Source organism: Pseudomonas sp. CFBP13509, assembly GCF_005233485.1.
Lineage (GTDB): Bacteria > Pseudomonadota > Gammaproteobacteria > Pseudomonadales > Pseudomonadaceae > Aquipseudomonas > Aquipseudomonas marginalis.
On sequence record NZ_QGAA01000004.1, the window covers coordinates 230,687 to 288,357 of the forward strand.

Annotated in this window: 42 protein-coding genes and 1 pseudogene (2 of these 43 running past the window's edge); 26 read left to right on the forward strand and 17 right to left on the reverse strand. The window is 58.9% G+C overall.

What is annotated here, in order from left to right; genetic code table 11:
* The 3 genes and pseudogenes from PspCFBP13509_RS08920 to PspCFBP13509_RS31700 form a co-directional block, all read left to right on the forward strand.
* On the forward strand, positions 1–1,020 hold the 3' portion of the coding sequence (locus tag PspCFBP13509_RS08920; protein ID WP_137211901.1) for an acyl-CoA synthetase. It extends 882 nt beyond the left edge of the window; the window shows 1,020 of its 1,902 coding nt (coding positions 883–1,902); its start codon lies off the left edge, out of view; its stop codon occupies positions 1,018–1,020.
* A gap of 305 nt (positions 1,021–1,325) precedes the next feature.
* Complete coding sequence (locus tag PspCFBP13509_RS08925) at positions 1,326–2,603, forward strand: OmpP1/FadL family transporter (RefSeq protein WP_137211902.1); 1,278 nt, start codon at positions 1,326–1,328, stop codon at positions 2,601–2,603.
* Between the two features lie 87 nt (positions 2,604–2,690).
* Positions 2,691–2,978 (forward strand): annotated as a pseudogene (locus PspCFBP13509_RS31700) (transposase); the annotation flags it as partial.
* Between the two features lie 261 nt (positions 2,979–3,239).
* On the opposite strand, the gene PspCFBP13509_RS08935 reads toward PspCFBP13509_RS31700, so the two are convergent.
* The 5 genes from PspCFBP13509_RS08935 to PspCFBP13509_RS08955 form a co-directional block, all read right to left on the reverse strand.
* On the reverse strand, positions 3,240–4,208 hold the full coding sequence (locus tag PspCFBP13509_RS08935) for an alpha/beta hydrolase (protein ID WP_137211903.1): 969 nt from the start codon (positions 4,206–4,208) through the stop codon (positions 3,240–3,242).
* Positions 4,209–4,260: 52 nt separating this feature from the next.
* Positions 4,261–5,283: a transketolase family protein gene (locus tag PspCFBP13509_RS08940; RefSeq protein WP_137211904.1), complete on the reverse strand. Its 1,023-nt coding sequence runs from the start codon at positions 5,281–5,283 to the stop codon at positions 4,261–4,263.
* The gene (locus PspCFBP13509_RS08945; protein ID WP_137211905.1) at positions 5,280–6,128 is read right to left on the reverse strand and encodes a transketolase; all 849 of its coding nucleotides are present in this window, start codon (positions 6,126–6,128) and stop codon (positions 5,280–5,282) included. The genes PspCFBP13509_RS08940 and PspCFBP13509_RS08945 overlap by 4 nt, the downstream gene beginning before the upstream one ends.
* A gap of 17 nt (positions 6,129–6,145) precedes the next feature.
* Positions 6,146–7,444 (reverse strand): MFS transporter, encoded by a 1,299-nt coding sequence (locus PspCFBP13509_RS08950; RefSeq protein WP_137211906.1) that lies wholly within the window; start codon positions 7,442–7,444, stop codon positions 6,146–6,148.
* A 98-nt stretch (positions 7,445–7,542) separates the two neighbouring features.
* Positions 7,543–8,292, reverse strand: a complete 750-nt coding sequence (locus tag PspCFBP13509_RS08955) for an SDR family NAD(P)-dependent oxidoreductase (protein ID WP_137211907.1) — start codon at positions 8,290–8,292, stop codon at positions 7,543–7,545.
* Between the two features lie 188 nt (positions 8,293–8,480).
* On the opposite strand from PspCFBP13509_RS08955, the gene PspCFBP13509_RS08960 reads away from it, so the two are divergent.
* Positions 8,481–9,398 (forward strand): LysR substrate-binding domain-containing protein, encoded by a 918-nt coding sequence (locus PspCFBP13509_RS08960; RefSeq protein WP_137211970.1) that lies wholly within the window; start codon positions 8,481–8,483, stop codon positions 9,396–9,398.
* 386 nt (positions 9,399–9,784) lie between these two features.
* On the opposite strand, the gene PspCFBP13509_RS08965 is transcribed toward PspCFBP13509_RS08960, so the two are convergent.
* Both PspCFBP13509_RS08965 and PspCFBP13509_RS08970 read right to left on the reverse strand, forming a co-directional pair.
* Positions 9,785–11,053 (reverse strand): tyrosine-type recombinase/integrase, encoded by a 1,269-nt coding sequence (locus tag PspCFBP13509_RS08965; protein WP_137211908.1) that lies wholly within the window; start codon positions 11,051–11,053, stop codon positions 9,785–9,787.
* A gap of 153 nt (positions 11,054–11,206) precedes the next feature.
* On the reverse strand, positions 11,207–12,121 hold the full coding sequence (locus PspCFBP13509_RS08970) for a LysR substrate-binding domain-containing protein (protein WP_137211909.1): 915 nt from the start codon (positions 12,119–12,121) through the stop codon (positions 11,207–11,209).
* Between the two features lie 268 nt (positions 12,122–12,389).
* Here PspCFBP13509_RS08970 and PspCFBP13509_RS08975 point away from each other — a divergent pair, with 268 nt between their 5' ends.
* The 4 genes from PspCFBP13509_RS08975 to pgm all read left to right on the forward strand — a co-directional run bounded on the left by PspCFBP13509_RS08975 (position 12,390) and on the right by pgm (position 18,680).
* Complete coding sequence (locus PspCFBP13509_RS08975; protein ID WP_027605764.1) at positions 12,390–13,412, forward strand: zinc-dependent alcohol dehydrogenase family protein; 1,023 nt, start codon at positions 12,390–12,392, stop codon at positions 13,410–13,412.
* Positions 13,413–14,117: 705 nt separating this feature from the next.
* A complete protein-coding gene (locus PspCFBP13509_RS08980; protein ID WP_137211910.1) occupies positions 14,118–15,536 on the forward strand; it encodes a hypothetical protein in 1,419 nt (472 codons plus the stop codon).
* On the forward strand, positions 15,533–16,939 hold the full coding sequence (locus PspCFBP13509_RS08985; RefSeq protein ID WP_065927599.1) for an aminotransferase-like domain-containing protein: 1,407 nt from the start codon (positions 15,533–15,535) through the stop codon (positions 16,937–16,939). The genes PspCFBP13509_RS08980 and PspCFBP13509_RS08985 overlap by 4 nt, the downstream gene beginning before the upstream one ends.
* 97 nt (positions 16,940–17,036) lie before the next feature.
* On the forward strand, positions 17,037–18,680 hold the full coding sequence (gene pgm, locus PspCFBP13509_RS08990) for a phosphoglucomutase (alpha-D-glucose-1,6-bisphosphate-dependent) (RefSeq protein ID WP_065927598.1): 1,644 nt from the start codon (positions 17,037–17,039) through the stop codon (positions 18,678–18,680).
* A 222-nt stretch (positions 18,681–18,902) separates the two neighbouring features.
* Here pgm and PspCFBP13509_RS08995 read toward each other — a convergent pair whose 3' ends face one another.
* Positions 18,903–19,598: a pirin family protein gene (locus PspCFBP13509_RS08995; RefSeq protein WP_065946728.1), complete on the reverse strand. Its 696-nt coding sequence runs from the start codon at positions 19,596–19,598 to the stop codon at positions 18,903–18,905.
* A gap of 219 nt (positions 19,599–19,817) precedes the next feature.
* On the opposite strand from PspCFBP13509_RS08995, the gene PspCFBP13509_RS09000 reads away from it, so the two are divergent.
* Positions 19,818–22,265: a UvrD-helicase domain-containing protein gene (locus tag PspCFBP13509_RS09000; RefSeq protein WP_137211911.1), complete on the forward strand. Its 2,448-nt coding sequence runs from the start codon at positions 19,818–19,820 to the stop codon at positions 22,263–22,265.
* 81 nt (positions 22,266–22,346) lie between these two features.
* On the opposite strand, the gene PspCFBP13509_RS09005 is transcribed toward PspCFBP13509_RS09000, so the two are convergent.
* Positions 22,347–22,619 carry a DUF1652 domain-containing protein gene (locus PspCFBP13509_RS09005; protein WP_027605770.1) on the reverse strand — a complete coding sequence of 91 codons (273 nt, stop codon included), beginning with the start codon at positions 22,617–22,619 and terminating at the stop codon, positions 22,347–22,349.
* 257 nt (positions 22,620–22,876) lie between these two features.
* Between PspCFBP13509_RS09005 and PspCFBP13509_RS09010 the strand changes: the two genes are divergently transcribed.
* The 5 genes from PspCFBP13509_RS09010 to PspCFBP13509_RS09030 all read left to right on the forward strand — a co-directional run bounded on the left by PspCFBP13509_RS09010 (position 22,877) and on the right by PspCFBP13509_RS09030 (position 27,199).
* A complete protein-coding gene (locus PspCFBP13509_RS09010) occupies positions 22,877–23,686 on the forward strand; it encodes a helix-turn-helix transcriptional regulator (RefSeq protein ID WP_065927595.1) in 810 nt (269 codons plus the stop codon).
* 48 nt (positions 23,687–23,734) lie between these two features.
* Entirely contained in the window at positions 23,735–25,141 is a 1,407-nt protein-coding gene (locus tag PspCFBP13509_RS09015) for an NAD(P)/FAD-dependent oxidoreductase (RefSeq protein ID WP_137211912.1), read from the forward strand.
* Between the two features lie 27 nt (positions 25,142–25,168).
* The gene (locus tag PspCFBP13509_RS09020; protein WP_065927593.1) at positions 25,169–25,510 is read left to right on the forward strand and encodes a cupin domain-containing protein; all 342 of its coding nucleotides are present in this window, start codon (positions 25,169–25,171) and stop codon (positions 25,508–25,510) included.
* Between the two features lie 60 nt (positions 25,511–25,570).
* Complete coding sequence (locus PspCFBP13509_RS09025) at positions 25,571–26,650, forward strand: polyamine ABC transporter substrate-binding protein (RefSeq protein WP_137211913.1); 1,080 nt, start codon at positions 25,571–25,573, stop codon at positions 26,648–26,650.
* A 90-nt stretch (positions 26,651–26,740) separates the two neighbouring features.
* Entirely contained in the window at positions 26,741–27,199 is a 459-nt protein-coding gene (locus PspCFBP13509_RS09030) for an REP-associated tyrosine transposase (protein ID WP_092484123.1), read from the forward strand.
* Positions 27,200–27,605: 406 nt separating this feature from the next.
* Here PspCFBP13509_RS09030 and PspCFBP13509_RS09035 read toward each other — a convergent pair whose 3' ends face one another.
* A complete protein-coding gene (locus PspCFBP13509_RS09035; protein ID WP_137211914.1) occupies positions 27,606–28,391 on the reverse strand; it encodes a helix-turn-helix transcriptional regulator in 786 nt (261 codons plus the stop codon).
* A gap of 200 nt (positions 28,392–28,591) precedes the next feature.
* On the opposite strand from PspCFBP13509_RS09035, the gene PspCFBP13509_RS09040 reads away from it, so the two are divergent.
* The 8 genes from PspCFBP13509_RS09040 (at position 28,592) to PspCFBP13509_RS09075 (ending at position 39,314) form a co-directional block, all read left to right on the forward strand.
* On the forward strand, positions 28,592–29,956 hold the full coding sequence (locus tag PspCFBP13509_RS09040; RefSeq protein ID WP_137211915.1) for an APC family permease: 1,365 nt from the start codon (positions 28,592–28,594) through the stop codon (positions 29,954–29,956).
* Between the two features lie 9 nt (positions 29,957–29,965).
* Positions 29,966–31,069, forward strand: coding sequence for a DmpA family aminopeptidase (locus PspCFBP13509_RS09045; RefSeq protein ID WP_065927589.1), 1,104 nt, complete (start codon positions 29,966–29,968; stop codon positions 31,067–31,069).
* A gap of 367 nt (positions 31,070–31,436) precedes the next feature.
* Positions 31,437–32,870: a serralysin family metalloprotease gene (locus tag PspCFBP13509_RS09050; protein WP_137211916.1), complete on the forward strand. Its 1,434-nt coding sequence runs from the start codon at positions 31,437–31,439 to the stop codon at positions 32,868–32,870.
* A 49-nt stretch (positions 32,871–32,919) separates the two neighbouring features.
* The gene (locus PspCFBP13509_RS09055; RefSeq protein WP_027605779.1) at positions 32,920–33,288 is read left to right on the forward strand and encodes an AprI/Inh family metalloprotease inhibitor; all 369 of its coding nucleotides are present in this window, start codon (positions 32,920–32,922) and stop codon (positions 33,286–33,288) included.
* Between the two features lie 103 nt (positions 33,289–33,391).
* Positions 33,392–35,119 carry a type I secretion system permease/ATPase gene (locus PspCFBP13509_RS09060; RefSeq protein ID WP_065927587.1) on the forward strand — a complete coding sequence of 576 codons (1,728 nt, stop codon included), beginning with the start codon at positions 33,392–33,394 and terminating at the stop codon, positions 35,117–35,119.
* Between the two features lie 97 nt (positions 35,120–35,216).
* Positions 35,217–36,509: an HlyD family type I secretion periplasmic adaptor subunit gene (locus PspCFBP13509_RS09065; RefSeq protein WP_065927586.1), complete on the forward strand. Its 1,293-nt coding sequence runs from the start codon at positions 35,217–35,219 to the stop codon at positions 36,507–36,509.
* Positions 36,510–36,511: 2 nt separating this feature from the next.
* Entirely contained in the window at positions 36,512–37,849 is a 1,338-nt protein-coding gene (locus PspCFBP13509_RS09070) for a TolC family outer membrane protein (protein WP_065927585.1), read from the forward strand.
* Between the two features lie 40 nt (positions 37,850–37,889).
* Positions 37,890–39,314 (forward strand): polyurethane esterase, encoded by a 1,425-nt coding sequence (locus PspCFBP13509_RS09075; RefSeq protein WP_074846770.1) that lies wholly within the window; start codon positions 37,890–37,892, stop codon positions 39,312–39,314.
* Between the two features lie 56 nt (positions 39,315–39,370).
* Here PspCFBP13509_RS09075 and PspCFBP13509_RS09080 read toward each other — a convergent pair whose 3' ends face one another.
* A complete protein-coding gene (locus PspCFBP13509_RS09080; RefSeq protein ID WP_027605784.1) occupies positions 39,371–39,595 on the reverse strand; it encodes a YgdI/YgdR family lipoprotein in 225 nt (74 codons plus the stop codon).
* Between the two features lie 185 nt (positions 39,596–39,780).
* Between PspCFBP13509_RS09080 and PspCFBP13509_RS09085 the strand changes: the two genes are divergently transcribed.
* The 3 genes from PspCFBP13509_RS09085 to PspCFBP13509_RS09095 all read left to right on the forward strand — a co-directional run bounded on the left by PspCFBP13509_RS09085 (position 39,781) and on the right by PspCFBP13509_RS09095 (position 44,715).
* Complete coding sequence (locus PspCFBP13509_RS09085; protein ID WP_137211917.1) at positions 39,781–41,430, forward strand: VRR-NUC domain-containing protein; 1,650 nt, start codon at positions 39,781–39,783, stop codon at positions 41,428–41,430.
* Complete coding sequence (locus PspCFBP13509_RS09090; RefSeq protein ID WP_137211918.1) at positions 41,427–43,679, forward strand: ATP-dependent DNA helicase; 2,253 nt, start codon at positions 41,427–41,429, stop codon at positions 43,677–43,679. The genes PspCFBP13509_RS09085 and PspCFBP13509_RS09090 overlap by 4 nt, the downstream gene beginning before the upstream one ends.
* A gap of 82 nt (positions 43,680–43,761) precedes the next feature.
* Positions 43,762–44,715: an alpha/beta fold hydrolase gene (locus PspCFBP13509_RS09095; protein ID WP_137211919.1), complete on the forward strand. Its 954-nt coding sequence runs from the start codon at positions 43,762–43,764 to the stop codon at positions 44,713–44,715.
* 102 nt (positions 44,716–44,817) lie between these two features.
* Here PspCFBP13509_RS09095 and PspCFBP13509_RS09100 read toward each other — a convergent pair whose 3' ends face one another.
* From PspCFBP13509_RS09100 to PspCFBP13509_RS09125, 6 genes are all read right to left on the reverse strand, one after another.
* Positions 44,818–47,037, reverse strand: coding sequence for a hypothetical protein (locus PspCFBP13509_RS09100; RefSeq protein ID WP_137211920.1), 2,220 nt, complete (start codon positions 47,035–47,037; stop codon positions 44,818–44,820).
* A 98-nt stretch (positions 47,038–47,135) separates the two neighbouring features.
* Positions 47,136–48,953 (reverse strand): hypothetical protein, encoded by a 1,818-nt coding sequence (locus tag PspCFBP13509_RS09105; RefSeq protein WP_137211921.1) that lies wholly within the window; start codon positions 48,951–48,953, stop codon positions 47,136–47,138.
* Between the two features lie 59 nt (positions 48,954–49,012).
* On the reverse strand, positions 49,013–50,809 hold the full coding sequence (locus PspCFBP13509_RS09110; protein ID WP_137211922.1) for a hypothetical protein: 1,797 nt from the start codon (positions 50,807–50,809) through the stop codon (positions 49,013–49,015).
* A gap of 55 nt (positions 50,810–50,864) precedes the next feature.
* On the reverse strand, positions 50,865–53,084 hold the full coding sequence (locus tag PspCFBP13509_RS09115; RefSeq protein WP_137211923.1) for a hypothetical protein: 2,220 nt from the start codon (positions 53,082–53,084) through the stop codon (positions 50,865–50,867).
* A 49-nt stretch (positions 53,085–53,133) separates the two neighbouring features.
* On the reverse strand, positions 53,134–54,621 hold the full coding sequence (locus PspCFBP13509_RS09120) for a hypothetical protein (protein WP_137211924.1): 1,488 nt from the start codon (positions 54,619–54,621) through the stop codon (positions 53,134–53,136).
* A 138-nt stretch (positions 54,622–54,759) separates the two neighbouring features.
* A complete protein-coding gene (locus PspCFBP13509_RS09125; protein ID WP_137211925.1) occupies positions 54,760–56,214 on the reverse strand; it encodes a hypothetical protein in 1,455 nt (484 codons plus the stop codon).
* A 287-nt stretch (positions 56,215–56,501) separates the two neighbouring features.
* Between PspCFBP13509_RS09125 and PspCFBP13509_RS09130 the strand changes: the two genes are divergently transcribed.
* Positions 56,502–57,671 carry the start of a hypothetical protein gene (locus tag PspCFBP13509_RS09130; RefSeq protein WP_137211926.1) on the forward strand. Its footprint extends 1,569 nt past the window's final position, so 1,170 of the gene's 2,739 nt are visible here — the first part of the coding sequence; it begins with the start codon at positions 56,502–56,504; the stop codon falls past the right edge of the window.

Here is a 57,671-nt window from a genome sequence, read left to right on the forward strand (position 1 = left end):
CAGGGGTATCGTGGGCCGAGGGTCGTAGAGCGGTTCTGGAGCATGGTTGAGCATTTTCATGTCAATTTTTTCTCCGGGGTACCTACTTTCTACGCTGCATTGCTGCAGCAAGACTCACAGGATCATGACCTGTCCAGTCTCAGCTACGCCTTGTGCGGCGCCGCACCGATGCCGGTCGAGCTTTTCCGTGAATTTGAGCGTCGGATTGGCGTGCGCTTGCTCGAAGGATATGGCCTTACAGAAGGCGCTTGTGTTTCTTCGGTCAACCCTCCACTGGGCGATCGGCGCATTGGCTCGATTGGTTTGCGTCTGGTTTATCAGGATATGCGCGCAGTCGTGTTGGACTCGAATGGCCAGTACGAACGTGATGCTGACTTGGAAGAAGTCGGGGTGATTGCAATACAGGGGCCCAATATATTCAACGGTTACCTGGAACATAGCCATAACCAAGGCGTGTGGATTGATATAGGCGGTAAGCGGTGGCTGAACACAGGTGATTTGGGGCGCCAGGACGCTCAAGGTTATTTCTGGCTTACAGGCCGCAGAAAGGAACTGATTATTAGGGGGGGGCACAACATTGATCCCAAGCAAATCGAAGAAGCGCTGCAGGCACACCCGGCCGTTGCGTTGGTGGCTGCTGTAGGTAGCCCGGATGCATATGCTGGCGAGGTTCCGGTTGCTTACGTGCAGTTGCTTCCCGGGCAGGTCTGCACTGTTGAGGCACTACTGGAATTCGCTGGACGACACATCAGTGAGCGCGCCGCAGTACCCAAGCGCATCGAGTTGTTGGAAGCACTGCCGTTGACACCGGTGGGTAAAATTTTCAAGCCAGCCTTGCAGCAGCGTGAAATTTCCCAAGTGATTCTCAACGAGGCAAAGGCGGCAGGATTAGACGGGGTAACGGTGCATGTTCTACAAGACAGCCGCCTTGGCATCGTCGCGCGTATCAACGCCGGAGCCGAGCGCGAACAGCTGGAGCGGTTAATCGGTCGCTATAGCTTTAAAGTTGATTGGGCCTAATAGACTTTCTTAAGTTAACAACTTTCGGTTTGCCATGGCCGACTGGGTTGATTTTCCTGTATCGCTTTGAACTTGTTTTGCTTTGTCGTGGGCGTTTTCAGCCGGCGATAATAAAAGCTGTGCGTGTAATTCATCAAAAATAAGAGAGGCCGTTAAATGAAGAGAGTGCGTATGCCATTGAAGTTATACCGGGTGCGTAAGACATCGATGACGAACATTGTGTTGCTCGAGTGATATCAAGCGTGCGTGATTGATCTGGAGGACATACGGGGTTTTCTATTCAGTGCTCATCAGGAACTCAAATAATGATAAAAATAAAAATCAAAACCAAAACCATGCTTGGCATCGTTGCCACACTTGCTTCTTCGCCATTATTCGCAGGTGGTTTTGCCATCAACGAAACCAGCGTCAGCGCAATGGGGACAGGGCATGCAGGGCGATCCTCTTCTGCCATTGATGCGAGCACTGTCCAAACAAATCCTGCCGGCATGTCTCGTCTGAAAAACGAACAAGTCAGTGCCGGGGTTGCTGTCATTGATGCCAAAACAGACACCAGTGATACGCGCAGTACTTTTGGCGGCAAAGAAGGTGGCGATGTGGTTCCTATTGGCCTTGCGCCGATGGGGTATTACGTAAAGCCCATTGATGAACACTGGGCGGTTGGTTTCGGCGTATATGTACCATTTGGGTTGATCACGGACTACGGGAGTGACTTCGCGGGCCGTTACTTTGCTAACAAAAGCAAAGTAGAGATTATTACCTTTCAGCCTACCGTCAGCTATGCCTTCAACGATAAGGTATCTATCGGCTTCGGCCCAACCATCAATCGAGTCGCCGGCGAACTGTCCTCGCAAGTACCCAACATCGTCACCCCAGGAAGCAATGACGGCAAGATCAAGGTCAACGGTACCGACACGGCCCTTGGTTTTAATGCCGGTGTGTTGATACAAGCTACTGATAGCACCCGTTTGGGCCTGACCTATCACTCCAAGGTGAGTTATCGCCTGGAAGGGGATACTAAAGTTTCCGGTGGCACGTTCAGCCTGCTGAATGTTAGCGGTCAACATTATAATGCTGAACTTGAACTGGACACTCCGGAGTCAGTGGATTTCTCGCTCACGCATAAGCTCAACGACGACTGGACAGTCTATGCGGGCAGCACCTGGACGCGTTGGAGCCGCTTTAAAGAAGTTACTGTCGAGAGCAGCGGCGTCAGTCCGAGTCTCGGTGGTTCATTGGACGCGGTGACTGAAGAACAGAATTGGCACGATACCTGGGCTCATGCCATCGGTGCTGCATATCAGTTGAATAAGGAATGGGTATTGCGTACTGGTTTATCGGTCGATCAATCACCCACTGACAATGCCCATCGTTCCGCACGTTTTCCGACTGGTGATCGTCGGGCCATAAGCTTCGGTGCTGGCTGGACGCCAGTGAGTAACCTGACCATTGACTTTGCTTACTCCTATCTTAAAGAAGAAACCGTCAAGGTCAGTGCAGTTTCGGCATCTAGTGGCGTGTATAACTCTACGTACAGCAACAGCGGCAGCGGATTTGCTACTTCGCTTACCTACCGTTTTTAATATTCGGTGAACTTGTTATTTAAAATGACATGGCGACAAAACCAGTCTTCGTGCTAGAGAGATTTCATGAAGGCTGGTTTTCAATTCTGTCCGATTAAAGCCAAGTGCTGTCCGAACACTACGTTCCGCAAGACCGCTGCTTCCATAAAGCTGCGCGTGATACGGCTCTGCGAATCGCCGCGACGGCGCACTACGTGCGCTCTCGCCATAAACGTAACAAGATCGAAATGCTGTTTGTCCACCTCAAGCGAATCCTGAAATTGGATCGCCTGAGACTACGTGGAATTAGTGGCACGACTGATAAGTTCATTGGCCGCTGCGGTGCAGAACCTGGGACGACTGGTCAAATTTCAAGGGCCACCGGACCCGGGATAGCAGCGTCCGCACTAAGCAAAAATCTCAAGCCAGCCCAATAACAGAGCAGCAAAGGTCAACGAAGAGTCGAGAAACCACTCAATTTGGTAAGTAGGTTCTCCGGATAGTAATCACGCCTAAGTTCAGGCCAGCTAAAAACCGCCTTTTCAGCAGAGTCGAGCTCAACCTATTGCTCTCGTGAGCCTGAAAGTACCACTACTGGATAGACGCGTTAACGTGATCCTAGGTAGTCAGCAGCCGGCGCACCTATTTCTTGAAGTTTCACAGGACTTCGATAGATGGGCAGCAAGAGGAGAAGCATTGTGCCCATATCTGTTGAAGCGCAACTGCCACATCATTTCTGCATAGCTCAGCAACCCGACCAGGATATTGGTCAAACATATGCGGAACACCTGGATAGACGTGGAGCTCGGTGGCCACGCCTGCGCGCGATAGCTTCAAGGCGAAGTCCACGTCTTCCTCCAGAAAAAGATCCAGGGCCCCGACTACAATAAAGCTGCGTGGCAATCCCTGAAGATCAGGCGCAAGCGCGGCGGAAAACAGAAAATCCTCTCCATCGCCAAGGGCGTACGACCCTTGCAGGCATCGCCAGCAAAACTGGTTTGCTCGTCGCCCCCAATTCAACGTACCGGTGGTGGGGTTCTCGGTGGGGGCTGCCGGCGAGCCGGTTCTGTGATCGAGCATCGGGTAAATCATGACCAGACCCGCCACGGAATATTCGCGCCGTTCGCGAACCAACAGGGCCAACGACGCAGCCAGTCCACCGCCGGCACTGTGGCCCATGATGACGACTTTTTTCGGATCAAGCCCCAGCGTAGGTCCCTGCCGCAACAGCCAGGCGAGCGCGGTGTAGCAATCCTGCAGCGGAGCGGGAAACGGATGCTCCGGAGCCAGTCGGTAATCGACTGCGACGATGACTGCTTGGGATTCCTCAGCGAGCGCGGCGAGGTAGTCGTCATTCATTTCCGGACTGCCCAGTACGAAGCCTCCGCCATGCAGGTACAAAATAGCCGGGAGTACCTTGGCCTCCGGCATGGGCCTTGGACGGTAAATGCACAAGCGCACACCGCCCGAGCCGGTCCAGCGTTGCTCTGCGCAGCACATCTCGGGTGTCTTGGCGTTGGCGCTGATCCGGCCTCGGATGGCGGGGAGCGTGGCGAGCGTCCACTCAGTGGAAGGCTCTGCGAAGAAAAACGCGTAATCGGGATCCAGCAGGGTGTCAGCGTTCAAGGCGTGTTTCCTCCATGCCAAGGGTCTGATTCAGCCCCTGCAGGTGTAAATCCTATAACCAACCCTTGATCTGCGTGCACACAGCCTGGGTGGAAATACCGTATCGATCATGCAACGTCGGCAGTGCGCCCGCATCGAGGAACGCGTCTGGCAGGGCGATTTGCCGGTACGTCGGCGTCACCCCGTTGCGCAACAGCACGGTGGCCACCGCTTCGCCCAACCCGCCGATGATGGAGTGGTTTTCCGCAGTCACCACCAGCCGCCCCGGCTTTCTGGCCTCGGCCAGAATGGTCTGCTCATCCAAAGGCTTGATGGTCGGCACATGCAGCACCGCGACATCCACGCCATCCGCCTGGAGTTCCTTGGCCGCTTCCAGGGCGCGCATCGTCATCAAGCCGGTGGAGATGATCAGTACGTCGTTGCCTGTACGAAGGGTTTTGGCTTTGCCGATCTCGAATTTATAACCATATTCGTCGAGTACCAGCGGTACGTTGCCGCGCAGCAAACGCATGTAGACCGGGCCTTGATGCGCAGCGATAGCAGGCACCGCCTGTTCGATTTCCAGGGCATCGCAAGGGTCGACGATCATCAGGTTCGGCATGGCGCGGAAGATCGCCAAATCATCGGTTGCCTGGTGGCTGGGGCCGTACCCGGTGGTCAGGCCTGGCAGGCCGCAGACAATTTTAACGTTGAGGTTTTCCTCGGCAATCGCCATGCAGATGAAGTCATAGGCGCGGCGCGAAGCAAACACCGCATAAGTCGTAGCGAAGGGCACGAAACCCTCCCGCGCCATGCCCGCTGCGGCGCTCATCAACAACTGTTCGGCCATGCCCATCTGGTAGAAACGATCCGGGTGTGCCTTGGCAAAGATGTGCAGGTCGGTGTATTTGGACAAGTCAGCCGATAAACCCACGATCTCCAGGCGCTGGTCCGCGAGTGCTGCCAATGCATGGCCAAAGGGCGCGGACCGAGTGGCCTGACCTTCAGCGGCAATCGAGGCAATCATCGCGGAGGTGGTCAGCTTTTTCTTCACGACCGCGGGCGCTTGAGCTGACGTGTTGTTTGCAGTGCTCATAGTGTTTTGCCTTCTTCGAGGTTGTTCAAGGCCACATCCCATTCGTGCTCATCCACCCGGATGAAGTGGGTTTTTTCGCGGGTTTCCAGGAACGGCACGCCTTTGCCCATCCTGGTATCGCAGATGATGACGCGCGGTTGTGCGGCGGGGTGGCTGCGGGCTGCGTCGAACGCTTGGACCAGAGCGTCCAGATCGTTACCGTCTACGCGCTGGGTGAACCAGCCAAAGGCTTGCCAGCGGTCAACGATGGGTTCAAACGCCAGCACCTCGCTGGAGTGACCGTCGGCTTGCTGATTGTTGACGTCGACGATGGCGATCAGGTTGTCGAGTTTCCAGTGCGACGCTGACATGACCGCTTCCCAGGTGGAGCCCTCATTCAACTCACCATCCGAGAGCAGGTTGTAAACGAAAGACGCGGATTGTTTGCGCTTCAAGCCCAGGCAGGCACCCACCGCAATGCCCAGTCCCTGGCCCAGCGAGCCACCGGTGATTTCCATGCCGGGTGTGTACGTGGCCATGCCGGACATGGGCAGGCGGCTGTCATCGGAGCCGTAGGTTTCAAGCTCGTCCAGTGGAATGATTTCAGCCTCGATCAGCGCGGCATACAACGCGATCGCGTAGTGACCGATAGAGAGGTAAAAGCGATCACGCTGCTCCCACTCAGGGTCTTCGGGCTTGTAGTTCAAGGCATGGAAGTACGACACGGCCAGCAAGTCTGCCGCGCCCAGCGCTTGACCGACATAGCCCTGGCCTTGGACTTGCCCCATGCGCAGGGCGTGACGACGGATATTATGGGCACGCTCGGTCAGCGGCTTGGATGAAACGTAGGAGGGCTGGGTAGTCATGGTAGAACTCCGGGTACTCAACGATTGACCAGGGCGGCGGGAATGCGCAGCACCAGCAAGGCACCGCCCAGCAGAACGCCGGTGATAAGGTACATGCCGATGGCGCTGGAGCCGGTCTGTGTGGTGATCCAGCCAATCAGGTAGGGCGAGCAGAAACCTGCAAGGTTGGCGAAGCTGTTGACTGCCGCGATGCCCGCGGCTGCAGACACACCGCCGAGCAAGGTGGTGGGCAGCATCCAGAACATTGAAGAAGCGGACAGGATGCCGGACGCCGCCAAGCACAGGCTCAGGATGGACAGGACAATGTTGCCTCCGAGCAGCGCGGCCAGGGTCAGTCCGATGGCACCGGCGATCATCGGCCCGATCAGATGCCAACGCCGTTCGCGATGTTTGTCGCCACTGCGTCCGACCAGCAGCATCGCCGCAATGGCGCAGAGATAAGGCAGGCTGGTCAGGAAACCGATATGCAGCGGATCGGAAACCCCGGCATTGCGCACCAGGGTGGGCAGCCAGAAGGTGATTGCGTACTGGCCCATCACCACGCAGAAATAGATACCCGCCAACAGCCACAGACGGCGGTCACGTATGAACTCCCCCACAGAGGCGTGGGTAACCTTCTTCTGGTCGTCTTCGGCCAGCTCGCGGCTGATCAGGGCTTTTTCGTCGTCATCCAGCCAGGTGGCCTGATGCACGCCATCCTTGAGGTAGCTCAGCACCAGCAGCCCGACAATCACCGTGGGAATGGCTTCGAGCACAAACATCCACTGCCAGCCAGCCCAGCCGTGAACACCGGCGAAGGCGTTCATGATCCAGCCGGAAAGCGGGCCACCGACCATGCCCGAGAGCGGAATGGCGATAAACCACAACACCGTCATGCGGGCACGCCGATAGGACGGGAACCAGTAGGTCAGGTACAGCAACAGGCCAGGGGCAAGGCCGGCTTCGGCGACGCCCAGCAGAAAGCGCAGGGCGTAGAACTGCCAGGCGGTTTCGACGAAGGCGAACAGGGCGGAGATGATGCCCCAGGTGATCATGATGCGGGCGATCCAGACGCGTGCACCGACCTTATGCAAAATGATGTTGCTGGGCACTTCGCAGAGGAAGTAGCCAATGAAGAACATGCCCGCGCCCAGCCCATAGACCGTTTCGCTGAGGGCCAGGTCGTTCATCATCTGCAGCTTGGCAAAGCCGACATTCACGCGGTCGAGGTAGGCGCACAGGTAGCACAGCATGAGGAAAGGCATCAGGCGCCACGCGGTTTTGCGGTAGGCGTTGGTGCGCACGGTCGAAACCGCTTCAAGCGACAGGGTTGTCATGATGGTCTGATCTCTTGTTTTTATTGACCGCCAGGCCACAAGGCCCGGCTGCATCGTCGATCCAGATCCGCACGGGCTGCAAGGCCCGCCAGGTGTACTCAGTGAATCAGCATGCCGCCGTTCACATCCAGGGTGATGCCGGTCAGGTACGAGGACAGGTCGCTGGCCAGGAACAGGGCCGCGTTGGCCACGTCCTGGGCTTCACCCAGGCGGCCCAACGGGATGCCGTCGATGATTGCGTGGCGCCGTTCGTCCTGCATCAGGCCGCCGGTGATATCGGTATGAATCAAACCCGGTGCAATAGAGTTGACGCGAATGTTGTCCGCGCCGAATTCCCGCGCCATGGCCTTGCCCAGCCCGAGCACACCGGCTTTCGCTGCGCTGTAGTGCGGGCCGCCGAAAATGCCACCGCCGCGCTGGGCCGATACGGATGACATGCACACGATGCTGCCGGCTGCCTGAGCGCGCATCACCGGAATGACCGCCTGCGACATCAACAGCGTGCCGCGCAGGCTCACATCCAGAACCTTGTCGTAGTCGCTTGGGCGTATATCCAGGGTCCTGATCGGCTGCGTGATTCCGGCATTGTTGATGAGTATGTCGATACGGCCGTATTGCGCGACAACCTTGGCGACGGCTGCTTTGACTTGTGTCTCGTCGGCGACGTTAGCCGCCAGGCCCAGATGGCCTTCACCGAGGGTGGCTGCGGCGTCACGGGCGGCGGATTCGTCGAGATCCAGGATCACAACGCGGGCGCCGTGTTTGGCGAAGGTGACAGCGGTTGCGCGGCCGATACCACGCTCGGATGCAGCGCCGGTGATAATCGCGACTTTGCCTTGAAGAAGCATGAGGGTTACCTCTGATTGTTTTTATGGTTCGATTCAGCGATCGATGGCTCAGAGTGGTCCCCGCGAGCAGGCCGAGCAATAACGCAAACGTCACTGCTACATGAATAAAATTCAGCACTCGTCAATCCAGAACGCAAATGCTTGAATGGCGCTGCCCGTTCAACACCAAAACAATAGGCTTAATACTGATGCGCCAGGACGATACCTCTTCATCCCATCTGCCACCGCTGAGAGCAATTCAAGCCTTCGAGCAGACCGCCCGTTTTGGCAACCTCGCCAGAGCGGCCGAAGTGCTGGACCTCACGCCTTCGGCGATCAGCCACCAATTGGCCAAACTGGAGGTCATGATTGGTCGTCAGTTGTTTGTACGGGCGGCGCGTGGGGTGACACTGACGCCAGTCGGCGAGCAGTATTTGAAGGACATTTCAGGATTGTTGCAAAGCCTGGAGGTCGCTACCGAGCGGGCAGCGAGTGACGTCAGCCTGGATTGCCTGCGACTGCATTCCTCCCCCAGCTTTGGCTTGCTCTGGCTGATGCCCCGGTTGGAGTCATTTCGCATGACCAACCCGGACATCCAGATCAATTTGTCATGCTCATACGAGTCGCTGCATTTCAGCCAGGACAAGATTGATGTGGATATTCGTCATGGCCGGCCTAACTGGCCCAGCTACGAAGTGCGCACCGTGCGCAACGAAAGCTTCGCGGTGCTGGCCTCGCCCAAGCTGATCGCGCGCTGTGGGGTAAAAAACGCGGCTGATCTTCTGGCTCAAGAGTTGATACTTTCCGAGGCGACCTTGCTCAGATGGCCTGAATGGTTCGCTCAGCACGGCCTGGCGCGCCCCGAAAAGCCCTACGCCTTGAGTTTTGACCGATCCTACATGAGCCTGGAAGCGGCGAGCCACGGCTTAGGCTACGCCCTTGAAAGCACGCTGCTGGCGCAGAAGTACCTAGCCAGCGGTTCGCTGATCGAAGTGGCCCCCGAAATCTTGAGTTCCTCGGTAGCCGCCCATCATTTGGTGTTCCCGAAAGCGCACTCGAGTTTTCCCAGAGTCAGGCGATTTCTGGAATGGATGGAGGGAGAGCTCGGGCATAGTTTCGTATTTTAGCCAAAGAGTTTCAACGCGACCATTTGACAAACGTTTGGGCTAAATTGTAGCTCCGGGGCCAACTCCTCTTCACCACTGGCAGTTGCGGGGCGCCAGCAGTCGGATAATGAAGCGGTGACGTAGAGGGATTCGATGTTGCTGGTATTTCTCGAGACTGAACCTGCGTAACTGATGTCTTCAGTTTGACAAATATATCCAAATGGCTAGGACCATAACCCAGTAGATTGCCTCGGAATTTCTCATTTTTTGTTCTTAAATCACCTAAAAAACAAGTCAAGAATTGAATCTTCTTCTGCTTTCTTAAGGAAAAATCCTTATATTTCAATTGGTAGAACGCTAAATGCGAGACTCGCTTCCGCTCCAATCTCCTGATTTTTTCGCTATCGTTAATCTGTGGTCACTCGCGCAGCGTTTTGCCGCAGCTGATCTAAATAGTCAGCCCATTGTTGAGCCGCTTCCCGGCGTTGTACCAGCAGTTGCGCGCGCGCATACACAGCCCCGAGCGCGCCTGGCATCCGGTGGGATAACGACAGCTCGAGCACGATTGGATCTATACCTAAGTGTTCATGGGCAATGGTCCGGTAGGTGGCGCGAAAGCCGTGGGATGTGATGTCGTACTCCGGCCAGATACGCTGAAAGGACTTGAGCATGGAGGTCGGGTTTATGGGACGTCCCGGATAGACCGGCGAGACGAACACCCAGCCTTTGCCTTCTTCATCCACCACGCGGGTTTTATATAGCTCGCGTAACAGAACCAAGGCTTGCTCAGGCAACGGCACGATGTGTTTGCTCTTGTCTAGATGTTTGGTCTTGCTCACCACATAACGCCAATCGGCGCCCACCAAGTCGACATCTTCCCAGCGCATCTGCACCAGTTCGCCTGGGCGGACCGGCAACATGACCAGCAGGCGCATTGCGACGGCAACGCTGCCGTCGTTGCAGTCATCCAGACGCAGAAGAAATCTGCCCAGGTCCGCTGGCCTTTCGATCGCTGGGTTGCTGGTCACGACATGGCGGATCTTCAACTCTTCAATGTTGCTAAGCGCCACATTGCGTTCCACCCATCCGCGCCCCTCGGCAAAGCCCAGGACTGCACGGATGATGGTACGCACGCGCCGGGCCATGGCCATGGTGCGCTGGCGGCGCAACTCCGTAATGATTGTAGTGATGTGCTCCAGTTTGATCTCGCTGACCGGTTTTTTACCGATTGCGGGCAAGATGTGGTTGTTCAGCGCTCCGTTAAACCCCGAGATGGATTTGGTCACAAGTTCGGCAGACTTGAACGCCAACCATTGCTTGGCTACGTATTCGAAGGTGCGCACTTCGTTGAGCAGGTGTGCTTCGATCTTGGCGGTCTTGGCCTTGAGAGGTGCGGTTTGGTTAGCCACGTCGCGGCGTGCGCCGCGGGCAATGTCGCGCGCCTCCTTGAGACCAATGTCGGGGTAAGCACCGATGGAGAATCGGTTTTCCTTACCATGCAGTCGATACTTCAATCGCCAAACCTTGGAAGGGGATTTGCCGACCTTGCTCGACGCCCTGACCTCCAAGTAGAGGCCAGGGACTTCGCCATCGGCGTGTTTGCCGGGTTCGGTCAGGGAGCGGATTAAGGCATCGCTGAGTTTTCGTTTGAAAACGACCGTATTATCTGGGGGCATCGGTGGGGGCATCCTTTTCAAGGAACCGAAATTTGCCCCCAATTATGCCCCCATGAGTCGTGGAATCCATTGGATTTAGACAGACGGCAATGGACTGAAATTAACAATAAGTCCTTGTTATAAAACAGTTTTATAGACCTCACTAGAACTCCATTACAAGCTATCGGGGTCCCCAAAAAACATCTGAATCCGCGACCTCAACCACCGCTCCCCCGGATCATTGTCCTGCGACCCACGCCACGCCATGTGCAATTCGAACGTGCGCACCGGCAATGGCGGTTCTTCTGCACGCAAGCCTCCCGCGGCCGTCAGTGCTTCGGCCGCGTAGTCCGGCACGATGGCAACAATGTCGGTGCCTGCCAGCAACGTCCCCAGGCCGTTGAACTGCGGTACTGCGAGCACCACATGGCGCTTGCGGTCGAGCTTTTCCAACTCTTCATCGATAAACCCGCTCAAGTCGCCGGCGAACGACACCAGGGCGTGGGGGCGGGCGCAGAAGTCGTCGAGGCTCAGGGCGCCCGGCACGCTGTCGGCGCGCAGCAGTTTCGGCAGGCTGCGGCGCAGTACTTTGCGCTTGGCGTTGGCCGGCAGGTCGGCGGTGTAGCTGACGCCGATGGAAATTTCGCCGGAGGCGAGCAGGCCGGGCATCAGGATGTAGTTGACGCGGCGCACTACCAGTACGATGCCGGGCGCTTCGGCGCGCAGGCGTTTGAGCAGTTGGGGCAGCAGGGCGAATTCGACGTCGTCGGACAGGCCGATGCGGAACACCGCGGTGCTGGTGGCCGGGTCGAACTCGGCGGCGCGGCTGACGGCGGTGGAAATCGAGTCCAGGGCCGGGGAGAGCAGGGCGAAGATTTCCACGGCGCGGGCCGAGGGTTCCATGCTGCGCCCGGTGCGTACGAACAACGGGTCATCGAACAGCCCGCGCAAGCGCGATAACGCTGCGCTGATGGCCGGCTGGCCAAGGAACAATTTCTCGGCAGCGCGGGTCACACTGCGCTCATGCATCAAGGTTTCGAATACGATCAAGAGGTTAAGGTCGACACGACGCAGGTCGTTACGGTTCATCTTGTGTCCTGGAAGAGTCAGCTTTACTTGACGAGAGCGGCCATATAAGAGCCCTGAAGGTCCATTCAGACGCGTGACCGGTATGAATCTTACGGGGAAAGGCTGGTACTCTGCACCGGCTAATTGAGTTTTCCTACGATACTTGAGGTCTATTCCTCAGATGCGGAATCAATGACAGACATGTCGACTATTAACGGCGACCGGTGGTCTTAGCCGGAAAGCCCAGATAGAGTTCATGGCAATAGAGGTTACTTTGACGAGGTTTGCGATGTCCCGCACGATCCGTTTTCACAAGTTTGGTCCGGCCGAGGTGCTCAAGTGCGAAGAGCATGCAGCCGCGCAGCCCGCACCGGGCGAAGTGCAGGTCCGTGTCGAGGCGATTGGCATCAGCTGGTATGACATTTTGTGGCGCCAGAACCTGGCGTCTTCCCACGCACGCCTTCCATCCGGCCTTGGCCATGAGATGGCCGGGGTGGTCGTAGCCTTGGGCGAGGGCGTGGATGACTTGGCAGTGGGCGATAAAGTGGCCAGTTTTCCGGCCGAGAGCCCCAATGATTACCCGGTGTATGGCGAGCAGATCGTCCTGCCCCGTTCGGCCCTGACCCGCTATCCGGACGTCCTGAGCCCCATCGAAGCCAGCGTGCACTACACGCCGCTGCTGATCGCCTACTTTGCGTATGTGGACCTGGCACGGGTCAAGCCCGGGCAGTTTGCCCTGGTGACTGACGCCAGCCACTGTGCCGGCCCTTCGTTTGTGCAACTGGGCAAGGCCCTGGGTGTGCGGGTGATTGCCGCCACCAAGGACAGCGCTGAGCGCGAGTACCTGCTTTCTCTGGGCGCAGAAAAAGTCATTGTCACCGAGGAACAGGACCTGCTGATGCAAATCAACAAGTTCACCGACAACCGCGGTGTCGACGTGGTGTTCGATGGCTTGGGTGGCCCGCAGATGTCGTTGCTCGGTGATGTGCTGGCGCCCCGTGGCAGCCTGGTGCTGTATGGCTTGCAGGGCGGTAACCAGACACCGTTCCCGGCGTGCGCGGCGTTCCAGAAGAACATTCAGTTCTTCGTGCACTGTATCGGCAACTTCACCGGCAAGCCGGAGCTGGGCATCATCCAGGATCAGGTGGCGTTGCAGCGTGCGTTGCGTGACATCAACCAACTGACCGCCGATCGTGTGCTCGTGCCCCTGAAAACCACGGTGTTTCCGTTCAATCAGTTTGTCGAAGCCCACCGTTACATGGATGAATGCCCGTGCCGCGAGCGGGTTGCGTTGCAGGTTGCGGCTGTTTGAGCTGTAGGAGTATTCGTAAATGAGTACTCCGACGCCTGAGTGAATGGGGCAAATGCGCCATTTGACAGGGCTTAACCCGCCCGCCCCAGAAGCTGCCGACCTGGTACTTTCAGCCCACAAATCCGGCCCTCTCTCCCTGACGCCGCCCTGAATCCCAGTGCGGCGTCGTTGCATGTGCACCTTTTACGCGACATCGGTTGTTCATCTGAACTGGTTTTCGGCCCGCTTCTGTATCTATTAATCATTATTCCAACACTGATAATTGCGCCTTCACTTTCATCTCAAGGACTGAGCAATGATTGAATCCATGACTCGGCTGCTGATAGTTGCTCGAACTATCGACGCGGCCCACAGGTGTACTCAGCAAGACAGGTACTTTCATAAAGCGTACCGGCCATGCAAATGGAAAAGTTGTTTGAGCCTATTGTCGGACACTTCTTTAAAAGGCTGGTTAAAAACGCGTAGGACCTTGTCGGAAGCCTCCTAAGGCTAACCTTTTAGAAATTTTTACCAATATTTTCATTAGGTTATGCGCTTGTACGGGTAAAAAATGCTTCCCGGCAATCCCTGTCGTTTTGTTGCGTGGTGCTAGTGTCTAATCATCGGCGCACAATGCGAGGCGCGATTTTCCTACACGCAAAATAGGTCAAGCAAACACTGTCAGCAGTTGCTTGAAACTGATATTTCAACTCGGGTAGTAGAACTATGAGCACTATTCACGAACAGGCTATGAATCATGTTTACCAGCAAGTTCTGCAACGTCTGATCGGGCACTTCAATCGCGCGGGACGTACCGCTCTCCAGTTACTGGTCCAGCGAATCATTGTCGCGGCAGGCGGGATGGAGCAGGTGGGGGATTTCAAGGTACTGGTGGCCCACGGTGGCGGTGAAGTCAGCAGCTATACCCTGGCGCTGCTCCGAGCGGCTCAACTGACCATTGCCGGTCGCGCGCCACGTACCTTTCAACTGAGGGTCGCGACGCTACGGCACGCGGGCATGACCGAGGGGCAGCTCGATACCCTGAATCGCGGCTACGGCCGGCTGTTTCTCCACGATGACCCGCGTGTCGAGTTGTTGATGGTGGAAAACCAGGAGGTACAACCCTTCAATCACCAGCGTCCGGTCTCAGCGATCGGGCGAAAGATCAGCCAGCGCAATATGTTGATGGTGGGCCATGTGAGTGCCGGGGACTGCCGCGCCACCCTGTGCAACGACACTTACCTGGCCGTCGGTGATTTTTACCAGCGTGTCACCACGTGCAATGGCGGCGTCCATGCGCTGGTCAGTGGTGACTCCCCGCGTAGGCAGAGTCAGTTTCTCGCCTGGCTCAAGAAAACCGCCCAGGGCGCAGGCGTCCATGTTCCCAAGGGCCATCCGCTGTCGCTCAACGCGTTGTTCGCCCACATGGACGAGTGGAGCACCGGTTATTTCCAGGATGTGTTCGGTGAGCATTACGTGGCCAGTGATAACCCCAGCACGGCGGGGCATCGTCACTTGGCCTACATCGGCATCGCCGACCTGCTGGAAGATGTCGACATCGCGTCGACCTCCCTGCTGACCGAGTTCATGGCCTACGCTCCCGATCCACTGGGCTTTCACTTCAGCCATCCGGCCTATTCCAATCCGTTGCTGATGGCTCATCTACGTGGGTTGCAGGCCGAATGCCTGCGTGCGCTGGATTATGAGGAAGGCGTCGAAGGTTTTGTCCAGCAGGCCGCCGCGTACATGCGCCGTCTGCGCATGCCCGACGACTTGCTCGTTCAGGCCGGGACCCGCGAAGGGCGCATGCTCTGGAGTACCTACGCCCAGGAGTTCTTCGGCTTGGATGAGACCCAACTGACCTGCCTGCTGTTTTCACCCTTTGTTCATCACGGAGAGCGACTGGAAGGTTATCTGCGCCAATGTCACCCAGGCATGCTGGTGGCGTTGCCTGAGTTGCACAAAGTCCTCCAGGGCAACGGTTCCGCCGAAATGCTGCAGCAGTGGGTAACGGACACCAGCGGTTTGCCGATGCCCTTGTTGCAGCACCTGTACCGCAAACGGCCGCTGGCCAGAGAAAACGGCATGTGTCGCGCCGCTGCGGCCCAGGGCGCCGCGCAGGCCGTGCCATTGTTCGGGCGATGACGCTGCGCGGCGAGCGTCAGGCGGATTTCGCGTATCAGGCGGTCTATCGCTACATGATCAGCCTGATCAACGAGGTCAGTACCGACACCCGGGTAAAACTGCCGTCGTTACGGCAGTTGGCCGGACGCCTGAACGTGTCCATTTCGACGATCCAGTACGCCTATGCGCTGCTGGAGAAGGAGGGCAGGGTGTATTCGGTGGCCAAATCCGGCTATTACGCCTGGCCGATGTCGGCAAACCCGCTGGCGTGGGCCGGCGGGGGCCTGCTTGATCGCCTCTACGCGGCGGCCCGGCGCCCCGGCATGCTGGTACTCAGTGGTGACGAGCCGGCATTGCTGGGCTCCCTGGATGAAACACTGCTGCGGCTCGAGCGGGAACTGGTGCGCCAGTACCCGTCGCATTTGCAGCCCTGGTCCCAGCCCTGCGGTGTATGGGAATTACGCGCAGCCCTGGCCGCGCGCTATACCTCGTCGCCCACGCGCTGCTGGCATGCCGACGACGTGTACATCGGCGCCGACCTGCGCGGCGTGTTGGACATCCTGATCGAAGTGCTGGGCCTGCGGGGCACCACCGTGATTGTCGAGTCGCCCTGCGACTGGTTGATCCTGCGCCTGTTGCAGGACGCCGGGGTGCGCATCATCGAGTTGCCCTGGACGCTGGAGGGCCGCCTGGATCGAACTGTGCTGGGGAAGCTGTTGCGTGATGAGCCTGTGCATCTGGTGTTGCTCTCGTCTTCCGTCAGCCTGCCCAGCGGGGTGGCCATGTCAATCGACGAGCGTCTCGACGTGGCACACCTGCTGGAGCAGTCCGGTTGTTGGTTGCTTGAAAACGACACCTTTGGCGAGCTGGGTTTTGAAGCCCCCCACACCGCATTGCGTGAACGGGTGAACCCTGAGCGGCTGATCGTGTTTTCTTCGTTCGAGAAAGTGCTCGGCTCGGAAGCCCCCTACGGCTACCTGCTGTGCCGGCGCATGAGCAATGAGTTGCAGCGTCAGTTCCTGCTGCGCTCATTCCGTTTATCGTCGATCCGTCAGCGCGCGATTGCCCGTTTGTACCAAAGCGGGCGGATTGACCAGCACCTGCACACGCTGCGCCAGCGCTTGAGCGAGCAGGCGGCGCACATGAGCCAGCGCCTGGAACAGCACTTGGGCGACCAGGTGACTTATCGGATGCCGGCCGCCGGTGCCGCGTTCTGGCTGGCCTCCACCCGTGCCGTAGACATGCGCCAGGCATTTCAGCGCCTGCTGGCACGGCAAGTGGTGATCGCCCCCGGGGAGCTGTTCAGTGTCAGTGGCTTGCACCAGCAGCACCTGCGCGTGAGTCACACCTTCCACGGGCAGCCCAATCTGGATATTGCCCTGGAAGCATTGAGCGACGCGTTGCGCCAGGCGCAGACTGGGTGAAATTTCTCTTAACGATGTAGGATCGATACCATCGCGCAGCAGTCCAACTCTCAGTAAACTGGCATTTTTTCCGAATCCTTCTATCCGAGGTTTATGCATGACAATCAGTCCTTTTGCGGGCAAGCCGGCGCCGGCCCAGTTGCTGGTGGATATCCCGCGACTGGTCACGGCCTATTACACCGGCCAGCCTGATGCAGCGATCTCTACCCAGCGCGTAGCCTTTGGTACCTCCGGGCACCGTGGCAGCTCGTTCGAACTGAGCTTCAACGAATGGCATGTGCTTGCCATCAGCCAGGCCATCTGCCTGTATCGCGAAGCCCAAGGCATCAACGGCCCGCTGTTCGTTGGCCTGGATACCCATGCACTGTCGACCCCGGCCGGTGCAAGCGCGCTGGAAGTGTTGGCCGCCAATGGTGTGCACGTGATGCTCGCCGAAGGCGATGAATACACGCCAACCCCGGCAATTTCCCACGCCATCATCTGCTACAACCGTGGCCGTACCAGCGGCCTGGCCGACGGCATCGTTATCACGCCGTCCCACAACCCGCCGCAAAGTGGTGGCTACAAGTACAACCCGCCCAACGGCGGCCCGGCCGATACCCACGTCACCAAGTGGATCGAAGCCAAGGCCAACGAGCTGCTGGCCAATAAACTGGCGGGGGTCAAGCGCATCACCCATGCGCAGGCGCTCAAGGCCGACACCACCCATCGCCATGACTACCTCAACAGCTACGTGGCCGACCTGATCAACGTGATCGACATGGACGCCATCCGCAGCGCCGGCCTGCGCCTGGGCGTGGACCCGCTGGGCGGAGCAGGGGTGCGCTACTGGTCGGCGATTGCCGAGCACTATCGACTGAACCTGGAGGTGGTGAACACTGAAGTCGACGCCACGTTCCGCTTCATGAGCGTCGACTGGGACGGCCAGATCCGCATGGACCCGTCCTCCAGCTACGCCATGCAAGGCCTGATCGGTCTCAAGGAACGCTTCGACGTGGCCTTCGCCTGCGACCCGGACCACGACCGTCATGGCATCGTGACCCCGTCCGGCGGCCTGTTGGCGCCGAACAACTACCTGGCGGTGTCCATCGACTACCTGTTCCAGAACCGTCCAGACTGGCGCGCCGATGCGGCCGTGGGCAAGACCGTGGTCAGCAGCGGCCTGATCGATCGCGTGGCCGCGCGCATCGGTCGTCGTCTCTATGAAGTGCCTGTGGGCTTCAAGTGGTTTGCCGATGGCCTGTTCGAGGGTTCATTGGGCTTTGGCGGCGAAGAAAGCGCCGGGGCGTCGTTCCTGCGCAAGGATGGCACGGTGTGGAGCACCGACAAGGACGGCCTGATCCCGGCCTTGCTGGCGGCGGAAATGACCTCGCGCAAAGGCCAGGACCCGAGCCAGATCTACCGTGGTCTCACCGATGCCTTGGGGGAGCCGTTCGCCATTCGTGTCGACGCCAAGGCCACCCCGGCGCAAAAAGCCTTGCTGGGCAAGCTGTCGCCGCAACAGGTGACTTCCACCGAGCTTGCGGGCGAAAGCATCCAGCAGATCCTCAGCCATGCGCCAGGCAATAACCAGGCGATCGGCGGGTTGAAGGTGATGACCGAAAACGGCTGGTTCGCCGCGCGGCCGTCGGGTACCGAGGACATCTACAAGATCTACGCCGAGAGCTTCATTGGCGAGGACCACCTCAAGCAGCTGGTGGAAGAGGCGCAGGTGCTGGTAGACGGCGCTATCTCGGAATAACCCCAATATGGGAGGGGGCAAGCCTTAATGCCAGTCAGTTAAGGCTTTTTGTAGGAGCGAGCTTGCTCGCGAAAAACTCACAGGCGCCGCGTTCATTCAGGAAGCACGCGTTATCGTTGACGTTTTTCGCGAGCAAGCTCGCTCCTACAGGAGGCGATGTACGCTTAACTGACTGGCATTAGGGCAAGCCTCTCCCATAGTTTATTGGGCCAAAGCGTTGGATCAGGCCAGATCGACCAGCACGATCTCGCTGTCTTCAACCGCCGTTACCCGCAACACTTGCTCATCCTCAACCGCCACACCGTCTCGAGCGTGCGCACGCAAGCCGTTGACCTCAATCACGCCGGTCGCCGGTACCAGATAAGCCCGACGCCCAATGTCCAAGCGGTATTCCGCGCTTTCCCCGGCTTTCAGGTTCGCCGCTACCAGGCGTGCATCCGCGCGGATGCGCAGGCTCTCGCTGTCACCGGCCTTGCCACTGGCCAGGGTCACAAACCCTTCGCGATCACCTTTCGGAAACGGCTTGGCGCCCCAGGAGGGTGGCAGGCCGGCCTCGTTCGGGATGATCCAGATCTGGAAGATCTTGGTCGGCGTGGCTTCCAGGTTGTACTCGCTGTGGGCGATCCCCGTGCCTGCGCTCATCACCTGCACATCACCGGCCTCGGTGCGGCCCTTGTTGCCCAGGTTGTCGGCGTGGCTGATGGCGCCTTCACGCACATAGGTAATGATCTCCATGTCGCGATGGGCGTGCTGAGGGAAGCCGGTGCCGGGGGCGATGATGTCGTCGTTCCAGACCCGCAGGTTGCCCCAATGCATACGCTCGGGGTCGTGGTATTCGGCAAATGAAAAGTGGTGATGGGCGTCAAGCCAGCCATGGTGGGCGCCGCCCAGGGCGTTGAAAGGTCGAAGTTCAAGCATGATCGTCTCCTGTTGATGGCGCCTATGATCCGTGAGCCCATGATCGAAAAAAAGCGTAAAAAATGCCTGATTCCTATCGGTTAATTAGATTGATTGCCGGCGTTTTGACTTTCACTTCATCGCCTAACTGCATGACGGTAAAGCAATTGGCTGGAACTGAGCGCCGATTCCGGCGACCATGGTGCCCTTGTCAAAACCCAGCTCATCGCAGGAGTCCGCGTGCCGCAACACAAGCCTGATCTGCCCCCCGAACTGCGCCCATTGGCGGAAATGCCGCTGCTCAAACGCCTTGCCGCACGCCTGTTTGGCCATGGCCTGACGCGTTTGCGCGCACAGCATCGGTTTTCCTGGTTGCACGGGCAGGCCGATGGTTTTCGCAGTGGTCACGAGGCCGGCGTGGAGTATGGCTATCGCGAGGGCAAGGCCGATGGCCTCGAGGAAGGCCGACAAGTCCTGTTGATCCGCGACTTCCGTCCCGATGAGCACCGCGCGCCCGGCGTCGATGACAGCCTGTTCGACGATTGGCGGCTACCCTTGACCGCCGACGTGAAGAAACGCATCAAGGCTGATGTGGCCCGGTTGCTGCCGGCCCATGCCCAGCCGAGCGCGGCGCAATGGAAGATGATCTTCAGCGATACGCCGTCAACCTCGGTGATCGCCGGTGCCGGCGCGGGTAAATCCACCTCGCTGGTGCTGCGTATTTTGCTGCTCACCCATTACCTGGGGTTCGAATTGAGCTCGATGACCGTGGTGACCTTCACCCGCGAGTCGCGCAAAGACTTCATCAACAAGCTCATGGACATTCTCACCCTGTGGGGCCAACCCATTGATATGAAAGAAGCCCAGGCGGTGGTACGCACCTTTCACTCGCGCATCCTGCCGATGGTCCGCAGCCTGCCGGGTTTTGAGCGCCTGCAGGCGTTTGAAAACCTCAGTGCCGGTTTCGAAGACGCTGACAGCAACCCGTTCGACCTGCGCATCAGCGACGCCCAGCGCCAGCAGATGAATGCCTGCTACCACCAGTTGCAGGGGCGACATGCACGGTTTCGTGAACTGATTGCACCGCTGGCACGCCACGGCCTGCAACTGCGCGAACTGGAGCGCGATCATCCGGATGTACAAAAACGCATAGCGGTGACCGAACTGGCGGCCAAGCGCGATGAAGAACTCTGCGATGTGATCGAGGACCTGTGGTTTCGTGCCGGCGCCTGGCCGATCAAGGGGATTGAGCCCAGTCGCCAGCGCTTCGAAATCAATGGCGCGCAGTTCCATTGCCACGGCTATATCCCGGCGCTGGATGCGTGGGTAGTGCTGGGCTTTGACGCCAGGGAAAACCCCCAGGTCAGCCGGCCGAATTCGAAGCTGTCGGTCCGTGCAGAGTGGGCGGTAAAGCGCACCTTGTTTCAAGCTTTCTGTCGTAAGCCATTGATATGGATGGATAGTTATGATGCATCAAAGCGTCTTTTAAGCAGCCTCGCCGGGGATGCCAGCGCGGGTCCCGGCTTTGATTACAAGGTCAAGGGTGAGCTGGCGTCGGCGCCGCTGCTGGACAGTTTTGTGATGGCCGCCGGCTTTATCGAGAACCTGGGGCTGGACGTGCCGACTGCCGTCGGCCAGATGAGCTTCGCCAAGGACGACCCGGACCGGTTCTTCTTTGAAGCCCTGAGCATTTTCTGGAAGGCCCTGGAAGACCACCTTCTCGACCAATCACCGCCGATCATGACCTATAACCGCATGTTCTCGCTGTTCGGCGAGAACACCCCGGAAAATCTCAAGCTCCTCAGCGATCCGCTGCTGCGGCCAATGTCGCACCTGATGATCGACGAATTCCAGGACGTATCGCCCCAGATCGTTTCGTGGATACGCGCGAGTCTGCGGGAAATCCGCAGTCGTGGGCCGGCGATGCATGTGGGCCGTGGTGCGCAACGTTCGTCCTTGCTGTGCGTGGGCGATGACTGGCAGTCGATCTACGGCTGGCGCGGCAGTTCGCCCAAGTACTTCATGGAATTCAACCAGCAATTCCCGGCGCCGAGCACTACCCGCGTCATGCTCGGCGAGAACTACCGCAGCCATCAGCACATCATCGACGCCGCCGAACATATCGTGCGCGCCGCACCGGCCATCCCGGGGAAAAAGGCCAAGGCCAGCGGCACGCCAAAAGCCTTGGTGCCGGTCACGGTACTGGAACGGGACGATGCGGCGTTGGGGCGGCAACTGCTGGAGCATTATCAACGGGGCGATTCGATATTAATGCTGTATCGAAAAAGTAGCGATAAGTTACTGATCCAAGAGCATATTCAGTCGATTGTTAATGTTGATTCTAGCTTGCCCGCAGTGACGCGCAGGTTGAAGCAGCTGACGTACCACAGCGCCAAGGGCCTGCAGGCGGATGCGGTGTTCCTGCTCGGGGATTGCCAGCATGTGACCAGCTCGCCCTACAAGAACCAGGTCTACCGCATGGCGGGCCTGGGCAAGGACGGGGACAGCGAACCCTACGACACTGCGCAAAAGGACGAAGTGCTGCGCCTGGCCTACGTCGGGATTACCCGGGCCGTGAGCCATTGCTACTGGTATGTGGAAAAAACCGAGGGCCAGGCGGTGAATGTGCCCAAAGCCTCGGAGCGGGTCGACGGCAGGAAAGCGTTTTTCGACGATCAGCGCCATTAGTAGGGGACAAATGCGATTCCAACGTGGGAGGAGGCTTGCCCCCTCCCACAGTTGAGCTTCTTTCTGCTGGCTGGACCGGAATCAGGCCCTCAGCGACAACGGCGGCACAAACGACTCCAACTCATCCTCCACCGCCTCGATAATCCGCTCCACATCGGCAGCATTCATCACGGTGGCGCAGGGGATGCCGGCGATGGCAATCAGCGTCTCGCCGCTGGCCCGGTCGAACAGGCGGGCGACCATACTGCCGGGCGCATCCATGCTGCCCTCGAAGCCCATCGGATGAAAATGCCAGCGCATCAGCTGGCAGGCGTTGGGGAATGTCACTTTGTTCATGTTGCCCACCTTGTTCATTGAGCGCTTCCTTTAGCTCGCGGCAGGGGGCCAGGACCGTCACTGGTCGTGGCGTCGTAGAAGCTAAAAATAGCATTCGTTCGCAAGTACAAGGTGACTTTTTCTGCCCCGTTCGGCGGTTGTCAGCCATTCACTTGATGTGGGTCATCTCTTACTAACGATTGGGCACAATGCCACTAATGCGAAGTTCCAATTGGCCATTGTCGGCAGTGGCAAAATTCGGCAATCTCCGAGGTTTACCTGCCTCAGAGCCTTCCATGCCCGACATCGCGCCAGACGATGATTGCCATAACACCCACGCCACGCGTGAGCTGGTGTTGCGCCACCACCTGTGCTGGCGTCATCGCGACCTTGACGGCGTGATGTCCTACTACCACCCGGACATCCAGTACCACGACTTTTTCCAGAACCGTGTGGTCGGTTACGCCGAACTGCGTGAGTACCTGCAAGCCAGCATGCCCCGCGAAGCCGACGAAGCCATTGAACATACCGACCGCATCCGTGCCGATGGGGACACGGCATTCATCCAGTACCGCATCACCTTGCGCGGCGGTCAGGGGCTGGTGTCATTCCGTACCAGCGAGGCCATCACCGTCCGCGATGGGTTGATCTGGCGCGTCAACGAGTACGCGTCATTGGTGCATGAACAACCCTCCCAGGCCCAGCGCCCCAGCGTCAGCCGCCTGGGCCTGTCACCCCAGCAATTGGGGCATATGGCCAATGACTTGCAGCAGTACTTCGAGTGCAGGCAGCCTTATCTGGACCCGGAACTGGACCTGCAGCGTGTCGCCAAGGAGTGTGGCTACAGCCGCAATCAGATTTCCTACCTGCTCAACCAGGTGCTGGGGCAAAGCTTCTACCGCTACGTCAACCAGGCTCGGCTCCAGCACCTGCTGGCCGCACTGGATACCGCGCAACCACCGATCAAGGTCGACGACCTGGCCTTCGCCGCCGGTTTCAATTCGTTGTCGGCGTTCTACAGCGCCTTCCGCCAGCACACCGGCCAGTCGCCCAAGGCCTACGTCAAACAAATTTCCCTGCGTGCACGCGCGCAAGACAGCGAATAACCCGGAGTTCTAGGATCCCTCCATCGAAATGTGGTTGGGGAACTTGGCATGCCGGCATGGCGCACTATCAGTTTATGGATGGACCAACTGGACGACCCGCTGTCGGCGCGGCCGGCCCTTGAGCATGACCTGGACGTCGATGTGGCCATTATCGGTGCCGGCTACACCGGGCTGTGGACCGCCTACTACCTGAAACGCCAGGCGCCTGAGTTGAAGATCGCGATTATCGAGGCGCAAACCGCTGGCTTCGGCGCCTCGGGCCGTAACGGCGGCTGGCTGATGGGCAATCTGCTGGGCGAAGACCGCCTGCTGGCCGGCCTTGCGCCTGAACAGCGCCGCGCCTCCTTCGACCTGCTGCATGGCATTCCCGACGAAGTGGCCCAAGTGCTGGCCCGGGAAGGCATCGACTGCGACTACCGCAAGGGCGGCGCGCTGTACTGCGCCGCACGCTACCCCGAGCAGGAAGGCAGCCTGCGCGCTTACCTGGACAAGCTCTACGCCCAAGGCCTGACCGAAGCCGACTATCGCTGGCTGAGCCCTCGACAGTTGGCTGAACAGATCCGCATCGCCAAGCCCTATGGCGGTATCCATGCCCCCCATGTCGCCACGATCAACCCGGCCAAGCTGGTGCGCGGTCTTGCGCGGGTGTTGGAGAGCATGGGCGTGACGATCTATGAAAACACGCCGGTGACCCACTGGCAGTCCGGTACTGTGCGCACCGCCAAGGCCCGTGTGCGCGCTGCCTGGGTGGTGCCGGCTGTCGAGGGTTATGCGAATACCTTGCCGCCCCTCGGCCGATACCAGTTGCCGGTGCAAAGCCTGATCGTTGCCACCGAACCGCTGCCCGCCGGCACCTGGGATGAAATCGGCCTGAGCCATGGCCAGGCCTTTGGCGAAAGCAGCCGCCAGGTCACCTATGGCCAGCGTACGGTGGATAACCGCCTGGTGTTCGGCGCCCGCGGTGGTTACCAGTTCGCCGGCAAATTGCGCCACAACTTTGATTTGACTGACAGCGAAGTGGCACTGCGCCGCTACCTGTTCGGCGAACTCTTCCCACAGCTGAAAAAGGTGCGGATTACCCATTCCTGGGGTGGCAACCTCGGCATGTCGCGCCGTTTCCGCCCGCACATGCTCTGCGATCACAAGACCGGCATCGCCCTGGCCGGTGGTTACGGCGGGGAGGGCGTCGGTGCCACCAACCTGGGCGGCCGCACCTTGGCCGACCTGATCCTCAGTCGCGACACACCTCTGATCCACCAACCCTGGGTGATCCGTGAGCGTGGCCTGCACGCGCTCAAGGCCTGGGAGCCGGAGCCATGCCGCTGGCTTGGCTACAACGCGATCATTCGCAGTTTTGTCCATGAAGACCAGGTGCTGGCCAACCCCAACACAGCACCTTGGCGCCGCAAGCTGGCGATCGGCATAGCCGGGTTCATGGAAGGTTTCATGCATTGAGCCGTTTCACCTACACGAGAAAACCCCATGAGCATCACTCAATTCAAAGACGCGCTGCATGCCCAACTGCCGGACTCATCACCGGTGGCCGTGCCCCTGGGCGAGCCGATCGCCGTGGCCTCGACCTTGAGCGTTGAACGCAGCGACGGCGTCGAGACCGGTATCTGGGAATGCACCCCGGGCCGCTGGCGTCGGCAGATCACATCCCAGGAGTTCTGCCACTTTATCCAGGGTCGCTGCACCTTCACCCCTGACAACGGTGAAATCGTTCACATACAAGCCGGTGACGCACTGATGTTGCCGGCCAACAGCACCGGTATCTGGGACATCCAGGCAACCGTGCGCAAAACCTACGTACTGATTTTGTAACGCTTTGATCCTTGATCGCCTGCCATAAAAACAGCCCTAAAATCGCCAGGAAATCGAACCATGAAAGCCATTGCCCTGTTGCCCTTGATGTGGGTAGCCGCTATCAGCCAAGCCGCTGAGACGGTGAAGATCTACAACTGGTCCAGCTATATCGCGCCGGACACAACGAAGAATTTCCAGAAACAAACCGGCATCGGTTTCAGCTACGACGTGTATGACAGTAACGAAACCCTCGACGGCAAGCTGATGACGGGTAACTCCGGCTACGACGTGGTGTTTCCGTCCAACCACTTCATGGCACGGCAGATCCAGGGCGGCGCCCTGAAGAAGCTCGACAAGAGTCAGTTGCCCAACTGGAAAAACCTCAACCCCGTACTGCTCAAGGCCCTGGAAAACAACGACCCGGGTAATGCCCATGGCTTCCCGTACCTGTGGGGCAGTACCGGCATCGGCTATAACATCGACAAGGTCAAGGCGGTACTGGGGGAAAACGCACCGGTGGATTCCTGGGACCTGATCTTCAAGCCCGAGTACATGGAAAAGCTCAGCAAGTGCGGGGTAGCGATCCTCGACAACGGCCCGGAATTGCTGCCCATCGCCCTCAACTACCTGGGGCTGCCGCCCCACAGTAAAAAACCCGAAGACTACAAAAAGGCCGAGGCGCTGCTGATGAAAGTGCGCCCCTATGTGGCGTACTTCCACTCCTCGAAATACACCGGCGACCTGGCCAATGGCGACATCTGCGTGGCGGTCGGTTTCTCCGGCGACGTACTGCAAGCCGAAAGCCGCGCCAAGGAGGCCAAGAATGGGGTGAAGATCGGCTATCAGATTCCCAAGGAAGGCGCCGCCATCTGGTTCGACATGGTGGCCATGCCCGCCGATGCCCCCGATGAAAAGGCCGGCTACGCGTTCATGAACTACCTGCTGGAGCCCCAGGTGATGGCGGACATCACCAACTCCGTGCACTACGCCAACGGCAACCGTGCAGCGGATAGCCTGGTAGACCCTGAGATCAAGGCGGACACCAAGATCTACCCCAGCGACGAAATGATGGGCAAGTTATTCGCGCTGGAGGCGATGCCGCTGAACATCGACCGGATTCGCACGCGGGTGTGGAACACCATTCGAATGGGCCGCTGACGGGTAATATCTCGTCGCCTTTTGGGTTCGCTGTTTAGCTGTTTTTTTCTGTAGTGTCCTTGCCTCCTTTCAATAGAACGGGGGCAAGGAATGCTCACTTCGAACAAATCAGGCCGTTTGCGAATCGGTAGAGTGTCACAAGCAGGGGACGTTTACTTGCTGACCGCCGTGGTGAACCGGCGTGAACCAATCTTCGACGATTGGCGGCTCGGGCGCCTGGTTGTGAAGCAGTTTCGAGAAGCCCACGAGGATGATTGGGTTAACTCTCTGGCCTTTGTGGTCATGCCAGATCATATGCATTGGCTGGTTCAACTCCATGAGCGGACATTGGCGGAACTGATGTGCCGAATTAAATCGCGCAGCAGCTTAACGGTTAACGGCGCTCTAGGTCGTAAAGGGCGTTTATGGCAAAAGGGCTATCATGACCGTGGTGTACGGCGCGAAGCGGACTTGAAAGATTTTGCTCGTTACGTGGTGTGTAACCCCATTCGTGCAGGGCTGGTCAGTCGTGTTCACGACTACCCGCTGTGGGATGTCTGGTGGCTTTAAAAGCCCATGTGTCCCGTAGATACAGCGCAAACCCGTAGCAGCTGCCGAGCGCAAGCGAGGCTGCGTCGGGCACACCGCCGACATCACTGACCCTCCACGTTCTCGCGGTGATTGTGAGGGCCTCACGCAGCCTCGCCAGGGCTCGACAGCTGCTACGCGCCATCCCACGCCCCCGTAGCAGCTGCCGAGCGCAAGCGAGGCTGCGTCGGACACACCGCCGACATCACTGACCCTCCACGTTCTCGCGGCGATTGTGAGGGCCTCANCACTGACCCTCCACGTTCTCGCGGCGATTGTGAGGGCCTCACGCCGCCTCGCCAGGGCTCGACAGCTGCTACGCGCCATCCCACGCCCCCCGTAGCAGCTGCCGAGCGCAAGCGAGGCTGCGTCGGGCACACCGCCGACATCAGGGGTTTTCCAGGTCATGCCCCAACGACTGGATAAACAACGAAAACAGTTCCGGCTGTGACGAGATGTCCAGCTTCGCGTACAGATGCCGGCGGTGCACCTTCACCGTGTCCGGCGAGATATGCAGGCGCTCGGCCATGGCCTTGGACGAGAATCCGCGCAGTACCAGGCGGGCGATTTCCAGTTCGCGGTCCGAGAGCACACCGCAACCGAATTGGCTCAGTGCATCCCGGATCTGGCGGTCCATGGCCGGCGCGCGCCGGGTGCTTTGTTGCCAGTGCTGCTGCATCAACGGCAGCACCCAGGCGGCCAGCGTCGTCAGCAACCCGGTCTCCTCAACGCTGAATCGCCGCTGCATACCCAGTGACAGCGACAACGTCCCCGCGCCCGGCAACTGCAGGATCAATTGCACCTCGTCTTCCAGCACGTTGTCGTGGAAGTAGCTGAGGAAATACTCGCTCTGGCGAAAATGGTCCGGCGCCACTTCCTCAAGCCGGTACACGCCGCTGGCATACCCCTCGCGACACGCCTGGAAAAACGGATCGAGCAAATACAGGCCATTGAGGTACACCAGCATCGACGCCGGCTTGCTGCTCGGCTGGGCGTCGTACTCTTCCAGTGCCTGGGGCGCACCATCCACGGGATAGAAGATCGCCAGCGCGTTATCGAAGGGTACGCATTGGTGCAACAACAGCACCAGCTGTTTCCAGAAACGCTCGGTGCCGATGTGCGCAACAGTGCGGCCCAGGCCGGCGTGCATGCCGACTTCACGAAACAGGCTCATGTAGCAAGCTCCCGCCAACAAAAGATCGCCCCAAGGGTTCGGCTTTTGCCGGGTGCCGTCAAGGGGAGTACGCCAATAGGGGAATTGGCTGGCATAAACCCCACGGTTACCTTTGGCATCATTCAGCGGGAAACATATCCCGCCACTTTCAGACCTTTCGTTTCTGCCTCACACCAAGAACAACGACAGAGGATAACGATATGAGCACTTCCCCCACGCCCGACGGCGTGCTGAAACCCACCCTGAGCGTCTTCGATGTGGTGGCCATTACCGTTTCGGCTGTGACCCCCGCCAGTTCCGTTTTCGTGATCGCGCCCTTTGCCATCCAGCAGGCTGGCAGCGGCGTGTTCCTGGCGTTCGTGATGGCAGGGCTGCTCGCGCTGATGTTCGCGTTTTGCTACGCCGAACTGGGCCGCGCCCATAACAGCGCCGGTGGCGAGTATGTGTATGCCAAGCGCGTGTTCGGCGGCATGGCCGGCTACGCGACGTTCCTGACCGTATTGGTGATGCTGCTGTTTATCCCGCCGGTATTGGCCACCGGTGCCGCAACCTACCTCAACAATGCTTTGGGTACCAGATTCGACGCGCAAACCGTGGCTCTGGTGATCGTGGTGTGCAGCTACGCCCTGGGCATCCTCAATATCAAGCTCAACGCCTGGATCACTGGGACCTGTCTGCTGCTGGAAGTCGCGGCGTTGCTGGTGATCGTGTGCATCGGCTTCGGTAACCCGGTGCAGCCGGCCAGCGTGCTGTTTCAACCCCAGATCGTCGAAAACGGTGTGTTGCACCTGGCGCCCTGGGCCCTGGTGATCGGCGCGGTAGGCATTGGCCTGTTTTCCTACAACGGTTACGGCCCAGCCGTGTTGCTGGCCGAAGACATGAAATGCGGTGGCAAGGGCGTGCACAAGGCGGTGCTGTGGTCCCTGGGACTGGTGGTGGTGATCGAGCTGGTGCCGATCACTGCGCTGTTGATCGGCGCGCCCTCACTGAGTGCGATGATCAGCAGCCCGGACCCCATCGGCTACCTGCTCACCAGCCATGGCAATGAAACCCTGTCGCGCCTGGTCAGTGCGGGGATCTTCCTGTCGGTATTCAATGCGATTGTCGCCATCGTTATCCAGATCGGCCGCGTGGTGTTCAGCAGCGGGCGCGATGCATTGTGGACGCCTACCATCAACAAGCTGTTTACCCGCATTCATCCGCGCTGGGATTCACCCTGGCTGGCCACGCTGTTCCTGGCGATCCCGTCGGCGTTGCTGAGCTTCAGCTCCAACCTGACCGACCTCACCTCGTTCAGCGTATTGCTGATCATATTGGTGTACCTGGTGGTGGCGTTGAGCGCGCTGATGAGCCGCGTGCTGCTGCGCGACCGCGAGCATCCCTATCGCATGCCGCTGTGGCCGCTGCCGGCGTTGCTGGCTGCACTGGGCGCGGGTTACTTGCTGGTGACCTTGATCTACGCGGCGTCAGTACGCGACATCATGATCATCATCGGCTTGCTGGCCCTGTCGGTGATTCTGTATTGCATCAGTGGCCGGTCGAGTCCGGCCTTTCAAAAATTGTAAGGAGTGGTTATGCGTGCACGTCAATTGGGCATCACGCTGGGGCTGGGCACACCCGGCGAGTTGAATGCCATCACCGACGTTCCCGGGGTTCGGGTCGGTCACTGTACGCTCAAGACCCGCGTCGACGGTAAACAGGTGCGCACTGGCGTCAGCGTGGTCCAGCCCCGCGCCGGGGAAGCGCGGTTGCAGCCATGCTTTGCCGGGTATCACGTGCTGAACGGCAATGGCGACGCCACTGGCCTGGAATGGATCAGCGAGGCGGGCCTGTTGACCACGCCGCTGGCCATCACCAACACCCACAGCATCGGCATCGTGCGCGACACCTTGATTGCCCTGGAGCACAAGCGCCTGGCGGACCCGGCGGTGTACTGGTGCATGCCGGTGGTGATGGAAACCTACGACGGCCTGCTCAACGATATCTGGGGCCAGCACGTCACCCCCGAGCATGTGCGCCAGGCGCTGGACAGCGCCGAACGCGGCCCCGTGCAAGAAGGCGCGGTGGGCGGTGGGACGGGGATGATCTGCCATGAATTCAAGGGCGGTATCGGCAGCGCCTCGCGCCGTTTGCCGGCAGAGCAGGGCGGTTGGACTGTCGGCGTGCTGGTCCAGGCCAACCATGGCAAGCGCCAGGAACTGCGGGTCGACGGCTATCCGGTGGGCCGCCGCTTGATGGACCTGCCGTCACCCTTTGCCGAACGAGGCACGCCGGGCATGGGCTCGATCGTGGTGATCATCGCCACGGATGCGCCCCTGCTGCCGCACCAATGCCAGCGCCTGGCACAACGCGCGTCTATCGGCATCGCGCGCACCGGCGGCGGCACCGAGGATTCCAGCGGCGACCTGTTCCTGGCCTTCGCCACTGGCAACCAGGAACTGCCGCCAGCGGACTACGCGCGCAAGGGCCTGCCGTTGAGCAGCACCTTGCAGATGGTGAATAACGATCATATATCCCCGCTGTTCAGCGCTGCGGCGGAGGCGGTGGAGGAGGCGATCATCAACGCAATCCTGGCGGGCGAAGACATGGTGACCGACGACGGCGTACAGGTGCCGGGCTTGAAAGGCGAAACGTTGATACGGGCATTGCACGACACGGGCTGGCGCGCGTCCCGATAAGGGAGGGCCAGCGCCGATATATAAATATAAACAGTGGCTGTTTAATGTCGCCAATGACACCGTGACAATACAATGGATCCAATTATCAAGTGCGCCGTTCAACTTGAGCGGCTTTAGCGCTATTTAATATTTAAATAACCCTCCGCTGTCTTTTGTCGGACAACAGCAACGTTGCCCAACAGATACGGCGCCTAACTTGGAATGCATGTTTGTTGCCCGATTTTCATGCTGGAAAAGATGTAGACGAAAGATTTCAAGTTGTGTCAGTTTCGTGACGCCTTCAAAAGAGGCGAGTGATAGGACGATCTCGCCCACGGGATTCCTATCGACCCAAGACTGATGCATTTGCAAACAAGGAAGTACGTTTATGTCAAAAGCAAAAGACAAGGCTATCGTGTCGGCGGCGCAAGCCAGCACCGCTTACTCGCAAATCTATAACTTCAGCCATCTGTATGACCGTGGCGGCAATCTCACGATCAATGGCAAACCCTCCTACACCGTTGACCAGGCGGCCACCCAGCTGCTGCGCGACGGCGCCGCGTACCGGGACTTTGACGGCAACGGCAAGATCGACCTGACCTACACCTTCCTGACCTCGGCGTCCTCGAGCACCATGAACAAACATGGTATCTCGGGCTTCAGCCAGTTCAACGCCCAGCAGAAAGCACAGGCCGCCCTGGCCATGCAATCCTGGTCGGACGTGGCCAACGTCACCTTCACCGAGAAAGCCACCGGCGGTGACGGCCACATGACATTCGGCAACTACAGCAGCGGCCAGGACGGCGCGGCAGCCTTCGCCTACCTGCCCGGCACCGGTGCAGGCTACGACGGCACCTCGTGGTACCTGACCAACAACAGCTACACGCCGAACAAGACGCCGGACCTGAACAACTATGGCCGGCAGACCCTGACCCACGAAATCGGGCACACCCTGGGCCTGGCTCACCCTGGCGACTACAACGCCGGCGAAGGCGCCCCGACCTACAACGACGCGACCTATGGACAGGATACGCGCGGCTACAGCCTCATGAGTTACTGGAGCGAGAGCAACACCAACCAGAACTTCAGTAAAGGCGGGGTAGAAGCCTATGCCTCTGGCCCGCTGATCGACGACATCGCCGCGATCCAGAAGCTCTACGGTGCCAACTACAACACCCGCGCCGGCGACACCACCTACGGGTTCAACTCCAACACCGGGCGTGATTTCCTCAGCGCCACGTCCAACGCCGACAAGCTGGTGTTCTCGGTCTGGGACGGTGGCGGCAATGACACCCTGGACTTCTCCGGCTTCACCCAGAACCAGAAGATCAACCTCAATGAGGCCTCGTTCTCCGACGTTGGCGGCCTGGTCGGCAACGTCTCCATCGCCAAGGGCGTGACCGTCGAGAACGCGTTCGGCGGTGCGGGCAACGACCTGATCATCGGCAACAACGCGGCCAACGTGATCAAGGGTGGGGCCGGCAACGACCTCATCTACGGTGGCGGCGGCGCGGATCAACTGTGGGGCGGCGCGGGCAACGACACGTTTGTGTTCGGCGCCAGTTCCGATTCCAAGCCAGGGGCGGCGGACAAGATCTTTGACTTCACCTCGGGCTCCGACAAGATCGACCTCAGCGGCATCACCAAAGGGGCCGGCCTGACCTTCGTCAATGCCTTTACCGGGCATGCCGGCGATGCGGTATTGACCTACGCGGCAGGCACCAACCTGGGCACCCTGGCCGTCGACTTCTCCGGGCACGGCGTGGCGGATTTCCTCGTCACCACCGTCGGCCAGGCAGCGGTCAGCGACATCGTGGCATGATGCACGGGCGCGGCGCGCAAGCGCCGCGTCTCCAGGCTGGAGCGTACAGATGCAGCGTTTTTACAATGTGATCGCCTGCGTGTTGCAGGTGATGTTCGTGTCGGCAGGAGCCCACGCAATGGCGAGCAGTCTTGTTTTACCCACCAGCGCCCAGCTGGCCGGGCATTGGCAGTTGCACCAGCAGGATCAGGTGTGTGCACTGGACCTGCTCGAGCAGGCCAATGCTTTGGGCGGCGATGTGGCCTGCGTGGCGCAGTGGCTGGGGGACAAGCCCCTGACCTGGTCGCCCACACCCGACGGTATCTGGCTGTTCAATGCCGAAGGCAGCGGGATCACCCATTTGAATCGTCAGAAAGACGGCGAGTATCAGGCGCGGACGAAGTCCGGCACCGTGGTTGAATTAAAACGAGTGCCTTAGTTGTTGTTATAAGCCTATAACTCGATTTCATTAGTTGAGCGGCCTCTATCGCGGAGGACGGCAAACTTATGCGCGTAATTTGATTCAAGGAAGATCAAAACCTATGGCCAGGCCCCATGCGGTTGCGCCTTTATTCAAGGCGCTGGGTGAATACAAGAGCATCTTGATCAGCGTCGGTTGTTTTACCGCGTTGATTAACCTGTTGATGCTGGTGCCGTCGATCTACATGCTGCAAGTGTATGACCGTGTGCTCTCCTCGCAGAATGAAACCACCCTGGTGATGTTGACCCTGATGGTGGTGGGCTTCTTTGCGTTTATTGGCCTGCTCGAGGTCATCCGCAGTTTTATCGTGATCCGCATCGGCAGCCAGTTGGAGCGGCGTTTCAACTTGCGCGTGTACAAGGCTGCGTTCGAACGCAACCTGCAACGCGGCCAGGGGCATGCCGGGCAATCCCTGGGTGACTTGACCCATATCCGCCAATTCATCACCGGGCCGGCGCTGTTTGCGTTCTTCGATGCGCCGTGGTTTCCCATCTATCTGTTGGTGATTTTCCTCTTCAACGTCTGGCTCGGGGTGTTGGCCACCGCCGGCGCAGTGCTGTTGATCGGCCTTGCGTGCCTCAACGAATACCTGACCAAGAAACCCTTGGGCGAGGCCAGTGGCTTCTCCCAGCAGTCGACGCAGCTGGCCACCAGCCATTTACACAACGCCGAAACCATCCAGGCCATGGGCATGCTCGGCGCGTTGCGCCACCGCTGGTTTGCTGTGCATTCGCAGTTCCTGGGTTTGCAGAACAGAGCCAGTGATACCGGGTCGGTGATCACCTCGTTGAGCAAATCCCTGCGCCTGTGCCTGCAATCCCTGGTGCTGGGTCTGGGCGCGCTGCTGGTGATCAAGGGCGACATGACCGCCGGGATGATGATCGCGGGCTCGATCCTGATGGGCCGTGTACTCAGCCCCATCGACCAGTTGATTGCGGTCTGGAAGCAATGGAGTTCGGCCAAGCTGGCCTACCAGCGGCTGGACGAATTGCTGCGCGAGTTTCCGCCGGAAGTGGAGCAGATGAAATTGCCCGCACCCCAGGGCCAGGTCAGCTTCGAACAGGTCAGCGCGGGGCCGCCCGGGCGGCGCATGCCCACCCTGCATCAGGTCAGCTTCAGCCTCGGCGCCGGCGAAGTGCTCGGCGTGCTTGGCGCCTCGGGCTCCGGCAAATCCACCCTGGCCCGTGTGTTGGTGGGCGTGTGGCCGACCCTGGCCGGCACCGTGCGCCTGGACGGTGCGGACATTCACCGCTGGGACCGCGACGACCTCGGCCCGTACATCGGCTATCTGCCCCAGGACATTGAACTGTTCAGTGGCAGCATCGCCGACAACATCGCACGTTTTCGCGAGGCCGACCCCGAGCGGGTGGTGCGGGCTGCGCAGCAAGCCGGCGTGCATGAATTGATCCTGCGCCTGCCCCACGGTTATGACACGGTCCTCGGCGATAACGGCGGTGGTCTGTCCGGCGGCCAGAAACAACGCGTAGCTCTGGCGCGTGCGCTGTACGGCGGGCCGCGCTTGATCGTCCTGGACGAGCCCAACTCCAACCTCGACACCGTCGGCGAAGCCGCGCTGGCCAGCGCCATTGTGCAGATGAAGGCCCAGGGCAGCAGTGTGGTGCTGGTGACCCATCGTTCTTCGGCCTTGGCCCAGGCCGATAAATTGCTGGTGCTCAACGAAGGGCGTTTGCAGGCATTCGGGCCGAGCCAGGACGTGCTGCGGGCGTTGTCCGGCCACCGTGACCAAGCGCCCCAAGGTAGGAGCGAGCTTGCTCGCGAAGGGCGTTAACGATGATGCGCCCTGATTGGATACACGCGGTGACGCTGAGTTTTTCGCGAGCAAGCTCGCTCCTACAGGTTTTGCGTCAAGCAGTAAGGATGTCAGCATGATTCATGAACAACACGACGCCCGTTTTTTCGTACGCATGGGCTGGCTGCTGACCGTGGTCGGTGCCGGTGGCTTTTTCCTCTGGGCCAGCCTGGCGCCCCTGGACCAGGGCATCCCGGTGCAGGGCACGGTGGTGGTGTCGGGCAAACGCAAGGCGGTGCAAACCTTCAGCCCCGGCGTGGTCAGTCGGATCCTGGTCAAGGAGGGTGAGCTGGTGAAGCAAGGCCAGCCGCTGTTCCGTCTCGACCAGACCCAGAATCAGGCCGACGTGCAGTCCCTGCAGGCCCAGTACCGCATGGCCTGGGCCAGCGTCGCGCGGTGGCAGAGCGAGCGCGACAATCAATCCGCTATCACCTTTCCCGCCGAGCTGAGCAGCAACCCCGATCCCGCACTGGCGTTGGTCCTGGAAGGCCAGCGCCAATTGTTCAGCAGCCGTCGCGAAGCCTTTGCCCGTGAACAGGCAGGCATCCGCGCGAATATCGAGGGCGCCACCGCACAGCTCAACGGCATGCGCCGCGCCCGCAGCGACCTGACCGCCCAGGCCCAGTCCCTTCGCGACCAACTCAGCAACCTGCAACCCCTGGCCGACAACGGCTATATCCCGCGCAACCGGCTGATGGAGTACCAACGTCAGCTGTCCCAGGTGCAACAGGACCTGGCGCAGAACACCGGAGAGAGCGGCCGGGTGGAGCAGGGCATCCTTGAATCGCGCCTGAAATTGCAGCAGCACAGCGAGGAATACCAGAAGGACGTGCGCAGCCAATTGGCCGACGCGCAATTGCGCAGCCTGACCCTCGAGCAGCAACTCACCTCGGCCGGCTTCGATCTGCAACACAGCGAGATCAACGCACCGGCTGACGGCATTGCGGTCAACCTCAGCGTGCACACCGAAGGCGCCGTGGTGCGTGCCGGTGAAACCCTGTTGGAAATCGTGCCCCAGGGCACGCGCCTGGAAGTGGAAGGGCATTTGCCGGTGCACCTGGTGGACAAGGTCGGCACGCACCTGCCGGTGGATATCCTGTTCACCGCCTTCAACCAGAGCCGCACCCCGCGTGTGCCGGGGGAGGTCAGCCTGATTTCCGCCGACCAGATGCTCGACGAAAAAACCGGCGCGCCGTATTACGTATTGCGCACCACCGTCAGCGAGGCAGCACTGGAGACACTCCACGGCCTGGTCATCAAGCCGGGCATGCCCGCCGAGATGTTTGTGCGCACCGGCGAGCGTTCGTTGCTCAATTACCTGTTCAAGCCGCTGCTCGACCGCGCCGGCTCCGCGTTGACCGAGGAATGAGCATGAAAGCTGTGTTCATCGCCTTGCTGTTTACCTGCATTAACGCCCAGGCCGCCATGGGCCCGTTCGATGTATACGAACAGGCCTTGCGTAACGATCCGGTGTTTCTCGGTGCGATCAAGGAGCGCGACGCCGGCCTGGAAAACCGCACCATCGGCCGCGCAGGCTTGCTGCCCAAGCTGTCGTATAACTACAACAAGGGCCGCAACAACTCCCAGGCCACCTTGCCCGACGGCCGCGGCGGCAATTACCACGACGACCGCAACTACAACAGCTACGGCTCGACCTTCAGCCTGCAACAGCCGCTGTTCGACTATGAGGCCTACGCCAACTACCGCAAGGGCGTGGCCCAGGCGCTGTTCGCCGATGAAAGCTTTCGCGACAAGAGCCAGGCGCTGCTGGTGCGGGTGCTGAGCTATTACACCCAGGCGCTGTTTGCCCAGGACCAGATCGACATCGCACGGGCCAAGAAGAAGGCCTTCGAGCAGCAGTTCCAGCAGAACCGGCACCTGTTCCAGCAGGGCGAGGGCACCCGCACCGATATCCTCGAAGCCGAGTCGCGCTATGAGCTGGCCACCGCCGAAGAGATCCAGGCGCTGGACGAGCAGGACGCCTCGCTTAGAGAACTGGGTGCGCTGATCGGTGTGCAAAGCGTCAACATCGACGACCTCGCCCCGTTGAACGAAGGTTTCGCCGCGTTCACCCTGACCCCGGCCAACTACGACACCTGGCATGAACTGGCGATCAGCAACAACCCCACGCTGGCGTCCCAGCGCCAGGCCCTGGAAGTCGCGCGTTATGAAGTGGAGCGTAACCGCGCCGGACACCTGCCCAAGGTCACTGCGTACGCCAGTTCGCGCCAGCAGGAGTCCGACAGCGGCAACACCTACAACCAGCGCTACGACACCAACACCATCGGCGTCGAAGTGAGCCTGCCGTTGTATGCCGGTGGCGGCATCTCCGCGTCCACCCGCCAGGCCAGCCGCGCCATGGAACAGGCCGAGTACGAGCTGGAAGGCAAGACCCGCGAGACCCTGATCGAACTGCGTCGGCAGTTCAGCGCGTGCCTGTCTGGCGTGAGCAAACTGCGCGCTTACCAAAAGGCCCTGACCTCCGCAGAAGCACTGGTGCTGTCGACCCAGCAGAGCATCCTCGGTGGCGAGCGGGTCAACCTCGATGCGCTGAACGCCGAACAACAGCTCTACAGCACGCGGCGCGACCTGGCCCAGGCGCGTTACGACTACCTGATGGCCTGGACCAAACTGCACTACTACGCCGGCAACCTGCGCGACACCGACCTGGCCAAGGTGGATGAGGCGTTCGGGCCGGCACCGCATTAATTGACTTTCTCGACAATTCCAACAACAGAGAGGCAATACCATGGGTGTGTTCGACTATAAAAACCTCGGAGCCGAGGGCTCCAAAGCGTTGTTCGCCGATGCCATGGCGATCACGCTGTACGCCTATCACAACCTGGATAACGGCTTTGCCGTGGGCTACCAGCACAACGGCCTGGGGCTCGGTTTGCCCGCCACGCTGGTCGCTGCACTGCTGGGCAGTACGGATTCCCAGGGCGTGATTCCCGGCATTCCCTGGAACCCGGATTCGGAGAAAGCCGCCTTGGAGGCCGTGCAACAAGCCGGTTGGACGCCCATCAGCGCAAGCACCCTGGGCTATACCGGCAAGGTCGACGCCCGAGGCACGTTCTTCGGCGAAAAAGCCGGCTACACCACAGCCCAGGTCGAGGTGCTGGGCAAGTACGATGAAGCCGGCAAGCTGCTGGAAATCGGTATCGGTTTTCGCGGTACGTCGGGCCCTCGGGAAACGCTGGTCAGCGACTCCATTGGCGATCTGGTCAGCGATCTGCTCGCAGCGTTGGGCCCCAAGGATTACGCGAAGAACTATGCCGGTGAAGCCTTTGGCGGCCTGCTCAAGAACGTCGCCGACTACGCCAGTGCCCACGGCCTCAGCGGCCACGACGTAGTGGTCAGCGGCCATAGCCTGGGCGGCCTGGCGGTCAACAGCATGGCCGACTTGAGCAGCAGCAAATGGGCGGGTTTCTACCAGGACGCCAACTACCTGGCCTACGCCTCGCCGACCCAGAGCGCTGGCGACAAGGTGCTTAATATCGGCTACGAAAACGACCCGGTATTCCGTGCGCTGGACGGATCATCCTTCAATTGGTCATCGTTGGGCGTGCATGACAAACCCCATGAATCGACCACCGACAATATCGTCAGCTTTAACGACCACTACGCTTCGACGCTGTGGAATGTGCTGCCGTTTTCCATCACCAACCTGCCGACCTGGATCTCCCATTTGCCTACGGGTTATGGCGATGGGATGACGCGCATCCTCGAGTCCGGGTTCTATGGGCAGATGAGCCGCGACTCGACGATTATCGTCGCCAACCTGTCCGACCCGGCACGCGCCACCACCTGGGTGCAGGACCTCAACCGCAATGCCGAACCGCACAAGGGCGATACCTACATCATTGGCAGTGACGGCAATGACCTGATCCAGGGCGGCAAGGGCGCGGACTTTATCGAGGGCGGCAAGGGCAATGACACGATCCGCGACAGCAGCGGGCATAACACCTTTTTGTTCAGCGGGCAGTTTGGCCAGGACCGGATTATCGGCTATCAAGCGACGGACAAGCTGGTGTTCAGGGACGTTGAGGGGAGTGCGGATTACCGTGATCACGCCAAGGTCGTGGGCGGGGATACGGTGATCAGTTTTGGCGCGGATTCGGTGACGTTGGTGGGGGTGGTTGGCTTGTCGGGGGAGGGGATTGTGATCGGTTAAAACGGTGGGAGGGGGCAAGCCCTCTCCCACATTTGATCAGTGCGGGCCGCTGGAAATCAGTCTTCCTTGCGCACCGTGGCCACATCGTCGGCTTTGACGCGGATGCGCTTGCCGGCGATATCGGTGAACTCATAAAACCCGTCGGCCGTCTTGGTTTTTGGAGAGTCCTTGGTCAAATACTGCGTGCCATTTTGCAGTGTCACTACGGTTTGCGTCGCGCAACCGGCCAATACCAGAAAAGTGAGTGCAACCAGTGGCAGCCCCAAATTCTTCATGTTCATAACCCTTACCTTTAACCCTGAAAAATCCCACGCCAGGGACGCGGGCGACAAATGTTACGCCATCGACTCCCCATCTGATCATTTTTATGCAAAAAGTTGCGTGTGCCATTTATCTATTACCGATTGCAACACCGCATTTACGACGGCACTCTGTATGCATAACCAGTATTCGACCAATGCGTACCATGGCCAATCCCCTCGAAAACCCGCTCTATTACCTGCATAACTTCCGCCAGGTCCTGCATTGGCTGGGGCAACGCTATGCCGATCTGCTCGACCCTGACGAAGAGCATTTCATTCAGCAATTCGACAGGTTGCCGCAAGCCTCCCAGGCGCTTTTGGTGCGCATGGTGATGCGCAAGGGCGTGCATTTTCGTGCGGGCAAGCTGCACTACGTGGAGATCGGTTGCCCCCATGCCGCTGCCGCGCCTTTGCGGGAATTGGGATGGGTGGACGACAACCACCTTCTGGCATTTGAAGCATTATTCGCCTTGCTGCAAAAAGGCGAGATTCTCAGCACCTTCGCACCCTGGATCGACCAGCCCAAGGGCAAGAAGGCCGATTGGCTGGAAGGGTTGGCGGCACAGTTCACCGACACGCGCCGTTTCGCCGACTGGTGCCCGGACCTGGCCGACACGCTGTACAGCCTCACCGTGATGGAGTTATGCGACCGCCTGCGGCTGATGTTCTTCGGCAACCTGCACCAGGACTGGTCCGAGTTTGTCCTCGCGGACCTGGGCATCTACACCTATGAAAAAGTCGAGTTCTGCGCCGAATCGCGGGGGTTGCGCAGCCGCGCCGACGTGCACGGTTTTCTATTCCTGCACCAATGCCAGCAGGCGTTTGAACGCGGTGAGGCGCTGGCGCAGGTGCTGGCTGAAGTGGCCACGCTGAACACCGACAACCCCTGGCTGGAAAAGCGCCGGGCCAAGCTGTTGTTCCAGCTCGGCCAGTATTGCGAGCGCGGTGCCGAGTTGGACCTGGCGCAGCAGATCTACCGCACCTGCGCCTACCCCGGCGCGCGCGCGCGGCTGATTCGCGTGCTGGAGCGCCAGGAGGATTACGCCCAGGCCATGGCCCTGGCAAGCATCGCGCAACAGGCACCGGAAAGTGCCGCCGAACAGCAACACCTGTTGCGCGTCATGCCCCGTCTGCGCCGCAAGCTCGGCGAACCCCGGCTGCCGACGCTCAAATCCCGTGAAGTCACACGCCTGGACCTGGAACTTGCGCTGCCGGAGCCGTTGATGTCGGTGGAATCCTGTGTCCAGGCCCACCTGAGCGCACCTGATGCACCGGTGCACTACGTCGAGAACGGCCTGATCAATTCGCTGTTCGGCCTGCTGTGCTGGGATGCGATCTTCGCACCACTGCCGGGTGCGTTTTTCCACCCGTTCCAGCGTGGGCCGGCGGACCTGCACAGCGAAGACTTCCACGCGCGCCGCGTCCCCCTGTTTGACGCGTGTTTTGCGCAACTACAGGACGGGCGCTACACAACCACCATCCGCCAACGCTACCTCGATAAGTGGGGGATCCAGTCGCCCTTTGTGTTCTGGAACCTGCTCAGTGAAGACCTGCTGGAACAAGCCTTGGCCTGCCTGCCCGCCGAACACCTGCGCTACTGGTTCGAACGGTTGCTGCTGGATATCCGCGCCAACCGCGCCGGCATGCCGGACCTGATCCAGTTCTGGCCGGCGCAGAAGACCTATCGCATGATCGAGGTCAAGGGCCCTGGCGACCGCCTGCAGGACAACCAGCTGCGTTGGCTGGAGTTCTGCGGTGAATACCAGATGCCCGTCACCGTCTGCTACGTACGCTGGGCGGAGCAACCCGCTTGAGCTACAGCGTAGCCGTGCGGGCGCTGTGCGAGTTCACCGCCAAGGTCGGCGACCTGGACCTGCGCTTTACCCCGTCGCCCAGCGCCCAGGAAGGTATAGCGGGCCATCGCACCGTTGCTTCGCGACGCAGCGCGCACTACCAGAACGAAGTGGCCCTCGAGGGCGACTACCAGCAACTGAAGGTGCGGGGCAGGGCAGACGGCTATGACCCGGACGCCAACCGCCTGGAAGAAGTGAAGACCTATCGAGGCGACCTGGCTGCCCAGCCCGCCAACCACCGGCAACTGCATTGGGCCCAGGCCAAGGTGTACGGCTGGTTGATGTGCCAGAAGCTTGGCCTCACGGATATCGACGTGGCGCTGGTGTATTTCGATATCGTCGGCGAAGGCGAAACCCTGCTCAATCAACGTTTCCAGGCGGACGAGCTGCAAGCGTTCTTCAATCAGCAATGTGCACTGTTTCTCGGCTGGGCCCGCCAGGAAATGCAGCACCGTGAAGCGCGCGACGTTGCGGCGCAGACCTTGGGTTTCCCCCATGCCGATTTTCGCCCCGGCCAACGCACTCTGGCCGAGTCGGTGTACAAGGCCGTCAGCACCGGCCGTTGCCTGATGGCCCAGGCCCCCACGGGCATCGGCAAGACCATCGGCACGATCTTCCCGCTGCTCAAGGCCCTGGCGCCCCAGCAACTGGACAAGGTGTTTTTCCTCACCGCCAAGACCCCCGGTCGCCAACTCGCCCTCGATGCAGCCAAGGTGCTGCATGCCAGCAGCGACCTGCCCCTGCGTGTTCTCGAGCTGGTGGCGCGGGACAAGGCCTGCGAGCACTTGGACAAGGCCTGTCACGGCGACGCCTGCCCCTTGGCCAAGGGCTTCTACGACCGTTTGCCCGCCGCCCGCCTTGCCGCGTCCAAGGTCCGCCTGCTCGACCAACACAACCTGCGCAATGTCGCCCTCGATCACAGGGTGTGCCCCTATTACCTGAGCCAGGAAATGGCACGCTGGGCCGACCTGGTGGTTGCCGACTACAACTACTATTTCGACTTCGGCGCCATGCTCTTCGGCCTGGCCCAACTCAACCAATGGCGCGCTGCCGTGCTGGTGGACGAAGCCCACAACCTGGTGGAACGTGCGCGCTCGATGTACAGCGCGAGCCTCGACCAGTACAGCCTGAAGATCCTGCGCGACACCGCGCCCGAGCCGCTGAAGAAACCCCTGCAGCGCCTCAACCGCGAATGGAACGCCCTGCACAAAGACCAGGTCGCGCCGTACCAAGCCTATGCCTCCAGGCCGGACAAACTGCTCCAGGCCCTGAACCTGTGCACCAGCGCCCTGGGTGATTACTTCAACGACCACCCCGAAGCCCTCAGCGGTGACCTGCAAGCCTTCTACTTCGAAGCGCTGCAATTTACCAAGGTCGCCGAGCTGTTCAACGAGCACTTCATCTTCGACATCAGCAAGCGCCAGCTCGGCGGCAAACGCAGCAGCTCGACCCTGTGCCTGCGTAACGTGGTACCCGCCGAATTCATCCGGCCGCGCTTGACGGCAGCCCGCAGCAGCGTGTTGTTCTCCGCCACATTGAGCCCACGCCACTACTACGCCGACCTGCTTGGGCTGCCGACGGACACGGCTTGGGTCGATGTGGAATCGCCGTTCAAGGCCGAGCAACTGCAGGTACGCATTGTCGACGCAATCTCCACCCGTTTCGTGCATCGCCAAGCCTCGCTGGCGCCGATTGTCGAGCTGATCGCCCGCCAGTTCGCCCTGCAACCGGGTAACTACCTGGCGTTTTTCTCAAGCTTTGATTACCTGCAACAGGTGGCGCAACTGCTCGCCGAAACACACCCGCAGATCCCGTTGTGGCACCAGTCGCGGGGCATGGCCGAGGCCGAACGCCAAGGGTTTCTCGACCAATTCACCGAACATAGCCAAGGCATCGGCTTTGCCGTGCTGGGCGGCGCGTTTGGCGAGGGCATCGACTTGCCGGGCACACGCCTGATCGGCGCATTTATCGCCACCCTGGGGTTGCCGCAACTCAACCCGGTCAACGAGCAGATAAAACTGCGCATGGCGGCGATTTTTGGCGCAGGGTACGACTACACCTACCTGTACCCCGGCATCCAAAAGGTTGTGCAGGCGGCGGGGAGGGTGATCCGCAGCCAGCACGACCGGGGTGTGGTGATGTTGATGGATGATCGGTTCGGGGAGGCGCGGGTCCGCCAGTTGTTGCCGGAATGGTGGACGGTTTATTGAGCTATTCCTGCCATCAATAATGCTGGTTCTTGCACAACGGATCCCCCAGGCTAGGCAAAAACCTCCAGGAAAGGCCCCGCCCATGAGCCAACTGCCCCCGCAAAAGATCCCTGTAAACGGTATTGAACTATGGGTGCATGTCGCGGGGCCGGAACAGGGCCGCCCCATCTGGCTGCTCCATGGGTTTCCCGAGTGCTGGCACTCCTGGCGTGAACAGATACCCGCGCTGGCCGCCGCAGGCTACCGGGTATTTGCCCCTGAAATGCGCGGCTACGGCCAATCCAGCGCACCCGCCGAGATAGCCGACTACGACGTGATGACCTTGTGCGGCGATATCCAGCAGGCCATGGACCATTTCGGGCACGAACAGGTCGTGATGGTCGGCCATGACTGGGGCGCCGTGGTGGCCTGGCACCTGGCGTTGCTCGAGCCGGAGCGCGTCACTCGGTTGGTCACGATGTCCGTGCCTTTCGCCGGGCGTGCTCGGCGGCCGGTGATCGAGATCATGCGCGAGCTGTATGCCGACCGCTTCAATTACATCCTGTATTTCCAGGAACCGGGTGTAGCCGAGCAGGAATTGGATGCCGATATCGAACGCACCTTGCGCCTGTTCATGCAGGACCAGGATGTGTTTCTACAGCAGAAACCGGCCACCGCCACGTTGCTTGAGGGCACTTCAACGCCCGGTGCATTACCGCACTGGTGTACACAGGCAGACCTCGACGTGTACGTGCAAACCTTCGCCGAACACGGCTTTCGCGGCCCGCTGAACTGGTACCGCAACTTCGAGCGCAACTGGCAGCGCACCAAACTCCTCGCCGGCCGCCAGGTGTTGCAACCGACCTTGTTCCTGATTGGCGACCGCGATCCGGTGGGGGTGTTTGAGGCCCATACGCTCAAGCGCATGCCTGAGTGGGTGCCTGACCTTGAACTGCATAGCCTGGCCAACTGCGGTCACTGGATCCAGAACGAGCAGGCGCAACGGGTCAATGCGCTGGTGCTCGAGTTTTTAGGGCGGGTCCGGTCACTTGACTGATGGTCAGCAGTCGCATATCGCTTTCGCCATTCTCAGCCCTGGTGCCGACGACATTAGTCTTGTCTCCACACCAGTAGAGCAAACAACATTAGATAAAGTCTGTTAGACCCGTCTGAAGCGAATATCGTCAATTTCATAGTCGTTACCATAGCTGGTAATTACATGGCTATTAATATAAAGCGTCAGTGTTTCGCTGTTGGCCGTCAGTGTTCCTGATAAGGTCAGCCAATTAACCAGATCTAAAAGCTTTGCTGGAGTTGTAAGTGATCCTTGAGAGGTACTTAGAGAGAGTGACGGGGGTTCAAATCGCCCGTCGAATCTCCTGGCTTTTATACTGAATTCGTACAGCTCATTCCGCCTTAAGTTGTTAAAAGTCTGACTGAAAATAACACCGCTTTTATCGCCGGGGGGATAGGTGTAGTTATGAAAAATCGTATTTTCTGCGTATGTTCTGAACTCGATATCCTGCTTGTTACTGAGTGCTATTCCCGGCAACCATCCGTTTAAATTACTATTGTGGAAGTCGGTGATATGGTCGAGTCCCGTACGAATACGCAACGCGAGAATCGGTGAAAATCGTCTGGGAACATTAGCCCGGGCCAAACTGTATTTCAGCCTTATGGATCTATCCAGGTTTCCAGTGATGAAGTTCCGTGCGATAGGGATTTCCAGTGTTTTCCCTGCCTGGTCATTATTTAACGTCACCTGAACGGAGGTGCTGATGACATCTCCATCCAAATCCAACTTAATCACATCACCGCCCAGACTGTCGGTAAGCGGCAGCGTAACCATCAAGTGGGGGCCAAAATTATCCGGGTCCAGATAGTTACCCGAAGCGCTTTCAACCCTCACCGCTGGCAGTGTTCTTGTGGGTTCGCCCACTTGCAGCTGAAGACGTTGGGATTGCCGATGGGGTGACTGGTCGATGCGTTCGTAATACACCTCGACAGGCAATGTATTAAAGCGCCTGACTTGTGCATTCGGAACGGTAAATGAAAGTTCCCGGTCGTCCGGAATAGGTCCCAGCACAAACTCTTCAGCAAAGTTAACCGAGTGTGCGGCCCATACTATTCGGATGCGTGTGGTGGCGGTCCAGCCAAATTGGGCACGGTATTTAACCGTGGCATTTGAGTTTGGATTCAATTCTCCGTCTGGCGCTTCTACGATGCTCGGTGCGGGCCAGGCGATGAACTCGCCCTTAACCGTTACCCGTACTTTTCTTGACGGCAACCATACATCATCTCTGGCCTTATAGAGGTTGTAGTACATAATTGCAGTGCCGCCGACGATTGCGCTGACAATTTCGTTGGGCACGTCGAAGTCTTCGATGAAGTTGACAAGGTTGACGTCTCTCTCCTCACCATGGAAAAAAGGCAAGTTATAAGTGTCTCGGCCCTCCCATTCAAATGCAATTTTGTCGTTGCGCTCGAAAAAGTCGTTATCGATGAATATCTGGACGACCTGTGCAGCATCACCCAACTCATCAAGTTCAACGGTTTCTCCGGCTTGCTTAAGGAACGGTGGCCGTGGCCGCAAGAGCCCGAGGTTGACTTCTACTCGCTGTGTCTCCGACCAGTTCGATTTGGAATCGGGATCAGCCGGGTAGTTACCGCCCACATCCTTGATTTGCATGGCCACCGGCATGTTCACGTAATGAGGGTTCTCTTTGATCTGCTCGGGGGTAATTAACATTTCAAATGCCCGTTGCACCTCACTGGCCGTCACCACGTGTTCGATGAGCGTGGAGCCCCAGGCGATACGGCAGGTGTCCCACTCGGCCATATTTTCCCAGGGGTGGATTTCGAGCACTACACCGCGATTTGCCCGGGCCATATCCACGTGGCTGCCGGCCTCCAGGTCGGCAGGCAGAAAAAACACCAGGCCCTGGTTGCCGTCGGCGTCCGGGTTGGGGTCAGGGTAACCCGGGCGACTGCGTTTCACCCTGAGCTTCAACGGTTTGGTTTTAGAGCGGTTGCCGCTGGGGCGCTGGATCAGGCAATAGACTTCGGCCCACTCCGGCAGAATTTGCTCTTTATTCACCGTGAGGCTGAAAAACCGGTTCCCCAGGTTGTCCGGTTGGATGATGAGGTAATCCACCGGGGCTTCAGGGTTGTTCCAAATCAGGTAGATCTCCGTGTCCAGCACTACCCCCGGGAACGCCAGGAGCAGCACCTCCAGATTATGTTCCACATGCCGTGCGCCCAGTGCGCCGTCAGACTGGGTATCCCCTTCGGGAGGGGGTTCGATACCGCTGATCAGGACAGGGCCTAGGTCGTGGTCATTGCGGGGACGGCGGGCCGAGGTGTTGGTTTTACGGGACATGGTCAGACCTCCGGAGCGAGACTCGAAGTTAATAGGTATCGATGCACGCAAGCGTCAGATGATTAGCCGTATTTCGAAGAATTATTCGCTCATTTCATTCACCGGCGATGGGTTGCAGCTGGCAGTAGCGTACTTTTATTACCACGCTCAGCATCGACGTTGCCGTTATTGGGCATTACCCACACAAGCAGCTTCGAATAACGGACGGGTTGGCCTCGTCGTATAAGGCTGTAATACACCCGTACGATTTCCCCCTCCTCAAGGTCATTCACTGGGATCGGAATGTGCAGTTCCCGGCCAGCCGTTTCGGAATCCAGTGTGTTCGGTACCGTGGTTCTCGATTGGTCACCAATCCACTGTAATGTCACGGCGTCTCCGGGCTCGGTTTCGGTAAAAGGCAGTATCACCAGTACTTGCTGTTCGGTACGGCTGTCTTCAACCCGTGCCTGGGGCAGCGCGCTGGCAGGCTTGCCTATCTGTAATTGCAGGCGCAGCGACTCACGGCTTGATGGCCGGTCCGCGCGTTCGTAATACAGCTCGGTGAGCAGGGTATTGAAACGTTCGATATGCCCGCCGTCGACCTTGAATACCAGGATGCGATCCGGGGGGATCGCCCCCAGCGTGTATTCCTGGGTGTAGATCACCGAGCCACCCACCCACACCAGACGAATCCGGGTCGACGCCGCCCATCCGTCGGGAGCGACTATGACCACTGTCGCCTCAGGAACACTCGGATCGAGATAGCCAGCCGCGGATTCCTGAACCCGGGGCGCCTGCCAGGGACTGGCGGCCCCGCGTACGCTCACACGCGTCTTCATCGAAACACGCACATCGTCGGTGTTCAGCGAATGAAGGCTGCAAGACAGCATTGAGACGCCGCCGCCCAGGGCCTTGACTCTTTCATTCGGGACATAGAACTCCATAAAGCTATTGGTGCGCTCGACGGTCTTTTCCTCGCTGTAGGGCACAGGAAAGTTCTCTGCGTCTCGACCCTCCCAATCCAGGCGTACTCGATCGCCTTTTTTGAACACCGTTGGATCAAGGAACAGTTTGATCTTCTGCGCCGCGTCCCCGAGCCGTTTCAAGTCGATAACGTCTCCTGGCTGCTCAAGAAAAGGTGCTTCAAGTGGCCGAGTACCGAGGTCCACATTTGCCCAGGTTGGTGGTGACCAATTTGCGTCCGATTCGGGGTCGAAGACCGGATAGTTGCCCACGGCATCAACGACCTGCATGGCGATGGGCAGGAAAGGGTTGCTGCCGGCGGCACGGATGGCGCTCTCATTAACCGTTACCTGGAACCGTCTGCCGACCTCCCTGGGGGTTACCACACGACTGATAAGCTGCGAACCCCAGGCAATTGTGCAGGTATCGAATTCGGCCATGTATTCGTAGGGCTGGACTTCAAGAACGACTCCAAGCCTGGCCCGTTCGGGGTCTATCACTGCGCCCGCCTCGAGATCTTCGGGGAGGAAGAACACCAGTCCTTGATGGCCCGGTTTGTCAGCGTCCGGGTCTTCTTTGCCGGGACGGTTGAGCTTGATCCGAAGCCTGAGCCGGTTGGTGTCGACGAGGCCGTTTCCGGGCTCCTCAATGGTGCAGTAGGCAGTAGCCCACTCCGGCAGAATGTTTTCCTTGGACACGGTCAATGTATGCACCGGGTTATTCGCATTGCTCTCGTCGATAATCAGGTAGTCCTCTGGCGTCGGGCCGTTCCAGTACAAGAATATCTCTGTGTGCAGCGCCAACTTGTGCTCGGGGAAAAGTAACGGCTTGAGATCATGCTCGACATGCCGCAGTCCAATGCACCTGTCAGGTTCGGTGTCCTCCTTGATAGGCATACCCAGGTTCGAGATGTACAGCTCGGATTGTCTATCGTCGACTGTACTTCCAAGCTTTCTTTCAGGAGCACGAGACATCGTGAATCCTCCACATGAAAGGGTTGAAAATCGATCAGGCAGCCGCGTGATGATCATCTTTACGGTATGTCTTCGAATCCGAAAATACCTCGGCGAGCAATGCGCAGCGTCACCACACCGGAATAGCGCTGTGGAACACCGTTACGGTTGACCTCCCAATAGACTTTTACGATGTGATTGAGGTTGTCCGATACATACTTCGCCGGGACTTTGATTCGAGCTTCACCGGGCGTGGAAATATGCATCAGCATGACAATGCGGTTCACCGGGCCAAACCAGTGCAGTCGAAGATGCTGGCCGACAGGCGGGTCAGGGATGGTGACCCAGACGCCCTCCGGTACCAGGTCCGGATCAAGGTAATGGCCGGCAACCTTATCGACTACCGGAGCGGCCATGGGCTCCAACGGTTTCCCCACCAGCAGGCTTTTGCGCGCAGACTCACCCAGCAGCCGCCCATCAGTACCATTGACCTCGTAGTGCATTTCGGAAGGGCGCCCCTCGAATCGCTTGATTTGGGCCACGGGCAGTACGAACTCAATGATGTCGTGCTCCGGGCGCTCACCTGCACTGCGGGTGAAGCGGTATTCCACGCTGCCGTCTCGGTCAGGCAAGAGCCAGACCAGTGTGATCAGGTCCCACGGCTTCCAGCTGGCCTGGTAAGGCACGTAGGCTTGCCCATCTTTCGGTACCGGACGTATTTCAGCGAAGGGCATGGTGTCGATCACATAGGGCGCTGGCCACAGAACCGTTGCACCTTTGACACTCACGTAGGCAGCTTGCGAATACATCGTCGTTGAACCGACATATTTGCGCAGGGTGTAATACAGCTTGGCATGCCCCTGGGCCAGACCGTCCATGAACGCAGGAGGGATCGAGAAGTCATAGATCGCGTTGATCCGGTCCACTGGGCGTTCCTCGCGGTGTGTGACAGTGTTTCCTTGAGCATCGGTAGCCCTGAAGACAAATTCCAGGGCATCTCTCGTCTCGAAGTAATCCGCTGAAGCAAACACCGAAGCCGTGACGGATTTGCCTGCCAGCTTCTCCAGGTCAATCACCCCGGTTTGCGGGTCAACCTCGGCGCTGTAAGGCTCTCTCAAAATATCGCGTTGTGCATATACCCATACCTTGCTGACGGCAGACCAGCGTTCAGCCGGGTCAGTAAAGTTACCGGTATGCCCGCGCACCTGAAGCCTCACGTTCAGTTCTCTGCCGTCGCGGGCGGCCATGACTGTCCTGTAAGGCACTATCAGGTTGACCGCATGGTTCAGATCTGACTCGGTGAGTAAATAGGTAACCTGTTGATCTCCCCAGCACAGCAGGACCTGGTCTCCCGCAGCCGCGTGGGCGTAAGGCATCAGCGTGATTTCGATATTCTCGAAGGCCCTGGCCTCACTGACGCCGTTAACCAGCACATCGTCAGGCAGATAGATGACCAGTCCCTGGTGCCCTGGCTTGGAAGGGTCGGGGTCGTGGCCGCCCGGACGTGCAAGGTCAACCCTCAAGCGCAGGGGCAGGGTAGACGCGCCCGAGGCGTTGATTCGGCACACCAAGGGGTCTATCCATTGAGGCCGGATACTGGCTGCCGGCAGGAGAATTGGCAGCCATTCACGCTGGGTATCCCCGGGCATGACAAAGGCGTGAGCGACGGGAAGGATAGGGTCGTTGCTGAACAGTTCGAGCAATTGACCGGGTGACGTGCGTGAACTGGTTTTCACGTAGACAACCTGTGGGGTTTCGATATTCCTGAGGCCCAGGTTGCCGTCAACCCCTACATCACCGGCCGCGGCCGGATGGAGCCTTGGGATGTAAAGATCGCCTAGTTCGGCGGTGGGCGCAGGGGGGGCGACGTTGGACATGTAGTGACTCCTTTCTATGAAACAACGGGTAAGACACCGAAAGGCAAAGTTCGGGCTAGAGGCGTCTGAAGCGAATATCGTCAATTTCGTAGTCGTTACCACTGGTAGTCACTACATGACTATTAATGTAAAGCACGACGTAAGAACTGTTAGCGAGGAAACGTCCCGAAAGGGTTCGCCAGTTTACTAAGTCGGTGAGTTGGGTTGGAGCTGTGACAGCGCCTTGAGTGCTACTTAGAGAGAGTGAAGGGACTACGTATAGGCCGCGGAACCTTCTGGCTTTCATACTGAATTCGTATTGATGGCCTGGTATCAAGTTGGCAAATCCCTGACTGAGGATTACCCCGCTTTTATTGCCGGTGGTATTTGTAAAGTTATGGAAAACGGTATTGGCGCCATACTTTCTGAACTCGATGTCACGTCCTCCATTGACTGCTGGGCCTGCTACCCATCCGTTTAAGTTGCTGTTGTCAAAGGTGGTGAGGTGGTCGAAGCCTGCGATTACGCGCAACGCGAGAATCGGTGAAAATCGCCTGGGAACATTGGCCCGGGCCAAACTGTATTTTAGCCTTATGGATCTATCCAGGTTTCCAGTGATGAAGTTACGTGCGATAGGGATTTCCAGTGTTTCCCCTGCCTGGTCATTATTTAACTTCATCTGAACGGAGGTGCTAATCACATCTCCATCCAAATCCAACTTAATCACATCGCCGCCCAGACTGTCGGTAAGCGGCAGCGTAACCATCAAATGGGTGCCAAAATTAGCCGGGTCCAAATAGTTACCCGAAGCGCTTTCAACCCTTACCGCTGGCAGTGTTCTTGTAGGCTCTCCCACTTGAAGCTGAAGACGTTGGGATTGCCGATGGGGCGTCTGATCGATGCGTTCATAGTACACCTCGACAGGCAATGTATTAAAGCGCCTGACTTGTGCGTTCGGAACAGTAAATGAAAGTTCCCGGTCCTCGGGAATGGGCCCCAGCACAAATTCTTCAGTAAAATTAACCGAGTGCGCGGCCCATACTATTCGGATGCGTGTGGTGGCGGTCCAGCCAAGTTGGGCACGATATTTAACCGTGGCATTTGAGTTTGGATTCAATTCTCCGTCTGGCGCCTCTACGATGCTCGGCGCGGGCCAGGCGATGAACTCGCCCTTAACCGTTACCCGGACTTTTCTCGACGGCAACCATACATCATCTCTGGTCTTATAGAGGTTGTAGTACATAATTGCAGTGCCGCCGGCTATTGCGCTGACGATTTCGTTGGGCACGTCGAAGTCTTCGATGAAGTTGACAAGGTTGACGTCTCTCTCCTCGCCATGGAAAAACGGCAAGTTATAAGTGTCTCGGCCCTCCCATTCAAATGCAATTTTGTCGTTGCGCTCGAAAAAGTCGTTATCGATGAATATCTGGACGACCTGTGCAGCATCACCCAACTCATCAAGTTCAACGGTTTCTCCGGCTTGCTTAAGGAACGGTGGCCGTGGCCGCAAGAGGCCGAGGTTGACTTCTACTCGCTGTGTCTCCGACCAGTTCGATTTGGAGTCGGGATCAGCGGGGTAGTTACCGCCCACATCCTTGATTTGCATGGCCACCGGCATGTTTACGTAATGAGGGTTCTCTTTGATCTGCTCGGGGGAAATGAACATTTCAAATGGCCGTTGCACCTCACTGGCCGTCACCACGTGTTCGATGAGAGTGGAGCCCCAGGCGATACGGCAGGTGTCCCACTCGGCCATATTTTCCCAGGGGTGGATCTCGAGCACTACACCGCGATCTGCCCTGGCCATATCCACGTGGCTGCCGGCTTCCAGGTCGGCAGGCAGAAAAAACACCAGGCCCTGGTTACCGTCGGCGTCCGGGTTCGGATCAGGGTACCCCGGGCGACTGCGTTTCACCCTGAGCTTCAACGGTTTGGTTTTAGACCGGTTGCCGCTGGGGCGCTTGATCAGGCAATAGACTTCGGCCCACTCCGGCAGGATTTGTTCTTTATTCACCATCAGGCTGAAAAACCGGTTCCCCAGGTTGTCCGGTTGGATGATGAGGTAATCCACCGGGGCTTCAGGGTTGTTCCAAATCAGGTAGATCTCCGTGTCCAGCACTACCCCCGGGAACGCCAGGAGCAGCACCTCCAGATTATGTTCCACATGTCGTGCGCCCAGTGCGCCGTCAGACTGGGTATCCCCTTCGGGAGGGGGTTCGATACCGCTGATCAGCACTGGGCCCAGGTCATAGTCATTGCGGGGACGGCGGGCCGGGGTTCTGGTTTTACGGGACATGGTCAGGCCTCCAAGAGGGGCGGTGTGGCTGATAGAAACCGCAGCAGCTTCATCTCCCACGGCCCGGCGCACCAATCCGTACTTCCTGGCGTAACGATTCGTTTAGCGATGTGCTGCGCGCCAGAATATTTTCGGGCTCATACACGTAATAGAGTTCAGGGGTGGTGCCGTCGAACCTCAAGAGATCTTCATAGGGAATCAGGCGTCTTATCGGCACGCCTTCAGGCACCTGCCCCACGGTAAATAGGTCGTCGTAGAGGATCAGGTCATGGCTGCCCGGTATCACGTAACGCATAAGCAACATGATCTTGTCAGTGGGCCTGCGCCATGCGTACCAAGGAATTTCGACGGCGGCGCCACCGGTGGGGATGGGGTCGACGACATGGGAGGGGTATCGCAAAAAAATAGGCGCCTGCAATCGGATGATCGCGTCCTGCACGGCGGCGGAGGCGATTTTTGAGTAACCCACGATATTGAGCCCTTGGAACAGGATAAAGCTGATCTCCACTTTGCCACCGGCCACGGCACGCACTTTGTCATGAGGTACGAAAAAATCATGAGGCCGGCCGGCCGCTACGATGGGGATGTATTGATCGTGCAGTACCCTGCCTCCCAGCTTTGGGTAGCCCTGGTAAGACACAAAATACGTGTAGCCAACAGGGCCCTCCCACGGATAAGTGAACAACTGCATATGCAAAGGCCCGCCGTTAAGTGACTCAAGGTCGATCAAGCCTGGATAGTGCTGGGTCGCGAAGATAGGCGCGGCATAGTTGGCGCTGCCCACGTCCACGAGCACCGGGACGTTGCGCGAGCGGGGGGTGGATACATTGCGGACGGCGTCGACAACCTGGAAACTCACCAACCTATTGGTGCCGTTACCGATCGAGATGATTTGATCGCGGTTGAGTTTTATCTCGGTCTGTTGACCGACACCGGTCACTTGCTGAGGGGGAGCCAGAAAACTACCAACCTGGCATTCAATGCGATCCAGTGCATGCATATTCGGATAAGGCTCGAAGGTCAGGGTCACGCCCCGCCCGGCCTGAATTTCCCTGATCTCTGTATCGGATATTTTGAAATTGAGTTCGGAATGGCCGGGAGTGATGTGGTCCTGATCCTCGCCGGCGGGGAGGGTTCGCTTGACCATCAGGGTCAGCGGATAAGAGAGGTCATTGGATGGGCCGCCGGTGTACCACACCCTGTACCCCAGTATCAGATCCCCATTGGGGAGGTCGCTGTCCGAAATGGCAAAGGAGAAGCTGCTGCGGGCTTCTTCTCCAGGTTCCAGGGTTTTCTCTGCAAGTACCTTCATCCCCACTATAGAAAGCACCTCAATCTTGTCTCCGGGTTTCGCGGGCCAATTCTTGTCCACCGACACGGTCAGGCCTCTGGCCAGCAACCAGAGCGGAATACCACCGTCATAGCCCGCAAATGCAGGGGACATCCCAGGGACTCGCAGGGTGTCAAGAAACTTGGGTTTGACCGGCGAGGCCTTCTTGGGTTTGGTCGTGGCGGGCTTGCTGTTCTTGGTAGGCATGGCTTTCTCCAATAGAAAGTTGTCACGCTTGACAGGAAATGCTCCTGCGCTTGGACCTATCAAACGCCGTTAAAGAAGGATTTGGCTACTGTCATAATTAACAGGTGGCGACGGGCGGACGGCGCGCAACACGCCCGGTCAGGAACCTTGCAGGATTTGCACTTGACGGCGCAGCGACTCGTTCAAATCCACCGAGCGGGCCCTGATGGAGGCGGACGCGGACTCGTAGACGAAATACAGATCGGGGGCGTAGCCCGCGAAGGGGTGAAGATCCGTACCGGTGAGCGCCCACTGAACCGGCTGTCCATCCGACCAGAACGATCCCACCGGCTTCGTCACGCTGAAGAGGATGATTTCGTTGAGTGACTTCACGTAACGCAGGATCAACGTGAGGGTATCTGTCGGTTTGCGCCAGGCGTACCAGGGGATATTCACAACGAGGGAGTTTTCTATGAACACCGTATCTTCAGGGTATTTTTCGAAATAGGGCGCCTCCAATGGAATGACCGACCCCACAACTTCAGCGCAGGTCTGCTTGGAAACGTAAGGGGTCAAGTCGTCTGCCCGGATCAATTCATAGCTGATCGCCACCCATCCTCCGGCCGCAGCACGGACTTTGCTGTAGGGCACTTCATGATAGGTCGCGGTGCCAGCCCTGGTGATCACTTCGATGCGTCGGTGCACCACCTCACCTCCAAGCGGAGGGTAGGCCTTGAAGGTGATCACATACCAATCTCCCGTCCTGCCGATGTGCCCAGGGGTGTACATGCCAACCCTCAAGTTGGCGCCATTGAGTCTTTCGATATCGATATAGCCCGGCTGATCGTCGGACTGGATGAATGGGCCTTCCCGTTGCGCATTGTCGAGCGCCACCACTACGCGGGTGTACTTGGATCTTGGTGTTGAGGCGTTGCCGACGAGGTCGACTATGTAAAACCCCACCAGCAGGCCATCACTGTCACCGGCTTTAATCATCTGGGCGTGATTAATCACAATAAGGGTCGCCTGGCCGACGCCTGCAACTTTCTGCACGACGTTCAGGCTGCCCCATTGGAAGTGGATGCGATCGCTTGGATGCATATTCGGATAAGGCTGAACGATTACGCTGACGCCTTTGGCTGCCTCGGGCGGATAGACTTCCAGGGCCGAGAGTGTGTATTTGAGCTGCGAGTGACCCGGCTCAAGCTGATCCAGGTCTTCGCCCGCCGGCAGGTCGGTTTTTACCAAGATACTCAGGGGATAGGATGCCTCGTCGTCGTCGCTGCCTCTGTAATTCACCACGTAACCCAGGCGTAGTTCTCCGTCGGGCAGCTTTTCCCGTGGAATGGAAAAAAAGTAACTGTGGTGTTGTTCCTCTCCCGCCCGTACCGGCTTCATCGCCAAGGACGTCATACTTGGCATCATGACGATATTGATGATGTCGCCAGGACTGGCAACCCAACTGTTATCCACTCGGACAGTCAGCCCGGAGACCATCAGCCACTCGGGAATCCCTCCGTCGTAACCGTCTACATTATGGGTCATACCTGGGATCGACAGACGAGGAAGCTGCCTGGGCTGTCCAGGGGAAGTATTGGCGCTTTCAGTGCTCATGCTCTTTATTCTCCTGAACAAGTCCCTGAAGGTGGAGGCGTAGCGTTGTTAACGGTTTACGTGCCTCAGGTGGTATCAAATACCCTTGGTTTCGCGCTGGCTACTGTCAGAATTCACAGGTGGTGTTGGGGGATCAAACATTCGCGGTGCCGAGCTCGACGTTCAGTTCATCGCACGACCACTGGTCGCCACCTGTTAACTCTGACAGTAGTCAACACCTTGCTGCTGGAGGTCTGATTTCTCTCAAACCCATGCCCAGTGCGCAGGGGAATACCGAGGAAACCAGCATGGCCAAGTATCGCGCTCAACCTCCCAGTCTGATCTCCGACCTGCCCCCGGTGGATATTCCGCTGATGCAACCGCCGATTGCAGGAGATTTGGAGGAGGCCGACGGGGGGATTGGTGTGTCGCATACCCTGAGACCCCTGGTCGTGCATATCGACCGACCAAGCAGTACGCCTGAAGGAACGTTCTTCGAATTGTTCTGGGGCGGCGGTGATCCGGTCGCGTACAACCTGATCCGTGAGGGCGACCAGAACCTGACGCGCATTCCCTTCACCGTGCCCTATGACAGTATTCGCGAGCCGTGGGCAGATCCGGTGTACGTCCGGGTTATTCGCAGCAGCGGAAACGAATCCCGAACCCAGCCTTTGCGTTTGAGGGTCAACCTGCAACATCCGGGCGGACAAGACCCCAATCCCGCCCCCGGAAATCAAGGCCTGGTATTTGAGTTGCCGGATGATGTAAGGCTTGGTGGGGTCAGTGCGGATCGGGCCAGGCAGGGTGTGGAGGTGATCGTCAGGCATTGGCTGAACATGGCCGCCTATGACCTGCTTATCCTGGTCTGGGGCTCGGTGCGAATCGAGCGGTTGATCCTGCCCGCCGAAGTCGGGCGGGATATCACCTGCATGCTCGACGAGGATGCAATCAAGGAAGCCGGGGACAGCGACTTGCTGCCGGTGGCGTTCCAGGTTCGCGGACCGACCGGCAACTACCCCGATCCCTGGGCGCCCTGGTCGAGCACGGCACTGGTTTCGGTGTACCTGGCAACCGACCGCCTGGACGCACCCTGGGTGCAAGTACCCGAGACCGACCGAGAAATCGATCTGGAAATACTCGGCACTCGGGACGCACAAATCGGCCTGACCGTCGGCGGGGCCGATGCTCGTGTCTACAGCCATGTTTTTCTGTACTGGAACGGGATAAGTGCCCAGGGCAGTTCGGTTCATTACTTTGAGGATCGGCCACTGTCAGGTGCCAAGGGTTACTTTTTCAATATCGGCAACGCCTTGGTCAGTGCGATCGCCCAAGGCAGCGCAGTGGTGTATTACGAACTGAAAGGCGCTGGCTTGCCCGACAAACGCTCGCATAACCGTTATCTCACGGTGATCGGCGAGATTGTCAGATGGCCGGCACCGACCGTGGACCAGGCCCTGGGAGAGGATCTGGACCCAGGC

What these genes read in the sequence shown, in the direction of transcription:
- PspCFBP13509_RS09060 (WP_065927587.1), top strand. Translation starts at nt 33,392, where the DNA reads ATGGCCAGGCCCCATGCGGTTGCGCCTTTATTCAAGGCGCTGGGTGAA.
- PspCFBP13509_RS08970 (WP_137211909.1), bottom strand. Translation starts at nt 12,121, where the DNA reads ATGAACCGTAACGACCTGCGTCGTGTCGACCTTAACCTCTTGATCGTA.
- pgm (WP_065927598.1), top strand. Translation starts at nt 17,037, where the DNA reads ATGACAATCAGTCCTTTTGCGGGCAAGCCGGCGCCGGCCCAGTTGCTG.
- PspCFBP13509_RS09115 (WP_137211923.1), bottom strand. Translation starts at nt 53,084, where the DNA reads ATGTCCCGTAAAACCAGAACCCCGGCCCGCCGTCCCCGCAATGACTAT.
- PspCFBP13509_RS09030 (WP_092484123.1), top strand. Translation starts at nt 26,741, where the DNA reads ATGCTCACTTCGAACAAATCAGGCCGTTTGCGAATCGGTAGAGTGTCA.
- PspCFBP13509_RS08980 (WP_137211910.1), top strand. Translation starts at nt 14,118, where the DNA reads ATGAGCACTATTCACGAACAGGCTATGAATCATGTTTACCAGCAAGTT.
- PspCFBP13509_RS09125 (WP_137211925.1), bottom strand. Translation starts at nt 56,214, where the DNA reads ATGAGCACTGAAAGCGCCAATACTTCCCCTGGACAGCCCAGGCAGCTT.
- PspCFBP13509_RS08955 (WP_137211907.1), bottom strand. Translation starts at nt 8,292, where the DNA reads ATGCTTCTTCAAGGCAAAGTCGCGATTATCACCGGCGCTGCATCCGAG.
- PspCFBP13509_RS08985 (WP_065927599.1), top strand. Translation starts at nt 15,533, where the DNA reads ATGACGCTGCGCGGCGAGCGTCAGGCGGATTTCGCGTATCAGGCGGTC.
- PspCFBP13509_RS09005 (WP_027605770.1), bottom strand. Translation starts at nt 22,619, where the DNA reads ATGAACAAGGTGGGCAACATGAACAAAGTGACATTCCCCAACGCCTGC.
- PspCFBP13509_RS09105 (WP_137211921.1), bottom strand. Translation starts at nt 48,953, where the DNA reads ATGTCTCGTGCTCCTGAAAGAAAGCTTGGAAGTACAGTCGACGATAGA.
- PspCFBP13509_RS08950 (WP_137211906.1), bottom strand. Translation starts at nt 7,444, where the DNA reads ATGACAACCCTGTCGCTTGAAGCGGTTTCGACCGTGCGCACCAACGCC.
- PspCFBP13509_RS09050 (WP_137211916.1), top strand. Translation starts at nt 31,437, where the DNA reads ATGTCAAAAGCAAAAGACAAGGCTATCGTGTCGGCGGCGCAAGCCAGC.
- PspCFBP13509_RS09040 (WP_137211915.1), top strand. Translation starts at nt 28,592, where the DNA reads ATGAGCACTTCCCCCACGCCCGACGGCGTGCTGAAACCCACCCTGAGC.
- PspCFBP13509_RS09055 (WP_027605779.1), top strand. Translation starts at nt 32,920, where the DNA reads ATGCAGCGTTTTTACAATGTGATCGCCTGCGTGTTGCAGGTGATGTTC.
- PspCFBP13509_RS09070 (WP_065927585.1), top strand. Translation starts at nt 36,512, where the DNA reads ATGAAAGCTGTGTTCATCGCCTTGCTGTTTACCTGCATTAACGCCCAG.
- PspCFBP13509_RS09045 (WP_065927589.1), top strand. Translation starts at nt 29,966, where the DNA reads ATGCGTGCACGTCAATTGGGCATCACGCTGGGGCTGGGCACACCCGGC.
- PspCFBP13509_RS09095 (WP_137211919.1), top strand. Translation starts at nt 43,762, where the DNA reads ATGAGCCAACTGCCCCCGCAAAAGATCCCTGTAAACGGTATTGAACTA.
- PspCFBP13509_RS09075 (WP_074846770.1), top strand. Translation starts at nt 37,890, where the DNA reads ATGGGTGTGTTCGACTATAAAAACCTCGGAGCCGAGGGCTCCAAAGCG.
- PspCFBP13509_RS09110 (WP_137211922.1), bottom strand. Translation starts at nt 50,809, where the DNA reads ATGTCCAACGTCGCCCCCCCTGCGCCCACCGCCGAACTAGGCGATCTT.
- PspCFBP13509_RS09020 (WP_065927593.1), top strand. Translation starts at nt 25,169, where the DNA reads ATGAGCATCACTCAATTCAAAGACGCGCTGCATGCCCAACTGCCGGAC.
- PspCFBP13509_RS09085 (WP_137211917.1), top strand. Translation starts at nt 39,781, where the DNA reads ATGGCCAATCCCCTCGAAAACCCGCTCTATTACCTGCATAACTTCCGC.
- PspCFBP13509_RS08965 (WP_137211908.1), bottom strand. Translation starts at nt 11,053, where the DNA reads ATGCCCCCAGATAATACGGTCGTTTTCAAACGAAAACTCAGCGATGCC.
- PspCFBP13509_RS08960 (WP_137211970.1), top strand. Translation starts at nt 8,481, where the DNA reads ATGCGCCAGGACGATACCTCTTCATCCCATCTGCCACCGCTGAGAGCA.
- PspCFBP13509_RS09035 (WP_137211914.1), bottom strand. Translation starts at nt 28,391, where the DNA reads ATGAGCCTGTTTCGTGAAGTCGGCATGCACGCCGGCCTGGGCCGCACT.
- PspCFBP13509_RS08925 (WP_137211902.1), top strand. Translation starts at nt 1,326, where the DNA reads ATGATAAAAATAAAAATCAAAACCAAAACCATGCTTGGCATCGTTGCC.
- PspCFBP13509_RS09025 (WP_137211913.1), top strand. Translation starts at nt 25,571, where the DNA reads ATGAAAGCCATTGCCCTGTTGCCCTTGATGTGGGTAGCCGCTATCAGC.
- PspCFBP13509_RS09015 (WP_137211912.1), top strand. Translation starts at nt 23,735, where the DNA reads ATGCCGGCATGGCGCACTATCAGTTTATGGATGGACCAACTGGACGAC.
- PspCFBP13509_RS08995 (WP_065946728.1), bottom strand. Translation starts at nt 19,598, where the DNA reads ATGCTTGAACTTCGACCTTTCAACGCCCTGGGCGGCGCCCACCATGGC.
- PspCFBP13509_RS09065 (WP_065927586.1), top strand. Translation starts at nt 35,217, where the DNA reads ATGATTCATGAACAACACGACGCCCGTTTTTTCGTACGCATGGGCTGG.
- PspCFBP13509_RS08945 (WP_137211905.1), bottom strand. Translation starts at nt 6,128, where the DNA reads ATGACTACCCAGCCCTCCTACGTTTCATCCAAGCCGCTGACCGAGCGT.
- PspCFBP13509_RS08975 (WP_027605764.1), top strand. Translation starts at nt 12,390, where the DNA reads ATGTCCCGCACGATCCGTTTTCACAAGTTTGGTCCGGCCGAGGTGCTC.
- PspCFBP13509_RS08940 (WP_137211904.1), bottom strand. Translation starts at nt 5,283, where the DNA reads ATGAGCACTGCAAACAACACGTCAGCTCAAGCGCCCGCGGTCGTGAAG.
- PspCFBP13509_RS09010 (WP_065927595.1), top strand. Translation starts at nt 22,877, where the DNA reads ATGCCCGACATCGCGCCAGACGATGATTGCCATAACACCCACGCCACG.
- PspCFBP13509_RS09100 (WP_137211920.1), bottom strand. Translation starts at nt 47,037, where the DNA reads ATGTCCCGTAAAACCAACACCTCGGCCCGCCGTCCCCGCAATGACCAC.
- PspCFBP13509_RS09080 (WP_027605784.1), bottom strand. Translation starts at nt 39,595, where the DNA reads ATGAACATGAAGAATTTGGGGCTGCCACTGGTTGCACTCACTTTTCTG.
- PspCFBP13509_RS09120 (WP_137211924.1), bottom strand. Translation starts at nt 54,621, where the DNA reads ATGCCTACCAAGAACAGCAAGCCCGCCACGACCAAACCCAAGAAGGCC.